Source organism: Polyangium mundeleinium (assembly GCF_028369105.1).
In the GTDB taxonomy this organism is placed as follows: domain Bacteria; phylum Myxococcota_A; class Polyangia; order Polyangiales; family Polyangiaceae; genus Polyangium; species Polyangium mundeleinium.
Genome location: NZ_JAQNDO010000001.1, coordinates 10,842,210 through 10,899,232, shown reverse-complemented (window position 1 = coordinate 10,899,232; position 57,023 = coordinate 10,842,210). Strand labels below are relative to the sequence as shown.

Genomic DNA, 57,023 nt, shown 5'->3' with positions numbered 1-57,023 from the left:
GAGCTTGTTCATCCCGCCGATGAGCGTGCCGATCTTCGCCGAGACGACGGCGAAGTCGGAGCTCGATCCGGGGTCGACGAGCAGATGGAACGGGCCTGCCTGTTCGAAGCCGGGTTGGGGGCGGAAGATGCGCAGGTAGGGGTTCGCGTGGAAGATGCTCTTCGGGTCGCGCTTGCCGACCCAGAACGTGTCCTTCGCGATCTCGATGGGCGAGACCACCTCGGGCCGGTCGTTCGGCTGGGGCGGCGCGGGACGCTGCGCGGCCGGGGGGCGTGCGGCGGGCGAGAGGGGGCCGCTCGTGCCGCGCGAGGGCGTGAGCTGGCCGAGGGAGGCCTCCGGAGCGAGCGCGGCGCGAGGCGCGAGGGCCGGCGCCGAGTCCGGCGGCGTGGGCAACGTGGGCGGCAGCGGGCGCTTCGTGCCGGCGATGGCGAGGGTGGCTGGCTCGGAGCTCGTGCCGACCCTCGGCTCCATCAACGCTTTGCCATACAGGCGATGGGCTTCGGGCGTGTTCCCCGGCGAGACACGCGTCGTGGGCTGCATCGCGTCGGTGACGGCGACGCGCATCGAGGCGGCGTCCTGAAAGCGGTTCGCCTTGTCGAACTGGAGGGCCCGATCGACGAGCTCGATCACGGCGCGGGGGAGGGACGGCGCGACGAGCGCGAGCGAGCCGACGGGCTTCGTGGCGGCCAGGATCAGGCTGCCGGTGAGGTTGCCGGCGTCGTGCACGAGGCTGCCGGAGAGGAGCGTGTACAGGGTCGCGCCGACGGCCCACAGGTCGCTCGTGGCGTCGACCTCGTTCCAGTCGCCGCGCGCCTGCTCGGGGGGCATGAAGCCCGGCGTGCCCATGGTCATGCCGAAGCTCGTCACGATGCGGCCTTGCTCGACCGCGGCTTCGAGCACGCGCGCGAGGCCGAAATCGAGGACCTTGATGGTGCCGGTCTGCGTGAGGAAGATGTTCTCGGGCTTGAGATCGCGGTGCAGGATGCGCTTTTCGTGGGCGGCGACGAGCACGTCGAGCACGGCGAGCCCGAGCGCGAGCACCTCAGGCGTGGGGAGCCTGCCGCCGCAGCGCTGGGCGATGCGGTCGTAGGTCTCGCCTTCGAGCAGCTCCATCACGAGGAAGGCGAGGCCGTCGTCGGTCTCGTCGTCGTCGAGGATCCGGACGACGCCGGGGTGGCCGACGGCGTTCGCGGCATACCCCTCGTGGTGGAAACGGGCGCGGATCGCGGGCTCGGCGGCGAGGTCCGTGTGGAGGACTTTGACGGCCGCGCGGTTCTTGTTGCGGTGCGTGGCCGCGTAGACGGCCGCCATGCCGCCCACGCCGAGCAGCATATCGAGCCGCCACTTTCCCTTCAAAAGCGTGCCGATGCGCGCCTCTGCGCGCTCTCGATTCGCCCGTTCCACGGCGATCATGCGCTCGTTTCCACCAAGGGACCCTCCGCGACCGGCATTGCGGAAAGCACCGGAGTCCAGTGAAAGCTAGGGTAGCACGGGCATACGCACCGGGCGAAACGATAGCGTTCGCAATGGCGCGTCACACCATTGACGTTTTCACGTCAAAAGGAGCGCACATCTTGCGTCGATAGGAGGACGACCCGGGGGCGCGTGTCGTCGGACCATGGATGGCAAACGCGCCCACCCCGTGACCGGAGATGGGCGCGTGGGAGGTCCGATCAGGCCTGGGCCACCGTCTCGTCTTCGTCGCTCTCGTCGGCGGCGTCATCCGCGCTCGGCACGACGCCCGTCCCGAGCTGCGACATGATCTGCGTGCGCCACGAGATCAACGTCTGCGCGCGGCGACCCGCGGTCGAATCCGAGAGCCCGCTGAGCTTCACGATCTGCTTCGTGATCGCGTCCTGCGTGGGCGGCTTGTCGGAGAGGATCCCGGGGGCGATCGCGCCGATGATTTCGCTGTCTTGGATCGACTTGCGGAACGCCTCGCGCTCCTCGGCGCTCCCGGCCGCGGCATTGCCGAGCGCCTTGCCGAGCTCGGTGGTCCCGAACCCGCTGCCCTCTTCCTCCGCGAGGAACCCGAGCACCCGAGCGGTGTGGAGTCCGTAGAGCACGTGGCGGGGGTTGATCCCGGTGCGGTCGGAGACGTCAGCCTTCGTTTTCGAGCCATCGGCGACCGCATCGATGATGCGGCGGACGTTTTCGAGGCTGTCTGCTTGCGGAATGTCTTTGCTTTCGAGGCGACGACGAGCGGTCGGCATGTTGAGGGGACGGAGTCTACATGCAGACCGGCGACCTTTCCGCCAAAAATTTGCCCGAACGTGTCGAGCGCGCGCGAAAGGGCCCCCGAGCCCTTGGAACCTCGTGACGAGCCTGCCTCCACGGGGGCATGATCGAAGTTTTTTGACGTAGTTGGCGTGGTTTGGATTACGCCTGTCGCGGGGAAGCGAGGTCAGCGGAGGGCCGTGCGCGCCCGCGCACCCACGAGCGCATGAGGAGGGGCGAGACGCGCTGCGCTCACCGTACGGGCGAGCCCATCAAGGCCTCGTCGTGGGGTCGGGGTTGTCCTGCTGGAACCGCCAGCCCCACGAACCCGAGCGCATGTCGATGCGTTTGCTTGGAGGACGAAGGTTTTCGCGTCCGCGGGCGTGACGACGTCTTCCGCGTGCTGCTGCTCGCTGGATCGATCGCGCGTGGAAGCGCTTCACAACACGAGCGCAGGCCCGTTCGTCCGCGTGATCGACTCGCCGCTGGAGAGGCGCAGGTCCCGCACGAACACCGTGTCCGTGTCCGCCGCGTCCTGCCCGAGCACCACCGTGGTGCCCGTCTCCGTTCGCACGACGACCTGATCGAGCGGCGCGAGGAAGCTCCGCGCCTCGCTCGCCGAGACCACGCGCAGCCAGGGTGCCGTATCCGCCCCGCGCTTCGCGATCCACGCAGCGATCGGCGTCGCGGGAAGATCCGCCGGCAGGGCCGTGTAGACCCACGGCGCGTCCGCCGGCACGCGGAAGCTCGTCTCGGTGGAGCCCGAAACGATCCGCACGAGTCCCTCCGAAGGCGCGAGCCGCAGCCGCACCGGCGGCTCGTTTGGCGTGCTGCTCGTCGCCGTGATCTCCGCGGCCACGATGCGGCCACGCGCGTCGAGCGTCACGTCCTCGATCACCTGCCGTTCGGCCCCGCTCGCCAGCATGAGGCGCGTCTCGCCGTGCAGCTTCTCGCTGCCGTCCGGCCCGACTGAACGCCACGCTTGGCCCGTCGAACCGCGCTTGCCCGCGAAGACGAACGTCGCCTCCGAGGCTTCTCGGGAGGGTCCCTTCGTGTCCCCCGCGCCCGCGGGTGCGTCGCATGCGGTCGTGAGGAGCGAAGCCGAGACGACGATCGATACGGCGGCAAACAACGTCTGCGAAATGCGCATCAGGAAGGCCCTCCGTCGGTCCGTTCATGGGGATCGACGTAGAGCCTCGGCGCGCGTGACGAAAAAAGTTCAGCGTGTACAGCCGAGCCGTGTCGACCGCTCGCGCGCCTCGTCCGCCGTGACGCTCCGCGGTCGCGCGCGCCCCCATCGATCGAGCACCGTCCGGTACGACGCACACGCGCTGCGTGTGTCCCCCGACGTTTCGAGCGCTTGCCCCAGCCACAGATGCGCCCGCGTGTGCGCCATCGGAAAACTCAGCGCGGCGCAGCTCCCGGCCGCCTGCATGAGCCAGCGCTTCGCTTCGTCGAGCCGACCGCCGAGCAGAAACGTGACGCCCGCCGACGCGCCCACCAACGTGCCCGGTACATACGGCGGCAGCGGCCCGTGCTCCGCGAGCGCCGCGAGTGCGTCGCGCGCGTCCTCTGCCAGGATCGTCGTCGCCGCCCAGCCGTGCAGCCACAGATAGCTGCGCGCCGCCGGCGTCACGCGGGACGACCACTCCGCGAGCCACGCGCGCCGGCGCGACGCGAGGCCCTCGCGCGTGATCGCCCCGGCGCGCCGCGCCGTCACGAGCAATGCGGGCGTCGCGTCGTTCGAAAGGGCCGAGTCCTCCGCGTTCGGATCGGGCTCCCACGCGCCTTGCCGATCGAGATACCCGAGTGCGACCGCCCCGGCCTCCGCGTGTTGCCCCGACTCGAGCAAGAGCTCCGCGACCGCGCGCGCCGCGATCCCGTGATCGTTGCGCCGCGCGCTTGCTTCCGCCTTCTGCCCGAGGGCCCGCGCATGTTCGAGCGCCTCCTCGAAGTCGCCGTAGAGTGCGGCCTTGCGCATCGCGCCCACGATGAGCACGCGACTCCGCACGAGCTCCGCCGTGCCCTTCGGCAGCTCGTCCACTTGCTTGCCCGCGTGCCGCAGCGCTTCCTCCACCGTCGCGCTCGGCTCGCCCCGCGACGCGAGTGCGTCGGCGAGCAGCGGGTACGAGAGGTGCGCCTGTGCGCCGCGGGCGATCATCTGCCGCGCTGTCGACTCCATCGCGGCGCATCGGCCCGCGTACCCTTCGAGCCGCGCGCGGTACGACAGGCACGCCATCGCGTCCGGCGCGACCTGCAGGCATCGATCGATGGCCTTCTGCGCCTCGTCGAACCGGCCGCGGTACGCCTCGAAGACGGCCAGCGAGCTGAGCGCTCGGGCGAACTGCGGATCGAGCTCGATCGCGCGCTGGAGGTGCTGGATGGCGGCCTGGAAGTCGTCGAAGTTGCCGCGGCCGAGCGCGAGGAAGTACCAGAGCTGCGCGTCGCCCGGGTGGTCCTTGATCATTGCCCCGAGCCTGCGGCTCGCCTCGGCCCAGTCGGCGGGCTCGCGCTGCACGACCGGCTCGATCGCGTCGAGCAGCGCGCGGTCCCGCGGCGAGAGCGCGTCGCTCTTCGCCCGCGCTTGCCGGAAGCTCTCGCGTACGCCGTCGAGGTGCTGCGCCATCCCGATCGCCGCGTACTGCACGTGCGCTGAGGCGAGCCCCGGATCGAGCGTGATCGCACGCTGAAATTCGGGACCCCACGAGCCGCCGGCCCGGAACGCTTCGAGCCCCGCGCGGTATGCCGCGCGCGCCTCCTCGCTCCGTGACGACGAGCTCGGCAGATCCGTCGCGACCACGGGCGTACGCGCGTTCGTCGCGGCGAGAGACGTGTTCGCCGGGGCCTGCGCTGAAGGCTCCGCGGCTCGCTCGGCGCCGCGGAGCCTCGACGCCCCGATCGCGGCCACGAGCATCAAGAGCAGCACCCCGAGCGCCGCCGGGGCCAGAAAGCGCTTCCTTCCCGGCTTCCCTTGCGCCTCGTGATCGAGCTCCCGCGCGATCGCCCCGGCGTTCTCGTACCGCGCGTGCGGCTCCTTTTGCAGGCACCGCAGCGCCACGCGCTCGAGATCGGGATCGACGCCTGCGCGGATCGTCGACGGCGGCGTCGGCACCGACCCCTCGATCGACGCGAGCACGGCGGCCGCGTTTTTTCCGACGAAGGGCCGCTTCCCCGTCAGCATCTCGTAGACCATCACGCCGAACGAGAAGACGTCGCTCCGCGCGTCGACCGGCTTTCCCTGCGCTTGCTCGGGCGACATGTAGCTCGGCGTGCCGATGATCGCGCCGTCGGCGGTGGCCACCGAGACCGGATCGATCTCGACGTGTGTCGCCTTCGCCAGCCCGAAATCGAGCAGGATCAACCGCCCGTCGCCCTCGATCATCACGTTCTCGGGCTTGAGGTCGCGGTGTACGAGGCCGCGGCCGTGCGCCTTCGCGAGCGCGCGGGCGAGGTCTTTCGCGACGCGACGCGCCTCGTCGGGCGGCAGCGCTGGCGTGTCCTTCGGCCTCGCGTCGAGCCGCTCGCGCAGCGTCGATCCGCGCAGCCGCTCCATCGCGATGAACGCGCGGCCGCAATCCTCGCCGACGTCGTAGATCGCCACGACCCCCGCGTGCCCCAGCGCCGCGGCCGCTCGCGCCTCTCGCAAGAGCCGCCGCTTGCGCTCCTCGTCCTCCGACAAGAGCACCTTCAGCGCGACCTCGCGGCCGAGCGTGGGATCCGTCGCCGCGAACACCACGCCCATCCCGCCGCGACCGATCTCTTCGCGCACCACGAAGCGCCCCACGCGCTCGCCGGGGCGCGGCAACGTCGCCGGCGTGCGGGGGGCTTCGCGTGAGGGGATTCGCGCGATCTTCGCCAGGAAGGGATCGGGCGTGATCGGCCCTTCGCTGTCCTCGGACGAGGACGACAGGGACGCGTCGTCGTCGTCGTCGACGTCCCGTCGCACTTCGTCCGTGCGTCCGGACAAGGGCTCGCCTGGCATGGACCCTGCGAGCATACCATCCGGCAGCGCCGTTTCGCGCGGGAGAGCACTTCCCAAGCGACGGCCCGACGGGCAAGATGGATCGCCCGCGCAGAGCCCTCGGGCTCGCGCCTCCTCTCGCATGGACGCGGAAAAAAGGCGCACGATCGACGCAGACATCCGCCGCCTCGCCGAGGGCGGGGACATCGGCGCGGCCACGTCCGTCGCCCTGCGCGCCTACGGCCCCGAGATCTTCGAGTTCGTCGCGGCGCTCCACCGCAACGAGACCGATGCCTCCGAGGTATTCTCCCTTTTCGCCGAGAAGCTCTGGAAGAGCCTGCCGAGCTTTCGCTGGGACGCCTCCTTCCGCACCTGGGCGTATGCCGTGGCGCGCACGTCCTCCCTCGATTTTCGGCGCGCGGAGAAGCGCCGCGCCGCGCGGGTCGTGCCCTTGCCGGAGGGCTCCGCGCTCTCTGCGATCGAGGCCGAGGTCCGCACCGTCACGCGCTCCTACCTCCGCACCGAACGCCGCGATCGTTTCGCCGAGCTCCGGGCGCGCTTGCCGCCCGAGGAGCAAGAGCTCCTCATGCTTCGCGTCGATCGGCAGCTCTCATGGGATGACCTCGCGGTCGTGCTCCACGGCGAGGACGCGCCGCCGCTCGGGGCGGACGAGCGGAAACGAGCGGCCGCGCGCCTGCGCAAGCGCTTCCAGCACCTCAAGGAAAAGCTCTACGAGATGGGGCGGCGCGAGGGGCTCGTCGGGGACGAGTCCTAGCAAGAAACATCTTTCGCGGCGCGTCGTGGCCTGCTATCGCACGCGGCGAGATGAGCCGCATCTACCGCACCCTTCCTCCGCCGGGCACCGCGCTCGGCATTGCATTCTCCGGGGGCCTCGACACGCGCACGGCCGTGGCCTGGCTCTCGCGCCAGGGCCTCCGCGTACATTGTTATACCGCCGATCTCGGCCAACCGGACGAGAAGACCCCGGCGGACATCCCGCCCGTCGCGCTCACGCACGGCGCCGTCCAGGCTCGGCTCGTCGATTGCCGCGAGGCCATGGCGCGCGAGGGCATCATCGCCATCCAGTGCGGCGCGTTCCACCTCTCGACCGCCGGCCGCAAATACTACAATACGACGCCCCTCGGCCGTGCCGTCACCTCGACGGCCATCGTCCGGGCCATGCGCGAGGAGGGCGTGCACGTCTTCGGCGATGGCAGCACGCACAAGGGCAACGACATCCAGCGGTTTTACCGTTATGGTGTGCTCGTCGATCCCGAGCTCAAAATCTACAAGCCCTGGCTCGACCAGAAGTTCGTCGACGCCTTCGGCGGACGCACCGAGATGGCGCAGTACCTCGATTCGATCGGCATGCCGTACCCCATGGGCACCGAGAAGGCGTACAGCACCGACGCGAACGTCCTCGGCGCGACGCACGAGGCAAAGGATCTCGAATTCCTCGACAAGGGCATGACGATCGTGAACCCGATCATGGGCGTGCCTTTCTGGCGCTCGGACGTGGCCATCGCCGAGGAAGAGCTCACGATCGAATACGCCGAGGGCGTGCCCGTCGCGCTGAACGGCGCTCGATTCTCGTCGTTGTTCGCGCTCATCGTCGCGGCGAACGAGATCGGCGGCCGGCACGGGCTCGGGATGAGTGATCAGATCGAGAATCGCGTCATCGGCGCGAAGAGCCGCGGCATTTACGAGGCGCCCGGCATGGCGCTGCTCCACATCGCCTACGAGCGCCTGCTCTCGGCCACGCACAACGAGGACACGACCGACCTCTACTGCACGCTCGGCCGCCGCCTTGGCCGTCTCCTTTACGAGGGCAAGTGGTACGACCCCGAGGCGATGATGCTGAAGGAGTCGCTCGCCCGCTGGGTCGCGACGCCGATCAGCGGCATCGTGCGCCTCTCGCTCCGCCGCGGCGACGATTACACGATCCTCGAGACCCGCGCCGAGAAGAGCGCGTATGCGCCCGAAAAACTCTCCATGGAGAAGACCGAGGCCGCGTTCTCCCCCGAGGATCGCATCGGCGCCCTGGAGATCCAGAACCTCGCCGTGTCGGACAACCGCACGCTGCTGCTCCATTATGCCGAGCGCCTCGGCCGCCTCACGGGCCCGTCGGCGTCGTCCTTCGGCGACGTCCTCGGCGAGGGCGAGGGCGAGGGCGGGCCGAAGCGCCTCTCCTGAGAGGCCACGGCGAGCGCTTGTCGCCGCGCGGGGGCGTTGGTAGCTTCACCTTTCCGCCATGCTGCTGCCCCGCCCCGCGCTCCTCCCCCCGGATACGCTTTTCCACGGCCGTTATCGGGTGATCCGGGCGATCAAGTCCGGCGGCATGGGCACGGTCTACGAGGTCGCCGACGAGAGGACCTCGAGCCGGCGCGCCCTCAAAGTCATGCTCCCGAATCTCGTGACGAGCGAGCAGGGCCGCAAGCGCTTCGAGCTCGAAGCACGGGCGACGGGTGCGATCGAGAGTGATCACATCGTCCGGATCCTCGACGTCGGCATCGATCCCGGCTCCGAGCTGCCTTTCCTCGTGATGGAGCTGCTCCGCGGCCGCGACCTCGGTGCGGTCCTCGATCAGGGCATTCGAATCGCCATCGAGGACGTCCTCCGTTATCTCGCCCAGACCGCGATCGCCCTCGACAGGCTCCACGCCGCGGGCGTCGTCCACCGTGATCTCAAGCCCGAGAACATTTTCCTCTCGTGGCGCGACGACGGTACGCCTTGCATCAAGGTCCTCGATTTCGGCGTCGTGAAGACGGTCGAGCCGGTCGTCACCGGCATCACGACCCGCGGCATCCTCGGCACGCCGCTCTACATGGCGCCCGAGCAGGTCGAGGCCTCGCAGGACGTCGGCCCGGCCGCCGACATTTATGCGCTCGGCCAGCTCGCCTATGAATTGCTCGTCGGCGAGCCTTACTGGGCCGTGGAGCTCGAGCGCGACGGCTCGCCGATCCTGCTCGCGGCTGACATCTCCGACGGCCCGCGCGAGTCGCCGGAGACGCGGGCCAAGCGCCGCAAGGGCGTGGATCTCCCTGCCGGATTCGATGTCTGGTTCGCCGGCGTGACCGCGAAATCGGTGGCGGCTCGTTTTCCGCGGGCGACCGTGGCCATCGCGGCCCTCACGGACCTCGTGCGCGAGAGCGTGCGTTCGTCGCAGGAGCAGGTTCCATCCGCCAAACCCAAGGCGCCGGCTTCCGTTCCGCAGCCGGCTTCGCGCCCGCAGCCGGCTTCGCGCCCGCAGCCGACTCCGCCCCCGGCACGGGAAGTCGCGAAAAAAGGGTTTTTGGTCACGGTCGATGGCGCGACGAACGTGGTCCGGGTCGACGTGTGGGGGTTTTGGGACGTCGGGGATGGCAAGGCCTACTGGGAAGAGTTCGAGCGCAAGACGAAGCCGCTCCGCGGCAACCCCTGGTACGTCCTGGCGAACATCTCGAATTTCCCGCCGCAGAAGCCCGACGTGAGCGCGTTCGTCGAGAAGACGATGACCTACGCGCGGGAGAATGGCCTCGTGCGCGCGGCGAACCTCGTCAGCAGCGCGCTCGGGCGTATGCAGATTCAGAGGCTCTCGGTCGAGACGGGGTTGCCGCTGTATTCGTTTTTCACGACGGAGGACGACGCGTTGCGGTGGCTGCGCACGGGGAAATGAGCGCCAGGCCCTGACCATCCCGTGTAGGCCTCACGCGGCCTTCGTGTGCATCTCTTCGAGCCAAGCGCGTGCCTTGGCCTGCGTCTCGAAGAAGCGGTGGGCGATTTTCGCGCCCGTGAGGGAGCTCGTGGCGCGAATGACGAGATCGAGCACCACACGAACGGGGGCAGGCGCGCCCACGTACGCGACGAAATGCGGAGGGAGCTTCCGGGGCCGATCCCGCAGCTCGTGCCGTGATCCGTGGCTGAACCCGCCCGCGTCGGAGATGTCGCACAGGACGAAGAGCCGACCCCGCGCGAGCAATCGTTCGTCCGTCAAACGTGCGAGCGCCGCCATCTCGCCGGGTAGGATGGGCCCGTGGAACTCCATCAGGAGGAGATCGTCAGGCTCGAATCGAATGTAGTGTAGGCCCACCCACGTCTCCTCGACGCTCATGGGGCGAGCGTGCACGAACGCGGGTGTGGCGTCCAGTTTGGCTCACGTTCTACGCGAACGGAACGGGTTGGGAGCGCTGGTCGCTGTGTTGCTTCTCCAGGCGTACGTAAGACTGGACAGTCTTACGAGGCACGCGGTAGCATCCGCGTTTGCCATGAAGAACCAGAATTCCTTCGTTGGCAGCAGGCTCGGGGGCACGCGGCGGCGCTGGAGCCGGGCATCCCGCGGCGTGACGCTGGTCGAGGTGCTCCTCGTCATCGCGATCATGGCGATCATCTCGTCGGGCGCGACGTACCTCGTGTTTCCCGAGTACAAGAAGGCGCGCATCCGGAGCGCGCTCATCGGCGCGTCCGTGATCAAGACGGCGGCTCAGACGTACGTCGAGCTCGATTTGCAAGGCGCCACCGAAGATTGCCCGACCATCGAGGAGCTCGTGGTCGCCGGGAAGATCGACGGAAAAAAAACGGACGATCCCTGGGGCATCCCGTACAGAATTCTGTGCGCAGGGAAAGAGCTCAACGTCATCTCCTGCGGCAACGATCGAAAGCCGGACACGGAGGACGACGTATGGGACGATTTCAAGCCGGCCGATCTGGATCGATTGAGCGCCCTTTGATGCGCTCGCCGGTGGAGCGCGCCGCGCTGGCTCAGGAACGGCCCTGGGCCCCGCCCTCGAACCGCGCTCCCACCTCACCAGCCGCCCGCTCGCCCGATTCGAGCGCCCCCTCCATGTAGCCCGTCCATTCCGTCGCCGTCTCGGTGCCCGCCCAGTGGATTCGTCCCACCGGCTCGCGCAGCGCGCGCCCCACGCCGGTCATCGCCCCGGGCCCCAGGACGCCGACGGGACAGCCGCGCGTCCATTCTTCCGTCGACCAGTCGAACTCGACGTATTCGCTCGGCCGGAGCGCCCGCTCGCCGAACATGCGGCCGAGGCTCCCGAGCACCACCGCGCGCCGCTCGTCCAAGGGCCTCTCCGAGAAGACGCGCGCCTTTTGCCCCACGACGAACCCGAGGAGCGAATGCACCGCGCCGTCGTGCGAACCATTGTCGAACACGACCGACATCGGCCCCGTGCTCGTCACGGCCTCCCCCGAGAGCCCCGCCTCGCGCCAGAAAGGCCGATCGTAGACCGCAATGCATTTCACCGTGGAGCCCATCGGCATCCGTTGCGTGAGCTGGTCCCGCACGACGGGCAGGAGCGGGCGATAGTCGATGCGGCCCGCGAGCGCTGGAGGGACGGCGACAATCACATACTGCGCCCGCACCACGATCTCGTCCGAGGTCACGACCACGCCGCGCCCGTCCTGCTCGATGCGCCGTGCCGGTGCGGAGAGCACGACGGCGTCCCCGAGCCGCGCGGCGAGGCGGATCGAGAGCTCCTGCGCGCTGCCCACGAAGCGCCGCTCCTGCGCCCCGCCCTCGATTTCGACGAGCCGCATGAGGCCACCGCCCGCGCGCAGGTACGCGAGGAAATACAGCATCGATATCTCGCGCGGCTCGGCGCCGAAGACCACCCGCACCGCCGCGTCGAAGAGCTCGCGCACGTCGGTACGCAGGAGGAGCTCGCGGGCGGCGGTTTCGAGCGTTTCTTCGTCCCACGACGAAGCCTCGGCCGCGGCGAGCGACCTTCCTTCGGGCAGCCGCGCCGCGAGCGCGTCGAGCTTGCGCAGCGCGAGGTGCAGCGCGACGAGCCCCGGGACGGGGAGCGAGGGAATGGTCCCCGCATACGTCGAGACACGCCCGTCCCGCACCAGGACTTTTTGTCCAGAATGGTACGTGGGAAACGTCGCGACGCCGAGCTCGGCGGCGAGGCGCCCGAGGCGACGTTGCCCCGCGCCGAGCCATTGCCCCCCGAGGTCGAGGACACGGCCCCCGATCTCCCGGCCCAGCGTGCGCCCGCCAACGCGATCCCGCGCTTCGAGCACCACGACGCGTTTTCCCATGCGGGTCAGCGCGTCCGCCGCCGAGAGGCCCGCGAGGCCGGCGCCGACGATGACGACGTCGGCCTCGCGTTCTTGGTGGAAAGGGGCCATGGCCTCGCAGCTCCTTTCGATCAGATTCGTTCGAGGACGACCGCGATTCCCTGCCCGCCGCCGATGCAGGCGCTGCCCACGGCGATCTGCTTGCCCGTGCGGCGCAGCGTGTGGACGAGGTGCGCCGTGATGCGCGCGCCCGAGGCGCCGAGCGGGTGACCGAGTGCGATGGCCCCGCCATTGAGGTTCGCCTTGTCGAGCGGGATCTTGAGCTCCTTCTGCACGGCGAGCCATTGCGGCGCGAACGCCTCGTTCACGTCGAAGAGGTCGACCGCGTCGAACGAGACGCCCGCGCGCTCGAGGGCCTTGGGAATGGCGGCGGCCGGGCCGATGCCCATGATCGAGGGGTCGACGCCCGCCGACGCCCATTGCAGGAGCCGCGCGAGCGGCGTCCAGCCCTTTTCGCGCGCCTTCTCGGCCGTGGTCACGACGAGCATGGCCGCGCCGTCGCAGATGCCGCTCGCGTTGCCGGCCGTGACCGTGCCGTCCTTCTTGAACACCGGCGAAAGCTTGGCGAGCGCCTCGGGCGTCGATTGCGGCCTCGCGTGCTCGTCCACCGCGAACGAGACCGGCGGCGCTCCGCGCTTGCCCGGGAGCTCGATGGGCGCAATCTCGTCCTTGAACGCGCCCGCCTCATTCGCCGCAGCCCAAAGCTTCTGGCTGCGCAGCGCGTATTCGTCGCATTCGGCGCGCGAGATACCGTACTTCGTGGCCAGGTTCTCGGCCGTGATGGCCATCGGCGAATTCACGTAGCTATCGGTAAGCGCGCTCCAGAGCGAATCTTCGAGCGCCGGGGCCTTGCCGAACGCGAAGCCCTCACGCCCGCCGCGCAGGACGTGCGGCGCTTGCGACATGTTCTCGGTCCCGCCCGCGAGCACCACGTCGGCCTCGTCGAGCAGGAGGAGCTGGGCCGCCTGCACGACCGCCTCGAAGCCCGAGCCGCAAAGCCGGTTCACCGTGAGCGCCGGGACCTCGATGGGCACGCCCGCCTTGAGGCCGACGTGCCGCGCGCAGTAGATCGCGTCGGCGCTCGTCTGCATGACGTTGCCGACGACGACGTGCCCGACGTCGCCCGGCGCCGCGCCGGCCTGCGCGAGGGCTGCCTTCGCGGCGTGGGCCGCGAGATCGTTCGCCGAGACACCCTTGAGCGCGCCATTCATCGTCCCGAACGCGGTGCGCTTCGCGCCCACGATGACGATGTCCTTGCTGAGCTTGGCCATGTTTTCTCCGTGCATGTCCTGTTGAGGGCGGGGAGCATGCGACGGACCGTCGTGCCAAGCAAGCCCCCAGGCCCGACAACCGCCCCGTTCGAACGCGAGCCATCTCTCCCTCCGGACCCGCGCCGTGACGGAGCGCAGCGAACGAGAGGCGAACGGTGGGGGGTCAAAGGAATCGGTCCTCTCGATTGAGAGAAAGGCGCATTTCGATGTGGATCGTCGTACGGGGCGCGAGCCCGGCGCGCTCCCAAAGCGCGTGGGTACGTCCTCCATGGATCGGGGAACGGCTGATTCTCGCCGTCCATGCGCAGGTTTTCTACGCATGGCCCGATGGACGCGGGCGGATTTCCGTGAGACGTTGTGTCCAGGGGGCAAGCATGGACGCGATGCTCACGAACAATCGCCGCATCCTCGTTGTGGATGACAGCGACGCCATTCACCGCGACTTCCTGGAAATTTTGAAGCCTCGTAGGAGCTCATTTGATCTCGATGCCATGGAGGCATCGATCTTCGGCGTGCGCGCCGCCGCGCCGCCCGTGCTGGACTTCGAGCTCGCCTTTGCTTCGCAGGGCGCCGAGGCGCTGGAGAAGGTGCGACAAGCGCGCGGCGTCGCGGCCCCCTATGCGCTCGCCTTCGTCGATATGCGTATGCCCCCGGGGTGGGACGGGCTGGAGACGCTGACGCACCTATGGGCCGCGGATCCGACCTTGCAGGCCGTCATTTGCTCGGCGTATTCGGACCATTCCTGGGCCGAGATCACGGAAAAGCTCGGCGTGACCGATCGCTTCTTGATCTTGAAAAAGCCCTTCGATCCAGTGGAGGTTCGTCAGATCGCCTGCGCGCTCACCGAGAAATGGAACCAGGCCGAGCGTTCTTCTCGCGCCGAAGCCGATCTCCGGCGGAGCGAGGCGAAGAACCGCGGAATCCTCACGGCCCTGCCCGACGCGCTGCTCGTCGTGGCGCGGGACGGCGTGTGCCGCGATTTCAACCCGGCCCGCGGCGCCGACGCGCTCACCCTCGTGTTCCGGCCGGGCGAGCCGATCTCCGCCGCGCTCGGGGACGCGCTCGGCGCGCAGATGGGAACGTATGTGGAACTCGCCATCGACACCGGGAACGCGCAGAGCTTCGAACTTCGGCTAGAGGAAAAGGGCGGGGCACGCCATTTCGAGGCGCGCGTCGCGGGCATCGACGCCGACGAGGCGCTCGTGCTCCTGCGCGACGTCACGGAGGAGCGGCAGCGCGACGAGGCCATCGAGCAGCAGCGCGCGCGGGAGGACGCCATGCGCGCGCAGAACGAGACGCTGCTCTCGATCTCCACGCCGCTCATCCCCATCACCGACGATATCGTGGTCATGCCCCTCGTCGGCGAGCTCGAGGCTTTGCGGTTGCAACACGCGCAGGAGACGCTCCTTCAGGGGATCGTGGCGCGCGGGGCGCGTGTGGCCATCCTCGACATGACCGGCGTGCCGCGCGTCACGCCGGTGGTCGCCGATGAGATCGTGCGTATGGCGCAGGGCGTGCGCCTGCTCGGCGCGGAGGTCATGCTCACGGGAATCCGGCCCGAGGTGGCGCAGACGCTGGTGGCCTTGGGGGAGGGTTTTTCCGGGTTATCGACGCAACGGACGCTGCAGAGCGGCATTGCATTCGCCATGGGGCGCCGCCCGGGCGGGAGGGGCGCGTCATGCAAGCGTACCTGAAATCGCTCGGCGTATGGGGCTTTCTGGGGGCGCTCGTCGGGGCCACGGCCATCGGCGTCTTTTTGATCGGGCCCACGGACGCGCGTACACCCGAGCGCTCGGGCCTCGTGACGGGAGAGGCGCCCGCGAAGGACGCGCGCCCGATGCGCATGGTGATGAGCGGGGCGTTCGTGTCGGAGTCCGGCGTGAACCTCTACGAGGAGATCGCGCATTATCTGGCACGGAAAAATGGAATCACGATCGAGGTCACGACGGGCCTCGCCTACAGCACCATCAACAGCATGCTGCAGACGGGCGCCGTGGAGCTCGGCTTCATCTGCGGATTGCCCTATACCGTGCTGCGCGACGAGCCCACCCCGCGCGCCGAGCTCCTCGGCGCGCCCATCATGACGTACCCTCGTTATGGGGGGCGGGCCGTGTACTTCGCGGATCTCGTGGTCCGGAACGGGAGCCCTTACCATTCGCTGGACGATCTCCGGGGACGCACCTTGGTGTACAATGACGAGCGATCGCACACCGGGTACAACGCGCCCCGCCACCGCTTGATGGAGCGCGGCTTCGCGAGCGGCTTTTTCGGCAAGATTGTGCGCTCCGGCTCGCATGAGGAGTCGATCCGCATGGTGGCCGCGGGCGAGGCGGACGCGAGCTGGGTGGATAGCCTGGTGCTCGATTACGATCGCGAAAGGCGTATCGGCCGCGCGGGCGAGGTGCGGGTCCTCGAAAGCCTTGGTCCCATGACCGTGAGCCCGGTCGTGGTTTCGCCGGATCTACCGGCGGAACTCCGCGCCGCGCTCCGGCGGACGCTCCTCGGCATGCACCAGGAGCCGGAGGGGAAGCGGCTGCTCGACGCGGCGTTCATTGCGCGGTTCGTGAAGGTCGAGGACGCCGATTACGATGACCACCGCTCCATGAAGACCGCCGCCGAGAAGGCGGGGATCGTGGCGATCCGATGAGCACGCCGCCGCGCGCGAGCATGCGCAGCCTCGTCCGGTCCTTCGTGGTGCTCGTCGCCGTGAGCGTGGCCTTGCAGCTCGCCTCGCTGATGGCGGTGCGCGAGATCGGCCGCCGCACCGAGCAAAGCCGCCTCTTGCTTTCGGCCTCCGACGCCACGCGGGATCTCCTGGATCGTTATGCGAGCACGACGTACCTCGCGGTCGTGGGGCTGTCCACGTCCGACTGGGAACTTTTGCTCCGGCAGCGAAAGCTGGCGAAGGAATTTGAGGAGCAACTCTCGAAGAATTTCGCCGCGTTGCGGCAGGGGGGAAAGGCGCATATCGGCGGCGCGGAGGTCTCGCTCGTCTCCGAGGACGATCCTGCGACGAAGGAGCGGCTCGCCGCGACGGATTCTTTATGGGCCGAGGTGCGGACGAGCGCCGTGCGTGTGCTTCGCTCGGACAACCAATCGCTCCGGAACAACCCCGATATCGAGCGATTCCAGACGGCGTCGCAGCGACTCACGGAGGCGCTCGTCACGCTCGATGCGGACATCCGCCAGCGCGCCGAGCCCGATCTGCGCTGGCTCGGGCAGGCGCAACGGGCGCTACCGGTGGGGACCGTGGCGCTGATGCTCTTGCTCGGCGCGTTCGTCTACCGGCGCATTCTCCTGCCCTTCGACGCATCCATGAAGGACCTCGCGCGGAGCGAGGGCGCATTACGCGTGGCGCGCGACGAGCTCGAATGTCGGGTGGAGGAGCGCACGGCGGAGCTCTCGGCGGCAAACGCCGCGCTCGTGGCGGAGCGCGAGAGGCTCGCACATGCAAATCAGGCGCTCGAGGCGCAACGCGAGGAGCTTCACCGGGCCAATGCCGAGCTCGAACGACAGGAGCAGGCGCTCCGGCGGTCCAACGAGGAGCTCGAACGGCGGGTGGAGGAGCGCACGGCGGAGCTCCGCGAGGCGCAGCAGCGCTCGCTCGAGCTCGCGCGGCAGGCGGGCATGACGGAGATCGCCTCCAACGTGCTGCACAACGTGGGCAATGTGCTGAACAACCTGAACACCGCGAGCGCGATGCTCGCGGAGCGGCTGCGGGCGCTGCGGGTCGATCCCATTCTCAAGGCCGCCGAGATGCTGGAGGCGCAGAAGCCAGACCTGGCCGGGTTTTTCTCGAAAGACGAGCGCGGGCGCAGGCTGCCGGAGTATTTTGGAAAGCTCGGCCAGAACCTCACCGCCGAGCGGGGCGAGCTGCTCTCCTTGGTGGGCGCGCTCGAGGGGCACGTGGCGCATATCCGCGCGGTCGTCGATTTCCAGCAGAGTTATGCCACGGTGACGAACCTGGACGAGCCCGTGGATCTCGCGGTGGTCCTGGAGGACGCGCTGCGCATGGCCGTGCCGAGCGGCGGTCGGGGCGGTGTGGTCATCGATCGGGCGCTTTCGTCTTTGCCGCGGGCGCTCTGCGACAAACACAAGGTGCTGCAGATCGTCCTGAATCTCCTCGGCAATGCAAAATGGGCGCTCGGCGAGCGCGAGGGTGAGAACAAGCGCCTCGCGGTGCGGCTCGCGCGGCCGGCGGAGGACCGGGTGCGCATTCAGATCATCGACAATGGCGTGGGGATCGACTCCGCCTTGCTCACGAAGATCTTCCAGCACGGGTTCACGACGCGGAAAGGCGGCCACGGCTTCGGGCTGCACGCCTCGGCGCTCGTGGCCCGCGCCATGGGCGGGACCCTCGTCGCGGAGAGCGAGGGTCCGGGCCTCGGGGCGACGTTCACGCTGGAGTTTCCGTTTCGATCTGCGGAGGCGTGACGACGCGTTCGACGAGGTGGGGGGCGGGAGCCCCCCACGGGCCGAGATTCAGGGCCGCTCGACCTTGAACGACGGCGACGTCCAGGTTTCCCAGTGCGCCGGGTTGTTCGCGTCGCCGAGCGCCTTCAGCACGCTCATCTTCATCACGTAATTGCCATTCGGCACGGTGACCACGTTCTTGCCGACCGTCGTGGTCCCATTCCAGGCAAACGAGTACGTGCCCGTCGGATCCGCGTTTCGCCCGACGTACGTATACGTGTAGGCGGTGCCCCAGGGCTTCTGGAGGCCCGCGGCCTCGACGATATCGACCTTCACCGTCGTCACCTGGTGCTCCATGTGCACCGTGACGTTCGGCACGTTGGTCGTGCCCGACATCGAGAACACCGCGCCCGCGTTTTCCTTGGTGTACGTCGTCGCGTCCTTTTGACGCGACAGCCACGGGAAGCCTTGCGCCGTCGGGACGAGCGCGACGATCGATTGGTAATCACCCTTGAGGCCGATGTACGGCACGCGGAGCGTCTTGGTGCCGCCCGTCTGCGCGAACTGGATGAAGCCGCCGAACACGCCCCGATCGGCGAGGTTCGGGTTCGGCGTGACCGTCACGTCCACCGTCGCCGTGCCGTTCGCCGGGACGGTCACGATTTGCGCGCTGAACGTCGCGTTCGGTGGTACGGTCGGCTGCGAGAGCGCCTGCGGCGTGCCGTACGTGCCCACCGTGGAGACGCCCGGCTGGTGCGTGACGTCGTACGTGATAGACTCGTTGGTGTCGTTCTTCAGCGTGATCGTGTGCGTCGTGGGGCCCGTCGTCTCGCCGATCGCAATGCGGCTCGGCCACACGCTGGCCTTCGTGAGCGCGGCCTGGTCGACGCGGATGAGGCCCGCGCCCTGACGGTGCGCGCTGTCGAGGATGCCCTGCGACGGATCGATGCCCCAGAGGACCGGCTGCGCCGTGTTCTGGAGCCGCGTGCGAATCGCGTCGAAGTTCGTCTCGCCCGTCGCCTCGATGAGCAGCGCAATCGCGCCCGCCGTGTGCGGCGAGGCCATCGACGTGCCGCTCTGCGAGGTGAACCCGCCGAGCTCCAGCGGATACGTCGAATAAATCGACCCGCCCGGCGACGTGAGGTCGGGCTTGAACGAGAGGTCCGGCCCCGCACCCCACGAGCTGAACGACGAAATGCGCCCGCCGAGGCTGTTCGGTGAGGTGACCGTGTCGTCCGTCCACGTCAAGGACACAGCTCCCGAGGCCATGCGCTGGACGATGAGGTCGCCGTCCGCCATCGTGATTCCGACGACCGGGACCCCCACGGGCGTCGTCCCTGCGGGCGAGCCCGCGGGAATCGTGACGCCGGGGACGAGCGCGCCGGCCGCGTTGTTGTACACGACGATGGCCGCGGCGCCTGCGGCCTCCGCATTCTTCGATTTCTCGAAGAACGTGCAGCCACCGCGCTTGATGAGCACCACCTTGCCCTGGAGGCTCCCCGCTGCCGGCGGATTCACGGTGCACGCGTCCGTGGCGATCGTGTTCGGCGTCGCCGTGGCCACCAGGGGCAGCGTGCCCGTGAACGGCGCGAAAGGCACGCCCGAGCCCGCGTTGTACCCGATGGACTTGCCATCCGGCGTGATGGCAAACGAGGGCTGCGCGATGTGCGTGTTTTCGGCGGAGGCCGAGGCAATGACGTTCGTCCCGACGCCAGGCGCGCCCGTGGCCCAGACGCCGCGGTCGCCGTTGTTGCCGCCCGAGCAGGAGACGATCGTGCCGCTCTTCGAGAGGTTCGACGCCGCGACGGCCGTCGGATACTGCGGCCATTGATAGCCGGAGCCGATGCTCATGTTGACGACACGCATGCCGTCCTGCTGCGCCCGCTCCATCGCCTGGATCATGATGTCCGGGTTCGTCGACCCCGCGCAGCCGAACACGCGATACGCGCCGAGCGTGACGTTGGGCGCGACGCCGACGACCGAGCCATTCGCGCCGACGATGCCGGCGACGTGTGTCCCATGCCCGCCGCAATCGTCCGGATCCGCATCGGGAAGGGCATACGCCCCCGCGACACCCGCCTGGAACCCGTCGCCGACGAAATCGTAGCCGTACTGGACCCGGCACCCCGGACCGAAGCACCCGCCGCCGAGATCGGGGTGATCGTAATCGACGCCGCTGTCGATGATGCCGACGCGGATCTTCTCGCCCGTGAGCCCGAGCTGGCTCCGCGCGATGTCGACGCCCGTCATCGCGATCGCCGTCGCCATGTCCATCTGCGCGCCGCCGCTGTCGTCCGGCGTGTCCTCCTGCTGGATCGGGATCACCGGCCACACCGACTTGACGCCGGGGATTCGCGCGAGATCCGCGACGTGCTCGGGCGCGACCCGGATCGAAAGCCCGTTCCACAGCCGGTGGAACGAGAGCCGCTCGGTGAACGGGATGCCCCGTTTCTCGGCCTCGGCCTTGAACACGACCTTTTGCTGGAGGAGCAACGACTCCGACCCGCCGCGCAGGAGCGGCGCCTCTTCGAGCTCCACGAACCAGAACTCGGGGGTCTCGTTCTGCTCACGCGTCACGACCGACGAGGGATCGTACGCATCCCCGTTCTCGTACGCCTGCTCGCCGTCGGGCTCTCCGCCGCAAGCCGCGAGCAAGGAGGGCAATGCAAGTAGGTGAATCCAGCGAAAGCGCCTCATGTGTTACCTCTTCGGCCGCCGCGTTTGGGGCCCTTTCCAGACCAGTGCCCCCGCCGCAACCGGGCGTCAAGAGGGTGGAGGGCTTGCCGTCCGCCACGTCCGCCCCATTGCCTTCGAACCTGCCCCCGACAGGGGCCGGCCGGGGAGGGTGAAAATGCGAATCTCATCGCGGAAGGCGCTCTTCGTTCTTTTCGGTTTGCTCGGCGCTTCGTCCTCCCTCGCCCCGCACGCCGCGTGGAGCGACGAGGCCGGCGCGATCACGAGCCCGCCCGCGCCCGCGCGGGCGCCGCTGCTCGAAGGGATGGGATCCCTGCATCGCCCCATCACCACCGGCGTTCCCGCCGCGCAGCGTTATTTCAACCAGGGCCTCACGCTGGCTTATGCTTTCAACCACGCCGAGGCGGAGCGATCATTCCTGGAAGCCGCGCGCCTCGATCCCCGTTGCGCGATGTGTTTCTGGGGCGCCGCGCTCGTGCTCGGCCCGAACATCAACGCCCCGATGAGCAACGACGCCGTCCCGCGCGCGTATGTGCACATCCAGCGCGCACGCGCGCTCGCGAGCGCGACCCACGTCACGGGGCCCGAGCGCGAGCTCATCGAGGCCCTCGCGCTCCGATACGCGCCTGCCCCCGTGGCTGATCGCAGCGCGCTCGATATCGCCTATGCCGAGGCCATGAAGAAGGTCGCCGGGCGCTTCCCGGACGATGTGGACATTCTTTCGCTCTATGCAGAGGCGCTCATGGACCTGAGCCCCTGGTATTATTGGGAGCGCGGGTTGCCGCGGGCGAATACCGAGGAGGTCATGTCCGCGCTGGAGCGCGCGATGAAACTCGCTCCGAACCACCCCGGGGCAAACCATTTCTATATTCACGTGATCGAGTCATCGCCGAACCCCGCGCGCGCGCTCGATGCGGCCGTCCGGCTCGCGGACCTCGTGCCCGGCGCCGGGCACCTCGTGCACATGCCGTCGCACATCTACGTTCGCCTCGGCCGTTATCACGACGCCGCCGTCGTGAACGAGCGCGCCGTCGCCGCCGACGACAAATACGCGCCCCTCGCCGATCCCTCGAACATGTACCTGATCATGTACCGGATGCACAACGTGCATTTCCTGTGGGCCGCGGCCACGCTCGAAGGCAGGTCCGCTGAGGCGCTGCGCGTGGCGCGCTCGATCCCGAGGCTCCTCGGCCACGCCGCGCACGGCCACGGCGGCACCATGACCACGATGATCGAGCATTTCCAGATCACACCTCTTTATGCCCTGGTTCGTTTCGGTCGGTGGCAAGAGATCCTGCACGAGGAGGCGCCACCCGAGGATCGCGCTTACTCCCGCGGCGTGTACCATTACGCTCGATCCATTGCATACTCCCGGCGCGGCGACGCGGCGGCCGCGGATCGTGAGCTCGCCGCGCTCGAAAAAATTGCGGCGGAGCCCGCGCTCACCCGCACGACCGTGTCGGTCGTGAACACGCCGAGCTCCGTGCTCGGTGTGGCCCTCGCGGTTGCGCGCGGTGAGCTCGCGGCGGATCGAGGGGATCTCGACACGGCCATCCGTGAGCTCCAATTCGCGGTGGTGCTCGAAGACCTGCTCCGTTACATGGATCCGTCGGACTGGCACCACCCGACGCGGCAGATCCTCGGCGCCGTCCTGCTTCGCGCGCGCAGGGCCGCGGACGCCGAGCGTGTCTATCGCGAGGACCTCGCGACCCTGCCGGAGAACGGGTTTTCGCTCTTCGGCCTCGCCCAGGCGCTCGAACGCCAGGGCAAGGCGTCCGAGGCCGCGGAGGTCCGGCGCCGATTCGCGATCGCCTTCGCCCGCGCGGACATCCGGCTCGAAGCTTCTCGGTTCTGAAACGTCTCTCCCGCCTCGTCCGCCGCTTCGGCTATCCTCGCCCGCGAGGAGGCCTTCGGTGACGAAAATACGTAAGAAGACGCTCGTTGGATCGCCCTCGGGTTGCTCGGGGCGACCTTTGTTGCCTGCGGGGACGAGGACAAGAAGATTCCGGAACCCCCCCCGACCGTGGTCGACCCGCTGGCCCATTGCCAGTTCGAAACCCCGCCGGAGCGCCCGTCCAAACCGGCGAATGCCCCAACGGACGTCAAGGCCGGCTACGGCGCCGCCGTCCTGCCCATGCCCATCGGCACGCCCGTGGGCGGCTACGCGTCCCGCGCCATCGGCCTCGGCGGCGCCAAGCCCGTCGACGACCGGCCTCGGCGCTTCGGCAAGAGCCTCGTGCCCACCGTGGGCATCCACGACGCGCCGCGTGCCGAGGCCCTCGCCCTCGAAGCCGGCGGCGAGCGCGTGGTCGTCGTGCGCGTCGACGCGCCGCTCCTCAACGAGAACACGCTCTTCGAGCTCGAATCGAAGGTCGCCTCCGACGGCTCCATGCGCGGCCGCATCATCATGACCGCCTCGCACAGCCACGCCGCCTGGGCCGGCTACCAGCCGAGCTTCATCCTCATGCCCGGCGTCGATCGCCCCAAATCCGCGCTCGCCGAGCGCGCCATCGCCGCCATGGCCGACGCCGTGAAGCAGGCGCTCGACGGCCTCGCCCCCGCGAAGATCGGCGTCACGGTCGAGAAGGACTTTGACCCGAACGACGAGGTCAACCGCGACCGGCGCGGCGAAAACAACATGATCCCCGGGCCCGACGGCAACGACGCGGGCAAGGGGAAGGACCCGACGCTCTGGGTCCTGCGTGTCGACAAGGCCGACGGCGCGCCCCTCGCGGCCCTCGTCGATTTCCCCATCCACGGCACGATCGGCGGCGGCGACAATCCGCTCGTCTCGACCGACGCCCCCGGCGCCATCGCGCGCGCGCTGAGCGCCGAGCTCGGCTATCCCGTCATGCACGTGCAGGGCGCGGCCGGCGACGTCTCGCCCGCGGGCCACGAGGGCCGCAACGCCTGCCCCGACTCGCTCCGTTGCCTCGACATTCCGCGCCTGGAGACGCTCGGCGCACGCGCGACCGAGCTCATCGCACCCATCATCGGCGGCGTCCAGACCGGCGACAAGGCCGCGCTCGAGATCGTCACGCGGAGCTATTACATCGGCCGCGAGGGCGTGGTGAAGCGCCCCGACGGCACCGAGCTCCGCTACGCGCCGTACGATCCGAACGTGGAGGAGTACGTGCCCGACGGCGTCCTCCTCGACGAGAATGGCAAGGTCAAGAGCCCCATCGACGAGTTCAACACCTACGCCGGCGCGGGCCTCTGCGGCGAGCAGACCGGCTTGGGCGCGATCGCCGGGCTCCCGGGCGCGATCAGCATGCCGGTCTATGGCTCATGCCTCGAAATCGCCAAGGGCGGCAGCATCATCTTCGGCATCTTCGACGTGGACACCGAGATGCCCTTGCCGCTCTGCGACTCCGTCCGCACGACGGCCGCGGCCCTTCGTATCTCCGGCACGCCGACCGGCGATTACCTCGTGGTCACCGCGCCTGGCGAGCCCGTCGCGCCCTGGGCGGCATACCTACGGAGCCTCTCGCCCGCGGGGCCGGATCGGACGTTGCTCATCGGGTATGCCGACGATCACGTCGGATACATCCTCACGGGCGAGGATTGGCTCGCCGGCGGCTACGAGCCCAGCATCAACGTATGGGGCCCGCTCGAAGGCGAGCAGATCCTCGCCGGCGTGCTCGAAGCGGCGAAGCTCGCCTGGACGCCCGAAATCGAGGATCCCGAGGTGGGCAGCTCGCGCTTTGCCGCCTGGAAATACCCCGACGAGGCGCCGTTCACGAGGCTCGAGACCACCGATCACGGCACCTCCGCGTCTGCGTCGCCTGCGCTTTTCTGGCCCGACACGGTCACGGCGGAGGTCTCGGCCGCGGAGGTGCCGCGTGCCGTCGGCGCCGCGCGCTTTGCCTGGTACGGCGGCGATCCGGCCGTCGACATGCCCGTGGTGTTCATCGAGCGCGAGGCCGCGCTCGGCATGTACCAGCCGCTCGCGGACGTGAAGGGCCGACCGGCCACGTCGTACGAGGGCGCGATTGTCACGACGTACTCACCCGACCCGGTGAACGCCGAGGCGCCGGAGCACCACGTCTACACGGCGACGTGGCAGCCCGTCCCGCCGGACCTCTACTCCGCGCAGAAGCCCATGCTGCCGTTCTCGCTCCCGCTCGGGAAATACCGCTTCCGCGTGAAGGGCAAGGCGCTCGCGGCGTCCGGGGAGACGACCTACGAGATCACGAGCCCGCCGTTCGAAGTCGTCGCCGCGCCGCTCTCGCCTGCGTCGACCGCGACGCGGGGCGCCTCGTCGATCGACCTCGTGGCGAACCTCGGAACGGCGCCGGGGCTTCGTGCTTTGCGTGTGGGGCCGAGCGATACGGGCGTGCCGCTGCTCGGCCCCTGGACGGTGACGGTGACGTTCGCGAACAACCAGACGAAGGTGATCGAGGTCGACCCCGACGCCGAGGGCAAGGCCAGCGTGCCGCTCACGATGCAGGAGGCGCAGGACGCGAAGTCGGTCGAGATTCGCGACGTGGCGGGCAATGGCGGCACGCTGAGCGTTCCTTGACCTAGCTCGCGCGCTTCTCGCGCCTCTCGCGCTTCTTCCCGTCGCGCCGCGCCTCCTTGCCGTACTTCTCGTGCGCGGTCTTCTTCAGGTCCCTCGCGAGCTTCTTCACGTCCTTCGCCTCGTCGCGCGTCACCTTGCCGTCCTTGCCGGCCTCTTTTGCGGCGGCGCGGATTGCGGCGGCGCCGGCCTCGAAGTCCTTGCGAATCTGCGCCTTCATCGGCTCCGGCAGCGGATGCGCGGCGAGGAGCGACTCCATTTGCTCACGCGCGTGCTTGATCTTCGCCTCGACCTTCTCGTCGAAGCGGGTCGAATCCATGGGGAACTCGCCCTTGCCGTGCTTCTTCTTGTCGACCTTCTCGACCTTCGGCGCCTTGCCCTTCTCCTCGGCGGAGGCGGCGAGCGGGGCAGCGGCGAAGGCGAAAGCGAGGGCGAGCGCGAGGGGGCGGACGAAGGTACGAAGGGTCGACATGGCGGGGCTCCTTTACGGGCGATTGCCGTGGTTCGAGCGGAGGAAAAGCACGCGGCGTGCCAGGCGCGCGGGCCTTTGATTTCGCTGCTTTTACGGGATCTAGGCCTGCGGAGCGGACGCCGCACCTGCGGAATCGCGCGCCCGCTGCGGCGCATCGCGCGCACCGGGGCGGATCGGGTACGCTGGCGGAGAAAGGACGGATCCCCATGCAACGATGCTTCAGGCTCGAACGAACGGTGCTCGTTGGCCTCCTCGCGTTTGGCGTCGGCGGCTGCGGCATCTTCGGCGGCGGCGAGGAGGAGCTCACGGGCGACGCGCTCGTCCAGCACAACATCGAGGAATACGAGTCCCTGCAAGCGGAGCTCGAAAAGAACCGCACGGAGGCCATGGGCAAGAGCGCCACCGAGGCGGCCGCCGTGGGCAATCGCCTCTTCTGGCTCACGTTTCCCACCTTCGACGCTTCGCTGCACAGCCTGGATACGGTCTCCGGCGCGCGCGTCGATTACATGTTCGGGGTCGGCAACTCGAACACCTGGAACTGGCGCGCCAGCGATTCGATCGTCGTCACGGCCAGCCTGGGCGGCGGGGGCATCGAGTACAACGCGTATGACATCAATCAGCCTGAAAAGGTCCTCGGCACGCTCGGCTTGCCCTCGCCGGGCGGAGGTATCCGCTGGTATGCTTATGCGCCGGACGGCAATCAGGTGTACATCGTGGAGAGCGGCGCGACGAACATGCTTCTGCGCTGGACCGTGGGCGCGGCGCAGCCCGAAACGCTCTTCAGCCTGGAAGAGGCGGGCATGAGCGTCGGCGAATTCTGGGATTTCGGCGTCGAGGGCAATACCGCGATCCTCATCGAGAGCGGCCGCGTCTGGAGCCTCGACATCGCCGCGAAGAAGGCCACCTGGCTCGAGAACGAGACCGAGGCCACGGCCGCGCAATGGGACCAAAAAGGCGTGTTTTACCTCTCGGCCACGGATCCGTTTTTCTACGCGAACGATACCCGGAAAAACCGGGGCATCGAGGCGGAGATCGCTGCCTCGGGGTACGAGCTCAACAGCACGTACAACGCGATCCACGAATACTCCCAGGGCGGCGCCCGGAACGGCGACGACGTCGCGTACATCGGGCGGGATGGGCTCTTCCTGTTCGACCTCGCGACCCGCAAGACTCGCCCGGTGCTCCTGAATGCGCGCGACAACAGCATCGTGTATCGGAACCCCGTCCTTCTGGAGAATGGCAAACTCTTCGTGCAGGGGCTCGAATCGAAGAGCGGCGCGACGGGTGCCCAGGGAGGCTGGTACGAGGTCGATTACTGATCGAGTTGCTCGTAAGGCCATCCGGATGGCGGCGGGTCCGTCTTCCAGCGAAAGTTTTCGGGCTCGAGGAGCGATTCGAGGTTCTCTCGCCAGAGCTCGAGCATCAACCGATACGTCGACGCCGTCACGAGGACCTGCATCGCCGAGCGACCCGCCAGCGTGGCTTGGTTCGGCCATTTCTCCGAGATGTGCGTGACCACCGTGTATTCGAGCTCGATGATACGGTCGACCAAATCCAGGCGCCGCTGGATCCACTCGCATCGGCTGGCGATGATCTCCTTGAACCAGTCGTGTTCCTCCCCGGTCATCGCGCCCTCCCTTCCCGAGGTGATGGCGCGCGCCGCGGCCCCCCGCCTGGGTTGCCGCGGCGCGCGCCTTCGGCTCGTTCACGGCTGCGCAGGCGCCGGAGCAGGCTTCGCAGGCGCGACGCCGGCCGCTTCCGTGGCGGCCTCGAAGAAGCGGACCACCCTCCCGGCCTTCATGTGGAGGAGGAGGTTCTTGGCGACGACCGCCTCGAGCGTGTCCCGAACCGACTGGTTGATATCGAGGACGTCCTCCACCGTGACCTCAGCCGGCGCCGGGGTGCTGCCCTCGCCGAGCGTGCCGAGGATCCACTGGATCTTCTCACCCTCGGCGTTGAGGATGTGCGAGAGACCCATTTCCTCCATCGCGATCGAGATGAGGACGAGGGACGCGACGTCTTCCGGATTGAAGTCGGGGAGGTTGGGGAACTCGGGGATGGTGACCTGGCTCATGGTAGTTCTCCTGTTCGTATATGCAATGACCCGCGGTGTCCGGCTCCCTATGAACCGTTTCGTTTATCGCCGCGGTCACTAGCAATGACGAACGAGGTGTCGTTTTCGTGAGCAGAGAATCGACGCCAGCGCGTTGTTTTTCCTCGGCCGCTATCGGTGTCCGACGCGGACGGACGCGATCGCGCGGCCTTGACGATTCCCGTGTCGATTGGCGAATCGATATTGACGGGGCCACGCCTCCGTCGAATCATCGGGCAATATTCACTTACCTGCACGCGCTCGACTGGCGCGTCGCGTCGAATGGAGGATGCTCATGGAGGGGGAGAACCAGAGCTTCACGCGTGCCTCTTTTCAAGAGGCTTGGTCGCAATCCGAGCCGCAGCTCCGGAAGCTCTGCTTTCGCTGGACAGGGAGGGATCCCGAGGCCGCGCGCGACGCGCTCGGCACGGTCGCCGTGCTCGCCATGGAGGAGCTCACGCGCAGCAGCGGCGAGATATCGAATGTACGCGCCTGGCTCACCCGGCTCGCGCGGAACGCTTGTGTCGACATCCACCGGGAGCGCGCGATCAAAAGGAGGGCGATCGAGCGGATGACCGTGGAAGGCGGGCTCGAATCGGCGCACGTGGAGTCCCCGGAGGCCGAGCAGATGCGGCGCGAGCTCGACGTGCTCGTAAGGAGGGCCATCGACGGCCTGCCGCCTGGGCTCGCCGAGACCGCGAAGCTCCGTCTCGTCGAGGAAGAACCTTACGAGGACATCGCCGGCGAGCTCTCGCTCTCGCCCGAGACCGTACGAAAACGTATCCAGGACGCGCGAACCCGTTTACGCCACGAGCTCTCGACGCACGTCGACGAGGCGAGGACCCGCGGAATCACGCGCAGGGTGGAGAGCCGTCTCTCCACCCGTTGATGCATACGGCCCGGGCCGGATATACTTTATACGGCCCGGGCCTGATATGCTTTATACAGCCCGGGCCGGATATGACATTATCCGACCTATTTTACCTCGATTCCCGCGAACAACGGGCCTCGGCTTGGTGATACCTTGGTCGGCACTTCTATACACTTGTACAGTCGGGGGGCGTAATGACGACGACCACGCCGGGTCCTGGATACCTCACGGCGAACGAGGCCGTGACGTTTCTTTCCGTCAAGCGATCGACACTCTACACGTACGTGAGCCGAGGCCTTTTGCGCAGCGTCCCGTGCCCCGGAGGGCGCGGCAGGTATTACCTGCGCGAGGACGTCGAGCGATTGAAAGCGCGGAGCGAGGCGCACGCCGGCCGGTCCGGGCCCGATTCCGATGTGGAGCGGAGCTCGTCCCGGACGTTCATCACGCAGATGTCCCCCGAGGGACCACGGTATCGAGGGTACGCCGTCGGCGCGCTCGTGCGCGAGGGCATTTCGTTCGAGGCCGTGGCCGAGCTCCTCTGGACCGGGAGGCTCCCCTCGAGCGAGGTGCGCGGCTCGTCGTGGACCTCGTCCGACGAGGATTGGCGCGACGTCCTTTCCATCCTGCGCCGGACATGCGACGCGCTCGCGCTTCTCTCCTTGCCTTCGGCGCCCCTCGATGTGGTGCGCCTCGGCCTCCTCTTCTGGTCGCTGCACCGGCACGGCAAAGCCACCACGTACCCGCAAGCGAACCTCGTCGAGGCGCGCGCGCTGCTCCGGCTGGTCGCCGCATTGCCCGCCACCTGCCGCGGGGCCACGCGCGCCCTCGCGGCCGCACGCGCGCCGTCCCTCGCCGAGAGCCTCGCCATTGCGTGGCTTCCATCCGAAGTGGATTCCAGCGCTTCGAGGCGCGTGGCGCTGCTCGATCGAGCGCTCTCGCTCGCCGCCGATCATGCCGTCGAGCCGCCCGCGCTCGCCGCGCGCGCCACCGCGCATGCGGGCGGCAGCCTCGCGGCCTGCGTGCTCGCGGGCGTGGAGGCGCTTTCGGGGGGCGAGCACGCCGGGGTATGCGCAGAACTCGCGGATTGGATCGAGTCCCTCGAGACGACCGCGAAGGTCAGGGAATTCGTGGCCGATCGCCTCGACCACGGGAAGCCCATTCCCGGCTTCGGCCGTCTTGCCGGGGCGGATCCTCGCGCGGCGATTCTGCTCGACGCCGCGTCCTCGTTTGCGCCCGCGGATCGACGGGTCCAGCGCGCCATCGCCCTCGTCGAGTCCGCCCGCATGTTCGGGGAGCCCGGCCTCGAAGTGGGGCTCGTCGCCCTCGCCGCGGCGCTCGGATTGCCCTCGGGCGCGCCGGCTGCGATCCTCACCGTCGGCCGCGTGGCCGGGCTCGTCGCACACGTCCTCGAAGCCGAAAATCGTTACTGACGCGCGAGCGCCTCGAACCACGGCCGGAGCGGGCGCGTCCCTCGCGCTTCGGCCACCGAATCCGAGGTCGTGACGGCCGCGACGAATTCGAGCATATCGGAGAGGCGCGGGTGCAGCAGCCGCAGCATGGCGCTCCCAAACCGGAACACGCCCGGCGGCACGTGCATGATTCGTGGCTCTTTTCCCACGACCTCGAACGCGAGCCGCATGATCTCCTCGCGGGTCATGATCTCCGGGCCCCCCACGGTGACGATTTCGGGCCCGTCCTCGGTCACGGACGCCATCACCTCAGCGACGCAGACCGGATGCACCGGGTTTGCTTTTGCCGTTCCGTCTCCCGCGACGGACCCCACCCCCCACCGGGCCATGTCGATCAGATCGCCGAGCGCCGAATAAATGCCGGTTGGCCGGACGAACGTGCACGAGAGGCCCGACGCGCGGAGCATGTCCTCCGTGTCGAGGTGCGCGCGCATGTACCGCGTGTGATCGTAGCCAGGGCCAGGGTGGGCCGAGAGGTACACGAAACGCGTAGCCGAGGCGCGCCGCGCCGCTGCGAGGAGGTTTTCGTGGGCGACGAGATCCACGTCGCGAAAGGAGCGCCGCTCGGCCGTCCCCAGCGCGACGTTCGCGCCGAGGCACGACACGACGACGTTGATCCCCGCGAGGGCCTCGTTGAGCGAATCCGCGCGCGTCGCATCCCCGAGGACGACCTCGCTCGCGAGCGGGCGGATTTTTTCGGCGTTTTTTGCGTTCCGGGAGAACGTGCGCACGAAATGGCCACGCTCGCGGAGCAATCGCAGGACCTCGGAGCCGACGGCGCCGGTCGCGCCGGCGAGGAGAACACGCGGTGGACTCATGGGAAACCCCCTCGATCCGGAGGATACCGCGCGTCTCACTCGCTCGTCGCGCGGATCCCGAACCTCGCCATCAATCGCTGCAGATGCCGCCGATCCACGCCCGCCTCGCGCGCCGCCCGCGACACGTTGCCGCCGGACTGCGCGAGGATCGCCTCCACGTAGGCCCGCTCGAAGCGCTCGACCCAGGCGTCCTTCGCCTCGTGGTAGGGCAACTTCAGGAGATTCGCCTCGACCCCGCTCGCGTGCGCCGTCTCCTTGGGCGCCTCGGGGTTCGGCGGGACCTCGGCCTTTCGCTCCTCGGCCCGCGGGCTCACGGCGGGCTCGCCCGGCGCGGCGAAGGCGCCGAGCACGGCCCAGCGCTCCACGATGTTGCGCAGCTCCCGCACGTTGCCCGGGAAATCGTAGCGGTAAAGCATCGCGATCGCCGTCTCGTCGAGCCGCGCGCACGGCGGCAGCCCTGACGCCGCGCGTCGCCGCGCGAGCTCGTCCTGGATGTGATCCACGAGCAGCCGGAGGTCCTCGATCCGCGTCCGCAGCGGCGGCACCCGCACGATCACCACCGCGAGGCGATAGTACAGATCCTGCCGGAACCGCCCCGCTTGCACCTCGCGCGCGAGCGACCGGTTCGTCGCCGCCACGATGCGCACGTCGACCGAGCGTGATCGATCCGAGCCCACGGCCTTGACCTCGCGCCGCTCGAGCGCGCGGAGCAGCTTCGCCTGCATGTCGAGCGGCAGCTCGCCGACCTCGTCGAGGAAAATCGTCCCTCGGTCCGCCGCCACGAACGCGCCTGGCCGCTCGCGCACCGCGCCCGTGAACGCGCCCTTCTCGTGCCCGAAGAGCTCGCTCTCCAGGAGCTCCCGCGGGATCGCCCCGCAGTTCACCGCGACGAACGCGCCCGCGCGCCCGCTCGCCTCGTGCAGCCCCTCGGCGGCGAGCTCCTTGCCCGTGCCGGTCTCGCCTTCGAGCAGCACCGTGAGATCACTCGCGGCGACACGCTCGAGGAGCGCGAACATCTCGCGCATCGCGGGGCTCGCGCCGAGCATGCGGCCGAACCGCGCGCGCGGGCTAATCTCCTGCTCGACGGTCTCGGCGAGCGGTTCGAGGCGCAGCACGCTGTTGCCGAGGCGCACGAGCGTGTCGTCCGTGATGGCCACGCGCTCGATGCGCAGGTCGCCCACGAACGTGCCGTTCGTCGAGCCGAAATCCGTGAGCGAGAAGCCGTGGGGCCCGAGGCGCACGGCGAGGTGCTCGCGTGAGACGGCCGGGTCGCGCAAGGTCACGTCGACGTCGGGGCTACTTCCCACGCGCACCTCGTCCTGCGCGAAGACGTGCGCGGCGCCCTGGTCACGCCCGTCGGGCGCGTCGACCACGACCACGCGCAGCTTGCGGATCCGGCGCACCGAGGGGCCGCTCGTCGCGTCGATGACCTCGGTCACGGGCCGCCGCCCTCCCGAACCGCTCGGGGCGCTGCCGAGCAACCTCGTCCTGCTCTCGCCGTCGCTCATGGCTCGCGCACCTCCGCTTCCTCGTCGTCCTTGGTCGCGCCCTTCTTCGGGGCTACGAGCACCACGTGTTCGTTCGGGCGCACGCGGAACGTGTACTCGCGCCGCGTGCCCTTCGGTAGCACGACGGCGACCGTGTGCTCACCGCTCCTGAGCTCCAGCCTTCCGTCTGCGGGCAAAGCCACCTTCTCGCCGTCGACCTCGACGTGCGCGCGCGGCGGCACGACCCCGGCGACCGAGATGGAGCCGCGCGGGTTGCGCGGTGGCAGACGCGCCGAGAATTGCCCCATCGCGAAGAGCAGCACCGCGCCGAGCGCCACGGCCAGATACACGCTGGTGGAGCGTCGCGGCGGCGGCGCAGGGCGGGGCGTAGGTTCGGCCGCAGGTTCGGCCGCAGGCACGGGCAGCGCGGGCGGAGGGAGCTTTTCGGACGAACCTCGCGCCTCGGCCGCCGGCAGCCGGACGAGCGACGTCCGTTCCTCGGGGGGGCACGCGCGGTGCGCCGCCACGCGCGCGGCGAGCGCTTCCCGATCGAGCGCGAGCGCCTCGAGGCCCTCCACAATCGACGCGCTTGTGGGCCTGCGCGAGGCGTCCCGCGCGAGCGCCGCCGAAAGCCCCGGCACGCGCGCCTCCCACGCGGCGAGCGCCCGCGGTGGCTCCCCGCGCGCTCCGGCCGACGCGAGGTCGTCCTCGGGGAAGATGCGCCTCCCGAGGGCGCACTCGGCCACCACCACGGCCCATCCGTAAACGTCGCTCGTGGCGCTCGCCTCGCCGGGCAGCGCCGCCTCCGGGGCCAGATACCCCGGCGTCCCCGCGACTTCGGGGCGCGCCTCGCCCGCGCGCCTCGCGAGGCCGAGGTCGACGAGCTTCGCCTCGCCGGTCTCGTCGATCATCACGTTCGAGGCGGCGAGGTCGCCGTGCACCCAGCCCTTCGCGTGCAGGGCCGCGAGCGCCCGCGCCACGTCGAGCGCCACGGCGCGCACCGCGCCTTCCGGCATCGGCTCCGCGCCCGCGACGAGCTCGTCGAGCGGCGCGCCGCGCACGTGCTCGATGGCCACGTACGGCAGCCCCGCGAGCTCGCCGTGCGCCGCGAGCGCGGGCAGCGCCGAGGCGCGCACCTCCGCGAGCACCTCGCCCTCGCGCTGAATGGCCTGCGCGGCGCGGCCCGAGGCGCGTTCGCCCAGCACGGGCCGTTTCAGCACGAACGTCTGGCCGCTCCGGTCGCCGAGCCGGACGGCGACGAGCACGTCCGACATCGCCCGCCGCGCGAGGAGCTGCACGAGGAGGAAGTCGCCGAAGAGCTCGGGCACGAACGGCGCGGGCACGGGCGGAGGGTAGCCGAGAACGGCCCCCGGCGGACACCTTCGCGCGGGATCCGGGAACCTTCCGCCTTCCGCGGCGTCCACATCCGGCACACAGGGCCGCTCCGCTGGCGCGATTCGGCCCGAGGAAGGTCCTCATGCGTCGTCTTCGTCCTCTCGTCGCGGCCCACACCCTCGTGCTCTTCGCGGGCCTCTCCGGATGCCTCGCGGCGCCCGACGAGGTCGACGGCGAAAAGACGCCTCCTGCCGCCACCCGCGGCGCCCCCGCCATTCTCGAAACAGCCTCCGGCATCCGCGAGGAGGAATTCATCGAGGACGAGACGACGCCCACGGACCTCGCCTCCCCGCGCGGCTTTGGCACGATCACGGGACGCCTCCCGGGCACGAATATTGTCGTCCCCGGCGTCCGTTTGCGGGCGCATTCCGTGCGCGTGACCATTCGTGATGGATTCGCCCGCACCGAGATCGAGGAAGAGCTCGCGAACGACACGCCGACGGTTCTCGAAGGCCGGTACGTCTTCCCGCTGCCGCCTGACGCGAGCCTGTCGCGACTCGCGTTATGGGTGGGCGACGAGCTCGTCGAGGGCGAGATGGTCGAGCGGCAGCGCGCGGCCCGCATTTTCCAGGGCATCGTCGACGATACGGTGCGCCCGCGCGACCCGGCGCTGCTCGAATGGACGCAGAACAGCTCCTTCTCCTTGAAGATCTTTCCGATGCCGGCGCGCGGCAGCCGCAAGGTGATCCTCGCGTATGACGAGGTCCTGCCCGTGACGAAGGGCGTGGCGCGGTACACGTATCCGCTTTCGCTCGGAGAGGATCGTGCGGTGCGGATGGATTCGTTCCGCGTGCACGTCACGGTCGAGGACGCGGGCGGCGGGGCGGCCGAGGCGAAGGTCCTCGGGCACGCGGCGTCGCTCCGCACCGAGGCGGGCCACCTCGAAGCCGATTTTCAAGCTGAATCGTTCGTCCCCAATGCGGATTTCATCCTCGAATTCCCTCGCCCGCAAGCGGAGATCCTGCCCGTCGCGGTTGAGGGCAGCGGCGACGATCGTGGGTTTTTCGCGGTACGCGTCCCGATCCCGACGGCGCCCGAGGCCAGCGCCGCCCCGCCGCGTAGCGAAAAGGTGTTCGTCCTCGACGCGAGCCACGGCATCACGCGGGAGGGCCTCGCCGCTGAGGTCACGGTCGCCGAGACCATGCTCCGCCGATTGCGTGAAGGCGAGCGGTTCGCCGTCCTTCTTTGCGACAGCGCTTGTGTCTCCTACCCCGAGCGTGGCCTCTCTGCGAAGAGCGACGCGTCTCTCGCCGAGGCCGGACGATTCTTGCACGAGCGCGCGCCGCAGGGCGCCTCGGATCTCGCCGAGGCCCTCGTCGCCGCGATTTCGCGGATCGAGACGCAGGGCCGCGGGCAGGTCGTGTATCTCGGCGACGGCGCGCCTTCCGCGGGCGAACTCAAGGTCGATTCGATGGCCGCGCGGGTTCGCCCGGTCCTCTCGGACAAACAGGCCGAGCTGCGCTTCATGGGCGCGGGTCCCTCCATTGACGAGCTGGTCCTCGGCGGCCTCGCCGAGGAGCTCTCCGCCTCCTACGAGCGGCTCGCGGCGGGCAGCGGCTCCCTCGCACAGCGCGCGCTCGTGCTCGCGAAGGGACTCGATGCCCCGCTCCTCACGAATGCGCGCATCACGTTGCCTGCGGGCTTCGTCGATGTCTTCCCGCGCAAGCTCCCGGCGTTGCGCGCCGGGGAGGAAATCGTCCTCGTGGGCCGTCTGGCCGGGGCACCCTCGGCGGAGAGCGCCACCGTGGAGCTTTCGGGCGAATTCGATGGCATGCACAACCTGGAGGCTCGAGCGCTGTCGTTCACCGCGGCGCCGGGCGCCGATCGCAAGGTCGTCGCGCGGCGCTGGGCCACGGAGCGCATCAGCGAGCTCGGCCGGCGGGCGGACGACGACGCGGCCAAGGAGACCCTTGCGCTCTCCCAGCAATACCACGTGCAGAGCCGCCTGACGTCGCTGCTCGTCCTGGAGAACGACCGCATGTTCGCCGCATTCGGCATTCCCCGCACGCAGGGCAAATCCGGCCTCACGTCCGAGGTCGAGACGGGCCACGGGCACCTCGGCAGGCCACTGAGCGATCCGATCGGCGATTCGTTCGGCGCCGGTGGCCTTGGTTTGTCCGGGGTCGGCGAGGGCGGAGGCGGGACGGGGCAAGGGTTTGGCACGGGCCATGGGAGGCTCGGAACCCTCCGCGACGGCATTGGCATGGGGAGCGGCGCGGGCCGACCACGCGCAGCGCCGACCCTCCGCATGGGCGCGACGACCGTGAGCGGCCGCTTGCCGCCCGCGGTCATCCAGCGCATCGTGCGGCAGAACTTCGGGCGATTCCGCTTCTGCTACGAGCAGGGCCTCAAGTCGAACCCGAACCTGACGGGGCGCGTCGTCGCCCGCTTCGTCATCGGTCGCAACGGCTCGGTCGTGAGCGTGGGCAATGGCGGCAGTGATCTCCCGAATGCGGAGGTCGTGAGCTGCGTGCTCAGCGGCTTCCGGGGTCTCTCGTTCCCCGAGCCGGAGGGCGGCGTCGTGACCGTGACCTATCCGATCATGTTTTCGCCCGCCGACGGCAACACGACCTCGAGGCCCTTCTTTTCCCGCTCGCAAGATTGGGGCGTCGCGTCCTGGATCGGCAAAGGGGACGAGGCCTGGCGCAGCGCCGGGAAGGACACGCTCGAAAAACTCGCAAAGGTTTCCCTGGAGGCGCCGGAGAGCCGTCGGGCGCGGGAGGCGTGGGTCACGGGCCTGCTCGTGCGGGGTCGATTCGAGGAGGCGCTCCGCGAGGCCTCGAAATACGTCGAGCTCGATCCCGACCGCGCTCGCGCGCACGAGCTCTACGCCGAGGCCGCGGCGGCGCTCGCCGAGGACGACACCGCGCTCGTCGCGCTCGATACCCAGGTCGAGCTCGACCCGTCGAATGCGACGGCCCACAGGCGCGCGGCTCGGGCCTTTGAAGCGTCCGGCGACGAGCGCCGTGCCTGCGCGCATTTCCGCTCGTACGCCGAGCTGCTCCCGCGCGACCTGGATGCCACGTACGAGGCGCTCCGCTGCCGCGCCCGCGTGCTCGGCGAGCGAGAGGCCGTGCTCGCGACCCTCGCGGCCCAGAAAAAACCGAGCGAGCGCCTCCTATCCTTGCGGGAAGCCCTCGAAAAGGGCGAGACGCTGGGCTACGAGGCAGCGGCGACCTGGGGCGAACGAATCTCGGCGAAGCTCACGTGCGCCGCGGGCGTGGAGGGTTGTCCTCGGGTCGTCTTGATCGACCCCGCGGGCCGCATCACCACGCCGATCGTGCCGGGGACGGGCGGCTCAGGCGCGTCGTGGATTGCGGCGTCCGCGTCGAGCGGCACGTATCGCGTCCTCGTGACCGGGGGCCTGCCCGCCGCGAAGGGAGAGCTCGTGGTTCGTCTGGACAGCACGACCAGGACGTTCGAGGTGCGAGGCGGGAAGGGCGCGCGGACGGCGGCGGTGATTTCGATCGACGAGTGAAGGATCGCTGAAAAGGAAAAAGGTCGCGTCTCCCGAGGGAGCGCGGCCTTTTTCGTCAGGAAGGGAATCGAATCAGATGACTTCGGCGCTCCGGTACGGATGCGAATCGTCTGTCATCGGCTTGGCGCCCTTCTTCATGGGGATCAGGCCCGCGGCCCGCGTCGCCACGAGGCTGCCAATCGCCACGAGCACCACGACCACCCGCACGATCTCGCCGATCACCGGCAGCGGGCCGGTCAGCACGAAGAGCGCGCAACCCAAAGCAAGATGCGCATATTCGCTTTTCGTCTTGTGTCCGATGAGCGCGCGGCCCACGACCTCCAGCACCGAGCACATCGCCGCGAAGAGCCCGAAGACCCCCGCAAGAAGCCCCACCACCGCGACCGGAATGCCCACCAGCGTGATGCAGAGCGCCACGAGCAGCGCGATTGCGCCGAGTGAACCTACGATACCGAGCGCGAACGAACGCATCGGCCGGGCCGCGATCTCCACCTTGAGCGACTCCGCGCGCTTCGTGAAGAGCGCAAGCAAGACCGCGCCGAGCGCGAAGAGCAGCGCCCCGCCCGTCATCGATTCGCTGAAATTACGCATGAAGCGCTGCGCGTTCGTCGGCTCCTCGTCGTGATCGTCCTCGATACGCGTCGAGATGTCGCCTCCGATGATCGCACCCTCCTCGCGATGGAGCTTCCCGCCCACGATTTGCGCGTCGCCGTCGAGGCGCGCGCCCTTCTTCACGTGAATCGAGCCGCCCATCACCTGCGCGTCGCCCATCACGTGCGCGCTCGGCTCGATCGTCACCGTCCCGCCGGCGACCTCCACGCTGCCCGTGACGACCCCGCGAATCGTGAGGCTTCCGCCGACCAAATGGACGTCCTTGACAACCTCGTCCTTCTCGATGACGAGGTTCTGCCCCACCACCTCGCGATCCTTGCCCTCGCCCCTCCGATGTTGTGCCGCGCCGGCCCGAGGCTCGGCGGCGGGGGCGGCCGCCTGTACGTCCGCCGAATCGTTTGGCGGGACAGGCGGCACGGGCGGCACCGGGGGCACCGCAGGAACGGGCGGCACCGGGGGCACCAAGACGGGCGGCGTCGCGGGGAGCGCTTCGACGCTCGGCGCCGCGGAGGCGCGCGAAATCGAAATCAATGTGCCGTCGCGGCGGGCGACGTATTGGCCACCTTCCAGCAAGAGCGCGAGGACCTTGTCGGCGGGCTGGTCTTTGACGTGCAGGGAGGCGGGCTCCGCCGAGGGGGCGTGGATCACGACGCTCCAGCCCGCGGCCTCGGCGAGGCGCTTGATCGCGTCTTCCTGGGGAACGCGCTCGACGTCGAGGCTGATTTTCTTCTCGTCTGCCGGCCATTCACCTTGCTTTTCGACCGCCGCGAGCGAGGGCGCCGCGGTCGTCAATGCAGAAAGCACGAACGCGAGCCCAGAAAGCCTTCGACCAGCCATGTCACACGCCTCCTTCTTGCGCCAAATCGTTCGAGGACCCCGGACGCGAGATTCGCGATACCACGAGGCCCGAAATCATGAGCACCGCCGACGCCGCGAAAGCGAGCGTCGGGAACACGTCACTCTTCGAGACGACCTCCGCGCTCCGCGCGAGCATGAGCACGGTCCGCCCGATCGTCCCGACCAAGCTCGGGACACGGGCGATTTGATCCAGAATTGCCGGCAGCGCGCCGAGCGCCGCCAGGAGGAGCGCGCCGAACACCGCGCGCTTCGGCAGCGTCGCGAGGCCCCGCACGGACGCAGGCGCCTTCGCCACCGCGGCCGAGGGCACCTTCACGGGCACCTTCACCGGCGCGAACGAGGGCTCCGCGAGCTCCGCGAGCAATTCGCCCGCGTGCGCCGAGAGCAGCGCCTCCGCGCCGAGGCGTTGCGCGCAATGGTCACAACCGTCGAGATGAGAAAGGGCATCCGCTGGGACGATCCCCGCTTCTCCGTCGGCGACACTCGAGAGCACGAGTTCCGTCACGTGTCCGTCGTGTTGCCAGGCCAGATTCGGCGGGAGTTTGTCGAGATCGTCCATCGTCGCCACCGTCGCTCCTCTCACTCACGGAATCATTCGCCGACCGTCTCCGCGAGCAGCCGCCGGCCGCGCGCGAGCCACGTCGCCACGGTCCCGAGCGGGACCCCGAGGCGCTTGCAAATATCCTGGTATCCAAGCCCCTCGACGTGGAACATCACGAGCGCGCGCCGTTGCTCCTCGGGGAGCGAGCCGAGCGCCCGCTCCAGGCGGGTCGCCCGCTCGGCGCTCGCCGTGCGCTCCTCCGGACCCGGGGAGGGGTCCGGCACCCAGTCGAGCCACGCCGTCGTGGTGTCCTCGGACGCGGATGCTGTTTCCATCCGCGCCTCCACGCGCCGCGTGCGCTTGCGGCTCCGCAGCGCGTCGAGCGCCACGTGCCGCGCGATACCGATCACCCACGGACGGAGTGGCTCTCCGTCACGCAAGCGGCTCCGGCCCTCGATGGCGCGGGAGAGCGCCTCGTGCGTACAATCCTCGACGTCCGGGTGGTCCCGGCGCTCGCCGAGGACACACGCCACCACCGCGACGACGATCTGTCGTAGCGAAGCAGTTTCCTCCGGTGAGACGGTCGCCGTTTGGGGCGGCGCCTTCGGGCCGGGGACGTTGGGCGTCATGGGTGCGGGCTGCATCCTCGCCGCCTTGTTCGGCGGAGCGGGGGGAGAAATTTCGAGGCCCCGAACTTTTTCTGGCTGGCGCCCGAATCTCGCCCACCTCTTGCGCTCCGCGGGAGGTCGTAGGAGCCTCGTGCCGGATGCTTGGGAGGCGGGCACGTCGGTGAACGAGGTGACGGCGTCCGCGACAGACCCGCTGAGCATGGAGCCGGCGCTCGAGGAGCGGTGCGCGGTGGCCGTCGAGCCGCTCGGCTGAATCCATCCCGGACTTGCGTCGCGGGGAAAACAGATGCGGAATACGCCGCATGTGGTTCCGCACGACCCCTTCGGATCTTTTGTACGTCGACAGCGCCCCGCAACGCATCGCGAACGTCGTGACGATCGACGCCAAGCCCGAGCGTGTCTTCGATCTGTTCGCCACCGGCGAGCGGCAAGAGGCGTGGTTTCAGGACTTCGTCGCCTGCCGGTGGACGAGCCCGGAGCCGCACGCGGTGGGCACGACGCGCGAGATCGAGCTGAAGACGCTGACCGTGAAGGAGCGTTTCCTCGCCTGGGATCGCGGGCAGCGGCTCGCGTTCTCGATCGACGGGATCACGCTGCCCATCGTGAAGCAAATGCTGGAGGACCTGCGCTTCGAGCCGCTCGACGGGGGCCGGCGGACGCGGCTCGTCTGGCACGTGTTCTACACGCCGGCGCTCGTCATGGTGCCCGTGCACGGGGCGGCGCGGGCGGTGTTTTCGCAGATGTTCCGGCGCTCCGCGGAGAAACTCCAGCGGTTCGCCGAGCACCATCCGTAGGCGTGGGCTACAGGGCGGTGATCACGACCGGCGTGGCCTTGCCATTGCCGTCGCCGGGCCGGACGCCGCCCCAGCCCTCGGGCAGGGCGGGCTCGGTCCATTGAAAAAGGAAATGGCCGTCCTCGGGGGAGACGTTCACGCACTCGGCGCTCTTCGGGTTGCCGAAATCCTCGTGCCAGTAGGCGACGTGCATCGCGAGCGGGGCGCGGAGGTACTGGATGTTCGGGACCTCCGAGATCCAGAGCATCTTCGGCGGCCATTCCTTGTCCGGTGACATGACGGCGACGCGGTCCTTCCACTCGATCGGGAAGACGCCGGTCTTCGTCATCGAATGGACGTACGGGTCGTACCCAGGGATGGGGGCGCCGCCCTTGCCCGGGGAGAACATCGTCGCGTAGACGGGTTTGTCGCCCTCGTAGGCCGTGAGCGTGCCGGGGTTGATCTTGACCTCGATCCACTTTTCGCCGGGTTTGACCGAGCGCGGGATTTTTTTCGCGGTCCGCGTGACCGTGACGTGATCCGCGAGGACGAAGGTGCCGGGTTCGTTCCGGAGCGCGAGATACGCCTTCTTGCCGACGACGACGCGCTCGCTGACCTGGACGTACCCCTTCGGCGGAAGGGTTTGTCCGGACGCGACCATTTTCCCGTCTTCGCCGCGGGTATACCGCGGGATGGGCTCCTGCTTGCGGTTCCACGCGAGCGGGAGGCGGACGTCGCTGCCGAGGCGCACGCCGTGGAAGGCGGTGCGGCGGAAGGGGCGCATGCGGTCGGCGGGGACGAGCATGAGGTCGGGCGTGACGAGCCAGGTGCGGCCTTCGGCCTCGAAGGCGCGCGCGTACGCGAGCATCGAGCCGTTCGGGATGACGCGCCAGACGAGCTTCGCGGGGTCGTAGGCGCCATTGCCAGAGACGGAGCGCTGGCCGTTCGCGAAGATGGAGAAGACCGGGTCGGTGGCGCGGATGCGGTCGCGCTCGTCGGCGCTGATGAGCTCCTCGTGGCCGCGTGACCACTCGGCGAGCTGCACGAACGTGCCCGGCGCGCCGAAGCTCCGTTCGGCTTTCTCCTGCTCGGCCTTCGTCGGGACGCGGCTGTACATGGGCGCACCGTTCGAGAAGGCATAACGATACGGCATGACAGCGTCCTCGCGCGGCGCGAGTTCGGCGAGGGCGCGGTAATACGGGTCGTTCAAATCGAGCGTGGTCTTGCGAGGATCGAGGCAGATGTAGCCGCGGGGGGCGACTTTGTAATAACCGCGGGGGCAGTTTTTCCCCTCGACGGGCTCGTTCGAAAGGAGCGCGACGCTCGTGCCCATGCGCACGTACCCGAGCGGCAGGCCCTCGGGCACGGGGCGTTTGTAAATGTACGCCTGATCGGCGAGGGCCGCGATACGCGGCCGCTCCGTTTGCGCGGGTCTGGGCGCGGGAGGGGGCTCGGTCTTGGTGGAGGCGAACAGGAAACCGGGGTCGTCCGCGTCCTCGGCTTCATCCGCGGCGATCCAGGGGTTTTTGGCTTCGTCCTCGCGCGGGTTGCGCTGCGCGGGCGCCTCGGAATCGAGGGCCTGTCTCCACGGCGTTTGCGCGTCGAGCGTCGGGCGGCGGATTCGCTGGAGCTCCGGGACGAGGCGATCGGTATGCGAGGTGGGCTCCGGCGGAGGGGCGCACGAGGAGATCAGGAGGAGGACGAGCGGAAGGGCATGGCCTTCGAGCTTCATGGTTCGAAGGGTACCGTGCGTGTTTCAAGGGAGGCAAAGATCGATCGATCCTGCCTGGATCCGGGCCGGAAAGTACGGCTCCTTCCCTTGCCGGCCCGGGCGGGGTAGCCTGGACGTTGGTCGGGCGACGAGGGTCCTGCTCGGCGCTCTCGGTCGCGAGCGGAGAATCAATGTTCAGGAAGTCGACGGGGTTCGCGTTTTTCACGGCCATCTTTCTCGGGGCCGTGCATGTGTCCGGACAACCCTCCGCCGCGGACAAAGCCGTCGCGGACAAGCTCTTCGACGAGGGAAGGGCGCTGCTCGACCAGAACCGGCTGCCGGAGGCGTGCCTGAAGTTCGCGGAGAGCGATCGATACGATCCCTCGGTCGGGACGCGGCTCAACCTGGGCGATTGTCACGAGCGGCAAGGAAAGACGGCGAGCGCGTATGGCCACTTCGGGGACGCGGCGCGGCTCGCGCGGGAGCGCGGGGACAGGTCGAGGGAGGGGGTGGCGGAGGAGCGGCGGCGGGCGCTGGAGAAGCGGCTGTCGCGGATTCAGATCACGGCGCCGTCGAGCGTCCCGGGGCTCGAGGTGCTGCTGGACGGCAAGGTGCTCGGGCCGGCGGTGTTCGGAACGGCGCTGCCGGTGGATCCGGGGAGCCACGTGGTGGAGGCGCGGGCGCCGGGGAGGGCGGGGTTTCACGCGGAGAAGGGGGTGCTGGAAGGTCCGGCGACAGTGGAGGTGGTGATCCCGGAGCTCGCGGCGGTCGCGCCGGCGGCGGGGAAGGACGTGGTGGTGGCGCCGAAGTCGCGGTGGTCGGTGCTGCGAAAGGCGGGGCTTGCGACGGGGATCGCGGGGGTCGTGGGGATCGGGGTGGGCGCGGGGTTCGGGGCGGCCGCGTTGCAGAAGAACGCGGCGTCAAAGGAGAAGTGCGACGCGGGGGATCCGACGCGGTGCACGCAGGAGGGGTACACGCTGCGGAATGAGGCGGGCGTCCGCGCGGATGTATCGACGGTGCTGCTGGGGATTGGCGGGGGGCTGCTCGCGACGGGGATCGTACTGTTCGTGGTGGGCGGGAACGAGCCCGAGGCGCCGGCTCCGCGCGCGTGGGTTTCGCCGATCGTGGGTCGAGGGAGCCTGGGCGTGAGCGCCGGGATGGAGTTCTGAGATGCAAACGCGAGTGACGACGTGGATGCCGGGCGTGGTGGCCCTGGTGGTGGTGAGCGGGTACGGCTGCAAGCAGGTCATCGGCTGGGAGGAGGCGACGATCTGGGAGCCGGATGCGGGAGGAGGCGGCGGCGGAGCTGGAGGGATCGGCGGAGACGGAGGCGGGGGCGCTGGCGGGAGTGGCGGGGTCGGCGGGAGCGGGGGCGTCGGTGGGAGTGGAGGGGTCGGCGGGGCGCCGCCTGAATGCATGGGTGCGGGGGACTGTCAAGCGGAAATGAACCAGGTGGCGGCCTGCGAGATGGGGACGTGCGTGTATACGTGCGCCGCGGGGTGGGGGGATTGCACGGCGGCGCCAGGGTGCGAGACGGATTTGGGGACGACGAAGGCGCATTGTGGCGCGTGTGGGAATACGTGTGCGGCGTTTTGCAAGGTGGGGAGTTGTAATGATCCGGTCAGTGTGGTGGGGGGGTACTACCATCACTGCGCGGTGTTGAAGGAAGGGGAGGTCTATTGCTGGGGGAGAAATGAAAAGGGCGAGGTAGGGTCGGATGCGCCTATCCTGACCAAAACGCCGGTCAAAGTGTCGTTGCCTTCGCCGGGGACGGCGACGCAGGTGGATGGTGGAGGAAACTCCGGCGGCACGTACAACGCACGAAGTTGCGCCATTCTTACTGGTGGCAGCGTCGCATGCTGGGGTGACGGTAATGGCGTACCAGTGAAGGTCTCGAGCCTGACGAACATCAAGCAGATCTCCGTCGGCAACTCCCACACGTGCGCAGTAGACACTGGCGGGAAACTGTATTGCTGGGGTGGAAATTCCGACGGCCAAGTTGGAGCGGGAGACACGGGGTACAAGTCTCTGCCCGTGCAGATCTCCACCAATGTCGCTTATGTTAATGCCGGGGGCTCACACACATGCGCGATTAAGAATGGGGGGACGCTCCAGTGCTGGGGGGACAACGCGCGAGGTCAGTTGGGTATCAATTCGACAGTGGATCAGTCTGTGCCCACTGCGGTGTCCAACATCGTATCCGTGGGACAAGTTCAGTGCGGTCAGGACCACACCTGTGCACGTGATGCCTCAGATGTTTATTGCTGGGGCGCCAATGCGTTTGGTTCCCTTGGTATCAATTCTTTTGAACAAAAGCTGTCGCCGCAATTGGTCGACCTTGCCGGGGTACAGACTATCGCGCTTGGGTTCGGCAACACTGGAACCCTCGTCGCCTCCTCCGTTTGGATGTGGGGCAACAACAGTGCAGGCAAGCTGGGTAATGGTAATCAAACTAGCCAGCCGAAGCCGGTACAGATTGGGCTATCGGGAGTGACGGCATTGACGCTTGCCAGCGCGTCTTCTTGTGCACTGTTGACGGATGGGTCAATCAGATGCTGGGGTGACAACACCTACGGTCAATTGGGGAATGGAACGACCGTAAGTAGTTTTACGCCGACTGCGGTCGTTTGGCCCTAGGGGCTCGGTGCCGAGCCGCTGCCGCCGCCGATTTCGTACTTGAGCTCCACGTCTTCGACGTAGGTGCCGACGAAGGCGCTCGTCTCCGTGCAGCTCGGGACCTTGTCGCCGCAGGTAGAACCCGAACAGGCGTACGACGTCTTCTTGACCGCCTCACCCGAGATCGCATTCCCGTCGGTGATGACGTTGACCGTCGACGTGATGGTGGTCGTGCGCTTGGAGCCGGTCCCATCCGGGACGTCGAACTGCACGTCGGTCACCTTGCCCGAGAACGTGAACCCTTCGTCCGTCGCCGCACCTTCGAGCGTGACGGCGCCCGTGTCGAGGTAGATCTTGTCCTCGATGCTGGCATAAATGATCCACGTACCCGTACCGCGCAGGGTCGAGCTGTCGTTCTCCTGGTTCGGCGGCGGTTCCGTGTCCGGATACCAGCACCCGCTATTCGAATCCGTCTCCCCGAACGAAACTCGATAGATCCACGTATCCCCCGGGGACACCCCGCACCCCGTCAGCCCAGCCAGCGCCGCAACGCAAGGGAGCGCCCGGAGCAAGCTCTTTCCGAAATCCATGGCTCTTTCTCCTCAGTTCAAAGCTGCCCCGACGTCAGCCCCCGTCCCCCCCGTTCATCACACGCGTGGTCAACCCAACACCCTCCAGTAGTGTGAGGATGCTTGGTGACTAGAACCTGCGTGTGTTGAGAGGGCCGATCGTCCACAACTTTTTTCAGGCGAACGATACATCGCCCACGCGGACAAACGGAATCTTTTCTGAGGTGAGGCGTCTCGCAGAAAGATCTACCGCCAGGTGACTTACGTCACCCCCCACGAACCGACGACCCAGCTTCGCCGCCGCCACGAGTGTGGTCCCGCTTCCACACATGAGGTCCGCCACCGTCGCGTCCTCCCGGCTCGACGCCCGGATGATGCGCTCCAGCAGCCGCTCCGGCTTCTGCGTCGGGTACCCCGTGCCTTCGACGCGTAGCGGCGTATTCGCCACCATCGCCGGCACATCGGTCCAAACACTGCCGAGCCGCCGACCCTCGTCCGCGTAGTACCGGTACGTCCGGCCATTCACCACTCGCTCGCGGTACAGGCGGCCCGCCTCGTCCCGATGCCGGAAGTGCATCGTCAGGCTCGTCGCCGCGTACGGCTCGCGCAGGATCGGGTCGCTCGCATTGTAGACGACCTCCCGGCGCTCCCGTGGATCCCGGACGTACAGCAAAAGCGTCTGGTGCGTGACCGTGAACCCACGCGCGCCGCGGCTGCCGTTGCCAGGCGTCCAGATGACCTCGCCGAGGAACGCGCCCCGGCCGAAGAGGCGATCACACGCGACCTTCACCTCGTGCACGGTGCGATGATCGAGGTGCACGTAGATCGTGGCGCCCCGGCTCATCCTGCCGCGGATCACCTCGAGCCGCGGCAGGAGCATCGTCACGAGGCTCTCCGGATCGTAGCGATCCTCGTACGCCACCGGGCCCCCCGACGCTTGTTTCTTGCCCCGGGTTTGTCCGAGCGCCGTGCGCGCCGTCATCGACGTGCCCACGCCGTACGGAGGATCGAGGTAGACGAGGTCGAAGGAGACATCCGGCGGGAGCGCGCCGCAGACGTCGGCCGCGTCGCCGTGCGCGAGGAGGTTCATCGCGTCCCGGTCGCCGCCTCGGGCTTGCCCGGGAGGAGATCGTCGAGGAGCGCCGCGAGCGCCTCCGTGTCGCTCCACGGTTCGAGCGCGAGGGGCGCCGGCAGCCACGGCCACGCAGGTCCGCGGCCCTCGCAGCCCGCAACGGCCTCGGCCGGCGTGCACGCCACGCGCAGGTGGATGTGATCGTCGTGCGGCGCGCTGTCCTTCGGCTGGAGCAAGACGTTCTCCGCGCGCCAGACGAGCTCCGGATCCTCGCCCCGCGCCCGCGCATGCTCGATGAGGAGCGCTTCGAGCCAGCGCGCGAGGAAGAGCCACTCGACGTCGGCCTCGGGCGAGCTGACGAGCGCCTTCACGAGCTGCCAGTTGCGCTCGGTGTCGAAGCGGACGAAGGGCAGGCGCTTGTCCTCGGTCTCCGCGAGGCCGTCCGCCCCGAACCGGACGAACCCAGGGCTCGGGATGGAGCGGCCGTCGGGCGTCGTGCAGTAGAGCAGCAAGTCCACGTCGCGGCCCGTGCGATGCGAGCGATGACCGTTGCGGAAGCCGCCCTGGCGGTTCGAGAGATCCCCGACGAGCAGCGGCGCGCCGGGGCGGAAGCCTGCGACCTCGCGGGCGGCGCGCTTGACCGTCTCGACGAGGCGCGGCGTGCCGTACCGAGCGCTCGTGTTGCGCAGCAGCCGATACCCGGTGCCACGCTCGGGCAGCGCTGTCGCGCCCGTGAGCACGCCCGCGTGGGGCAAACCCACGGACCCGGACAAACCCGGCGCGAGGGGTGTCGGCGTGCCCATGCACCCGACGAGCAGGAGCACGAGCGCGGCACAAAGGACGAGGATCGAAGCGCGAGGACGCATGACGATGAGGACGACGAGAGGCCACGCCGAGGCGCAGCGCGCATGGAAGCATCGGACGCCCGTCGCGGGAAGAGGCCAAGCGGCCTTGCGGCGCCTCACGCAGGAGGCCACCATCGAACCGGCATGGAAGAGGTGTTCGTCAGTGAGTTCGCGATCGTCACGCGGGAGCCGGGGTTCATCCGCGTGCGACGGACCACGACGCCGATGGCCGTGGCCGGCGCGAGCGTGATCCTCGACCGGCTCGCGAGCGAATTTCGCCTCCGCGTCCCGCTGCGCGAGCGCAAGGGCCTCGGCGTGATGCTCGACACGCGGGAGGCCCCGATGATGAACGACGACACGGCGATGGACATCATCCGCCCGCTGATGCTGGAAGTCCTCATGGGCTTCCCCCGAAACGCGATCCTCGTGAAGACCGCGGTCGGGAAGCTCCAGGCCACGCGCAGATCGCGTGAGGAGGCGAGCGCCGGCAGGGTCCAGATCCCCGTGTTCGACGACGAGGCGCAGGCGATCGCGCACCTGCGCGGCGAGGAGCCCCCCGCGCCGCCGCCGCGCTCCTCGTCGTCGAAGGCTAGCGGCGGCGCGCGGGACGCGTGATCAGAAGCAGGGGCCGGCGCAGCTCTGCGCGACGCAGTTCGACCACTGGGTGCAGAGGTTGCCGGTGCAGCACTGCTGCTGGCAGCTCGCGGGCGTGCCGCCGGTGACGGTGCAGCGCTGGTAGCAGCTCATGCTCGACGCGCATTGCGGGTTCCCGAGGCAGTTCTCGGTCTGCGCGCAGCAGCTCCCCACGATGCACTGCGAGCACGGCGTGCCGCCCGGATCGAGGCTGCACGTGCCCGCGTCGACGGGCGGCACGCCGCAGTGGCCGCCGTTGCACGCGAGGCCGACGCAGCACTGCGGATTGCTCACGCAGTTCGATCCCGTGGGCAAACACGAGCCCGCGCCGCAGATGCCGTTCTGGCAGACGTTCGTGCAGCACTCGCTGTTCCCGTTGCAGGGGAAGCCGTCGAGCTTGCACTGCGCCGCGCCGCAGACGCCGTTCGTGCAGTTGCCGGTGCAGCACTGGGACGGGATGTCGCAGCCGAAGCCGTCGGGCTGGCACTGGCCGAAGCCGCAGGTGAAGAAGTTCGGATCGCAGAAGGCCGAGCAGCAGTCGAAGCCGTTGTCGCAGAAGAAACCGTCGGGCTGGCACTCGCCGGTCGTGCAGACCTTGTCCGGACCGCAGAGGCCGGAGCAGCACTCATTTCCGAAGTTGCAGTTGAAGCCGTTGGGGGAGCACGCGCCGAGGCCGCAGGTGCTCGTCAGCGGGTCGCAGATGCTCGTGCAGCACTCGAAGTCGTTGACGCAGAAGAGGCCGTCGGGCGTGCAGCCGCCGAAGTCGCACGAGAAGGTCGAGAGGTTGCAGTTGTTCGAGCAGCACTCGAAGTCGTTCTGGCAGAAGAAGCCCTCGGGCTGGCACTGGCCGAAGCCGCAGATGTGGGTCTCCGGGTTGCAGAAGCCCGCGCAGCATTCGAAGTCGTTCTGGCAAAAGTTGCCGTCGGGCTGGCACTGGCCGAGGCCGCAGCGCTCGCTCTGCGGATCGCAGAAGCCCGAGCAGCACTGGGCGTGGAGCTCGCAGAAGGTGTTGTCGGGCTGGCACTGACCGAGGCCGCAGCGGTGCGTCTGCGGGTCGCAGAAGCCCGCGCAGCACTGGCCCGACGCGGTGCACGCGGCGCCGTCGCCCTTGCAGGGGCCGCCGCCGCAGATGCCGCCCTCGCAGATGTTGGAGCAGCAATCAAAGGGGGTGCCGCAAGCCGTGCCGTTGGGGCCGCACTGCTGGAAGCTGCAGACGCCGCCGGGGCAGAAGCCGGCGCAGCACTCGGCGGCGACCTGGCAAGGCGCGCCGTTCGGGTTGCAGGAGCCCGTGCCGCAGACGCCCTCGGTGCAGAGGCCGGAGCAGCACTGGGAGGGGTTCGTACAGACGAACCCGTCCTGCTGGCACGCCGAGCCGCAGACGTTTTGCGTGCAGTCGCCGCCGCAGCAGTCGCCGTCGGCGAAGCAGGTGGCGCCCTGGGGTTTGCAGACGGCAGGGCCGCAGAAGCCGTTGGTACACTGGAAGCCGCAGCAGTCCTGCGGGCCCTTGCACGCGAAGCCGTCGGGCTTGCACTCGATGCCGCCGCAGAAACCCTGCCAGCAGTCGAGGTTGCAACACGCGGCGTTCTCGGTGCAGGCGAGGCCGTCGGGCGTGCACGAAACGCCGCCGCAGAAGCCGTTGATGCAGTCGAGGTTGCAGCAGTCGACGGTGGTCTCGCAGGCGAAGCCGTCGGGCTTGCAGATCTGCTCGGGCTTGCAGACCTCGTCGTTGCAGGAGAAGCCTTTGCAGCAGTCGCCGGGCAGGCCGCAGCTCTCGCCGATCGCGCCGCAGGTCGCGCCGCCGCCCGTGGCGTACAGGTCGAGGTCCCCGGTCCTCGAGCCGCACGATGCGAACGTCAGGAGCGACACGAGGACAAGGGCGAACGCGCAGAAGGCGCGCGCAGCAAGCGAAGGACGCATGCGCGGATTTTAGGGGGCGAGCCGGTTCGGACGCGAGAAATTCGTGGTCTCGTCGGGAGAACTGGGAGCGAACGAGGCGCGTTGCGCAGGTCGGAGGAGGGGCGCAAGATGGCGGGCATGGGGTCTCCTGCGCGGAAGAGCAAGCCGGCGACGATCGAGGACCTGCTTGCGATCCCCGAGGAAGAGCGGCGGCACGAGATCATCGACGGAGAGCTCGTGCAGAAGGCGCAGCCGAGCTTCACGCATGCGGTGTCGCTCGTCGCGCTCGGCGGAGCGATCCGCGAGCAGTACGGTCGACGACGCGGCCCGCAGCGCCCCGGCGGATGGTGGATCGCCACCGACGCGGACATCCAATTCGCGGATGACCAGATTTATCGGCCCGATCTCGTCGGCTGGCGTCGCGACCGTGTCCCCGAGGCGCCCCAAGAATGGCCCGTCCGCGTTCGCCCGGATTGGGTGTGCGAGGTGCTGTCGCCGAGCAATGTCTCGAACGACGTGGTCAAGAAGCTCCGGAACTACCACCGGTACGAGATCCCGCATTACTGGATCCTTGATCCGATGGGGAAGACGCTGCTCGTCTTCCGCTGGGCTGAACCAGCCTTTCTCGCCGTGAGAGCTGCCGAGCGCGGCGAACGCGTCCGCGCCGAACCCTTCGAGGCCGTCGAGCTCGACATCAGCGAGCTCTTCGGCGAGGTCGAGGACGAGCCGACCGATGCCTAGTCGCTCGTCCTGAAAAACGTTTTTCCTCCCGCAACCCCACCCCATGCCCCCGATTTCCCAGAAAATCCCGCCGAAACCCTCCCCCAAAGACCCGACCGATCCCCGCGACAGCGGCAGCGGGCTCGCGGGCGCGGCGCTCGCGGCGTTCGTGATCGCCATCGTCATCGTCGGCGTGCGGTACTGGGGCAGTCGCGGCGAGCCGGGCGCGGCGCGGCCGGGCGTCGACGCCGGGGACGCGGACGCGGCGCTGGTCGAGGACAAACCCCCGCCGCCCCGGTGCGCCGCCATCTCGGCCGAGCCATTCGTCGTCGGGGAGCCGCAGGCGGCGAAGGCGCCCAAGGTGCCGGATGCAGGGCAGGGGCTCGGGACGCAGGACGCCGGAGGCGATCCGAAGCCCCAAACGTCGACCCACGACGAGGAGGAGGAGTTCGACGAGCTCGCCCCGTTCGCCGTGGAGCTCGGGCGCGGCACCTCGTTCGAGGGCGGGTTCGCCGTCGGCGCGTTGCGTGACGGGGAAGGCGGGTCCGTGGCCATGGTCGCGACGCTCGGCTTCGACGGGCGCGGCGGCAAGCTCGTGCGCCTCGGGCGCAGCCGCGGCGACTTCGATGCCCCGACCGTGAGCGGGTACAAAGGCTCGGTGCTCGCGGCGATGCTCGAGCCGAACGCGGGGGGACGCGCGATCCGGCTGGCCCGGGTGAGCGGCGAGCAGGTCACGTGGGGGCCCGAGCTCAGCGAGGGGCGGGACGAGTCGCTCGCGGTGGACCTCGCCGCGTCGGGCGCGGGCGCGGTCGTCGTCTGGGACGACGTGAGCAAGGACGGGAAGCAAACGATGGTGATGCTGGCCCCGTTCGACCCGGAGACGATGAAGGGGAAGGGCGAGCCGCGGCCCGTCTCGCCGCCCAAGCAGGACGCGGAGACGCCGCGGCTCGCGGCCCGGCCGGGCGGCCTCTGGCTCGCGTACGTGGTCGTGGGCACGGCGCGGAAGCCGAAGGACGAGGACACCGGGCTCGTGGGGGAGGCGATCGCGCCGCGGTGGATCGAGGTCGTGCCGCTCGACGAGCACGGCGCGGCGGTGGCCCTGCCGCGCGCGGTGACCCCGAAGGACGGGCACGCGCTCGCCTTCGACGTGGAGCCGAGCGAGGACGGGGGGATGGTCGTGACGTACCGGGACGACGACACGCCGAGCGGGTCGAACGGGGGGCGCGTCATGAGCGTGTGGGTGCGTTTGTCCGGGGTAGGGGAAGCGAAGCTGCTCACCGAAGAGCCGACCACGGCCGGCGTCCCGGACCTCATGCCTGGCTGGCTGGCCGTCTCGTCGCTCTCCGGGGCGACGCGGATCGGGGCGATGACGCCGCGGGGTGAGCTCATGGGGGAGCTCCGGCCGGAGCCGGTGCTCGGGAACGGGGAGGTGCTGGCGGCGACGCGGGCGGCGCTGCTCGTGGCGCGGCCGGCGGGCAAGGCGATGAAGCTCTCCGTGATGCAGTGCGTCCCGGACGACCCGGGGGTGGCGGACGCGGGTTTGGAGGCCGGAACGCCGCCGCCCTGAGGGGTGCCGAAACATTTTTTGGACGATCTGCCTTTTCAACACATTAGGGCGAGCGTGGGAGACTCTATCCAGCGCACGCCATCGCGCCCCAGACACAAGCCCCGCGTCGAGGTCCTTTACGAACTGTTCCTGGCGGAGGTGCGTGATCGCCTCGGAAGCCTGGGACTGCAGGGCGACGACCTCGAAGAGCTCGTTCAGATCGTCTTTACCGTCGCCAACCGACGGACCGCGGTGATCCCGCGGAACGATGAGGCAGCGAGACGCTGGCTCATGGAGGTTTGTCGGAAACAGGTTTCGAATTTCAGGAAGCTCTACCGGCACGCTTACGAGGTGCTCGACCCGGAGGCGGTCGCCGACGCCGTCGCGCAGCCGGAGGACCCGGAGCAGTACCATGCGACGATCGCGCTCGTGCAGGCGGCCGCCCGGCTCATGCCCGAGGACGAGCGGGAAATCCTGCTCCGCCACGACGTGGAGGGCGAGTCCCTGCACGAGATCGCGAAGTGGCTGGGGCTCAAGAAGAGCGGCGCGCACGTGCGGGTGAAGCAGGCCCGGGCGCGCTTCGTGGAGAAGCTCGCCCTGATCGAGGCGCAGCGGAGGGGCCGGCGCCGGAAGCGCGGGTTCGCCCTCGCGTGGTTCATGGGGCTCTTCGTGGAGCTGTGGCGCTGGATCCTGGAGAAGCGCGCGCAGTGGAAGAGGCTCCCCTAGGGCGCCCCGAGAGAAAACGCGGTGCCCTGCAGGCGGGTCGGCAGCTCGTCGCTGAAGGCCTTCCCGTTGAACACGCTCGGACTCGTGAAGAGCGTGTAGGCGCCCTTGCCCGCGGAAGCCCGGGAGAGATCCTCGATCCGAACCTCGAGGGCCTCGACCGGGCTCCGCTGGGAGCCGCGTCGGTGGTGCGGGGGGTCGTCGTACGTCCCGCGCGTCGACGGCCGCCAGGGGACCTCCGGGAAGGTGAAGGGGTACACGGAAAAACCCTCGCCGATGTCCAGGGTGAGCCCTGGGGCGAGGGGATCGCCGTGGTGGTCGAGCAAGGTGACGGTGACCGGGCCGAGCTTGCGGTCGCTCGCGAGCACGAGGCGCTCCTCGAGCTTGCCGTCGCGCGCGCAAGAGACGGTCCTGCCGGAAAGCCCGATCGCGGGGTCGGGGACGGGCGCGGGGGCGAAGCTCTCTCGCCACGGCGCCCGTTTGTCCAGGTGGGTCCGGGCCGCCGTGTCGTCGAGCCGCTTCTCGATCGGCGCGTGGATCTCGTAGCCCCGCGCGACGGGCCCGACCATGGCGCGGGGCTCGCCGCCCGCGTCGACGACGAACACGCCGAGCCGCGGGCCGTCGGCGCCGAGGTAGGCGATCTGCCCGGCGTTCGTCAGCGTGAAGAAGTCGGCGACGAGGTCGGCCGTGCGTGTCGCGCCGATCTCGCGGTCCTCGAACATGTCGAAGTACCAGCCGGTCCACTTGGGCGGCTCGCCGCTGTCGGCGTAGCCGCCCTGGGGGATGTACTCGGCCACCATCGCGAGCCAGGTGGCTTGCTCCTTCGTGGGCGCGCCGCGGGCGAGCTCGGTGCGGGCGATGCCGCGGAGCGTGCCGAGCACACGGACGAGGCCGTCGAAGCCGCCGCCCGTGATCTTGCGCAGGCCCTCCACGTGGGCGAGGAGCGCGTCGTAGAAGGGCACGAGCGGCTCGACGTACGCGTCGGGGATCTCGCAGCCGTACGCGTCGTACCCCTGGCCCGCGAGCAGCACGAACGTGTGCCGGAGCTGGGCGTACCCGACGAGCGCGGAGCCCAGCCGCAGATCGGCATAGGCGTCCTTGCCCATGAACGAGGGGCGCGCGCCCTCGGGATCCTTGCGCAAGGCGAGGATCGCGCGGAGAAAGCTCGCCTGGACGTCGCGGCCCTTCTCGGCGCCCGCGGCGAGCTCCGCGCGGCCCGTGTCGAGCGCGCCGCGCAGCGCGGGGAAGCGGTCGAGGTCGTTCTTCAGGTACGTCGCGGCGCGATCGTGCCCGAGGAGATACGCGACGTCGGCCGCGCCGAGGTTGGAGCGGCCTGGGACGGCGTCGTGGACGAGGCGGCTGAGCGGCGCGATGTCCGGCACGATGCGAGGGCCGAGCAGCGTGCTGATCACGGGCAGGTTCGTCACGCCCTCGGGCATGAAGTGGATCCGCGCGGTCCGGCGGAAGCCGTCGCCGATCGCGAGGCGCAGTTTTTCCGGGGCGGCCGGGTCCTTCGGGGAGAAGCCGCCCTTCTGCATGAGCCGCAGGAGATCCGGCACGCTCACGTCCTCGCGCCGGCCGGCGAACGCGCTGTACACCTCCTCGAAGAGCCCGATCTCGGCGAGCGCGCCGCTCTTCTGCACGAGCTCGGCCAGCGCGAGTGCGGCGCGGGCCTCGCGCGGCGTCTCGCGCGGGTCGGGCGAGGCGTCGGGGTGGGAGCTCCGCGAGCCGCGCGAGACGAGGTTCCACTCGAGGCGCGAGAGCCACATGACCGCGGCGAAGTACGAACGTGGCTCCCACATCATCGCTTTCGTGAGGTCGTAGAACGTTTCGGCGTAGTGGCCGCGCGGCTCGAACTGGGAGAAGTCGATCATGCGCGTGCGGCCGAAGAGCTCGACGGGCGTGCGTTGCCTGTTGTGCTCCGCCGCCAGCAGCGCTTCGACTTGTTCTTCCTGGTCGAACAACGAGACCTGGGTGTTGCCCTCCTGTTCCGGAAGGACGTACGCCGCGGCGACCGCGAGGTAGACGTCGAGGTCCTTCCGCGTGGTCTCGTCGAGCGACGCGCCGCTCGCCGCGAGGGCCTTGCGCAGCTTCTTCAGCATCGACTCGAGCGCGGGCTGCAGCCGCGTGCGTTCGATCCGGCCGAGCGAGGCCTCGGTGGCGCGGAAGACGGCGTGCAGGATCGGATCCGGCCCCACGTAGAGCGGCAGCTCCTCCTGGAAGACGTCGTGGAACGCGTTCGCGTAATCGGCATACGGGAGCCGGTCGAGCACGACGAACCCGTTCTTGCGTAACCGCGCGTGCTCGACGTCCGTGAGGTGGACGTGCGCGTCGATGCGGTCGAGGAAGCGAGGCTTCGTCACGCCGTCCCACGCCGCAGAGGCGGGCTTGCGTTCGAGGCTCCCGGCGCGGGCCTTCGGCTCGACGCGTCGGATCGCCTCGTTCGAGAGGAAGCACGCGTCCGCGCCCTTCGGCGTCTTCTCGACGGCGTCGCAGTCGAGGTTCCCGCAAGACGCTTCGATCGGCTGAAAGGGCTTCGCCCCGGCGAGGGCGGGCGTCGGCGGCGTCCCGACGGGCAGGGCGCAGGCCATGTCGTCGGCGAGGGAGTCGAGCAGGTCGCGCATGGACGGGCGCGGCGCCGGGACGGCCGCGCTCGCCGCGCTCGCGGGGGCGGTCGCGGAGGCAGGGGGTGCAGTGCGTTTGGCGTGTGCGCTGGCTTGATCCGTGGCCGCGGGGCGACAGGCTGCGCCGAGGGGCAGAGCGAGGACGAGGAGCGGGGCGAGCAAGCGACGGCATGACAGCATCATGGAACCCGATCGACGAACACTGCATTGCCGTCGAAGCAGTTCGAGAAGTCGGACCTTTCAATGAACAAGGGCTGGTGCATCGCCGGGAACCAGGGATCGAGGAGCCGATACCCGTCTCCCGACCGCTCCACGAGCACGATGGCGTGTGGATACCCCTTCTGGCTATACGCGCGAGACATCTCGCCATGCCTGGATATCAGTTGCCCGTATACGCGACGCTGCCAGTCCGCGAAGAGGAGTCCGAATACGCCAACGACCACGAGCCCACCATCGACCAGGTGCAGGTCGAGCGTTCGCTCTTCGTCCTGCGCGAGCGCAGCGTAACGCGCGCCTCCCAGCTCCCGGATGCGCCGTCCGAGGATCTGAGGCCCCGTCGAGGCGCTCTCGTGAAACGCGGCTTCCGTGGGCGCTTCCCCACGCCATTTCTGGATGATGCACATGCACGCGGCGACGCACGAGTCCCGGTGCGTCTGTTCGTGGTGCCATTCTTTCATGGCGTGAGCGCTGGCGACACCGCATCCACGATGAGCTTTGCTTGCTCGGAGAACACGAGCTTTCCGCGAGGCGCGCGCTCGATGGCTCCGACCCCGCCATCGAACACCGTCACGATCCATGCGGTGCCGTCCCTCGTGGCTTCTCCAGGAACCAGCCCCGCATCGGGATAGGTCCGGGCCAGATAGACGGACGCGGCGCGGAGCATCTGCTGCTCGGCAGACACCGACGGTGCTGTCATCTCCGCGGGCAAATAGGCGAACGGCAGCGGCTCCGTCTGGGCAATGCCGAGGATGGATCGAGCGCGATACGGCGTTAGTTTTCCGCTCTCCACGCCCGCGGCCACCAGCGAACGGAAGGGCTCGCCGCGCAGACCAAGCTCACCCGGCGCAGCATCCGCATTGAAGTCGGCATTGTAATAACGCGGTTGTCTGCCGTATTCCATCGAGGCGCGCTGGACATCGGTCAAGTTGAATACGACTTGCAATCGGTTGATGGCGACCGTTCGACCCACGCCAAAGTGCTCGCCGACAACGCAAATGGCATCCTCCGAGGTTGGGTCGATACGCCCTACCAGCATTCTTACGCCATCCGTGGGCGCGAGCAGGCATGCCGCGAAGGCATTTGCGTTTCGTTCGATTTCGTCGAGCCACGGTGGTGGAAGAGCATATTTGTGCGGACTGACGAGCACCTGACGCATGGGCTCCGTCAGGTCGAAGAGGACATGACCGAGCTCATGGGCCATGGTGAT

At 68.9% G+C, this 57,023-nt stretch carries 46 protein-coding genes (2 of these 46 cut by a window edge); 21 read left to right on the top strand and 25 right to left on the bottom strand.

What is annotated here, in order from left to right; all coding sequences use genetic code 11:
• The 4 genes from POL67_RS42890 to POL67_RS42875 form a co-directional block, all read right to left on the bottom strand.
• On the bottom strand, window positions 1-1,413 hold the 5' portion of the coding sequence (locus tag POL67_RS42890; RefSeq protein WP_271926962.1) for an oxygen-binding di-iron domain-containing protein. Its footprint begins 876 nt before the window's first position; the window shows 1,413 of its 2,289 coding nt (coding positions 1-1,413); the start codon lies at window positions 1,411-1,413; the stop codon falls past the left edge of the window.
• Between the two features lie 260 nt (window positions 1,414-1,673).
• Entirely contained in the window at window positions 1,674-2,213 is a 540-nt protein-coding gene (locus tag POL67_RS42885) for a hypothetical protein (RefSeq protein WP_271926961.1), read from the bottom strand.
• Between the two features lie 443 nt (window positions 2,214-2,656).
• A complete protein-coding gene (locus tag POL67_RS42880) occupies window positions 2,657-3,367 on the bottom strand; it encodes a hypothetical protein (RefSeq protein WP_271926959.1) in 711 nt (236 codons plus the stop codon).
• 69 nt (window positions 3,368-3,436) lie between these two features.
• A complete protein-coding gene (locus POL67_RS42875) occupies window positions 3,437-6,163 on the bottom strand; it encodes a serine/threonine-protein kinase (RefSeq protein WP_271926958.1) in 2,727 nt (908 codons plus the stop codon).
• Between the two features lie 157 nt (window positions 6,164-6,320).
• On the opposite strand from POL67_RS42875, the gene POL67_RS42870 reads away from it, so the two are divergent.
• Genes POL67_RS42870 through POL67_RS42860 form a run of 3 tightly spaced genes read left to right on the top strand, consistent with a single transcriptional unit; the run spans window position 6,321 to window position 9,833 of the window.
• Window positions 6,321-6,953, top strand: coding sequence for an RNA polymerase sigma factor (locus tag POL67_RS42870; protein WP_271926956.1), 633 nt, complete (start codon window positions 6,321-6,323; stop codon window positions 6,951-6,953).
• Window positions 6,954-7,003: 50 nt separating this feature from the next.
• The gene (argG, locus tag POL67_RS42865) at window positions 7,004-8,371 is read left to right on the top strand and encodes an argininosuccinate synthase (protein ID WP_271926954.1); all 1,368 of its coding nucleotides are present in this window, start codon (window positions 7,004-7,006) and stop codon (window positions 8,369-8,371) included.
• 58 nt (window positions 8,372-8,429) lie between these two features.
• Entirely contained in the window at window positions 8,430-9,833 is a 1,404-nt protein-coding gene (locus POL67_RS42860) for a serine/threonine protein kinase (RefSeq protein WP_271926952.1), read from the top strand.
• A 30-nt stretch (window positions 9,834-9,863) separates the two neighbouring features.
• Here POL67_RS42860 and POL67_RS42855 read toward each other — a convergent pair whose 3' ends face one another.
• Window positions 9,864-10,268: a SpoIIAA family protein gene (locus POL67_RS42855; RefSeq protein WP_271926951.1), complete on the bottom strand. Its 405-nt coding sequence runs from the start codon at window positions 10,266-10,268 to the stop codon at window positions 9,864-9,866.
• A 154-nt stretch (window positions 10,269-10,422) separates the two neighbouring features.
• On the opposite strand from POL67_RS42855, the gene POL67_RS42850 reads away from it, so the two are divergent.
• Window positions 10,423-10,884 (top strand): type II secretion system protein, encoded by a 462-nt coding sequence (locus POL67_RS42850; protein WP_271926950.1) that lies wholly within the window; start codon window positions 10,423-10,425, stop codon window positions 10,882-10,884.
• Window positions 10,885-10,915: 31 nt separating this feature from the next.
• Here the strand turns inward: POL67_RS42850 and POL67_RS42845 are convergent, their stop codons facing one another.
• Together POL67_RS42845 and POL67_RS42840 are read right to left on the bottom strand one after the other, a co-directional pair.
• Complete coding sequence (locus POL67_RS42845) at window positions 10,916-12,301, bottom strand: flavin monoamine oxidase family protein (protein WP_271926949.1); 1,386 nt, start codon at window positions 12,299-12,301, stop codon at window positions 10,916-10,918.
• A gap of 20 nt (window positions 12,302-12,321) precedes the next feature.
• Entirely contained in the window at window positions 12,322-13,521 is a 1,200-nt protein-coding gene (locus tag POL67_RS42840; protein ID WP_271926948.1) for an acetyl-CoA C-acetyltransferase, read from the bottom strand.
• A 383-nt stretch (window positions 13,522-13,904) separates the two neighbouring features.
• On the opposite strand from POL67_RS42840, the gene POL67_RS42835 reads away from it, so the two are divergent.
• The 3 genes from POL67_RS42835 to POL67_RS42825 are packed head-to-tail and all read left to right on the top strand — an operon-like array spanning window position 13,905 to window position 17,955.
• Entirely contained in the window at window positions 13,905-15,215 is a 1,311-nt protein-coding gene (locus POL67_RS42835; RefSeq protein ID WP_271926946.1) for an STAS domain-containing protein, read from the top strand.
• The gene (locus tag POL67_RS42830; RefSeq protein WP_271926944.1) at window positions 15,200-16,168 is read left to right on the top strand and encodes a phosphate/phosphite/phosphonate ABC transporter substrate-binding protein; all 969 of its coding nucleotides are present in this window, start codon (window positions 15,200-15,202) and stop codon (window positions 16,166-16,168) included. The genes POL67_RS42835 and POL67_RS42830 overlap by 16 nt, the downstream gene beginning before the upstream one ends.
• Complete coding sequence (locus tag POL67_RS42825; protein WP_271926942.1) at window positions 16,165-17,955, top strand: sensor histidine kinase; 1,791 nt, start codon at window positions 16,165-16,167, stop codon at window positions 17,953-17,955. The genes POL67_RS42830 and POL67_RS42825 overlap by 4 nt, the downstream gene beginning before the upstream one ends.
• 48 nt (window positions 17,956-18,003) lie before the next feature.
• Here POL67_RS42825 and POL67_RS42820 read toward each other — a convergent pair whose 3' ends face one another.
• The gene (locus tag POL67_RS42820; RefSeq protein ID WP_271926940.1) at window positions 18,004-20,631 is read right to left on the bottom strand and encodes a S8 family serine peptidase; all 2,628 of its coding nucleotides are present in this window, start codon (window positions 20,629-20,631) and stop codon (window positions 18,004-18,006) included.
• A gap of 154 nt (window positions 20,632-20,785) precedes the next feature.
• Between POL67_RS42820 and POL67_RS42815 the strand changes: the two genes are divergently transcribed.
• Together POL67_RS42815 and POL67_RS42810 are read left to right on the top strand one after the other, a co-directional pair.
• The gene (locus POL67_RS42815; protein WP_271926938.1) at window positions 20,786-22,483 is read left to right on the top strand and encodes a tetratricopeptide repeat protein; all 1,698 of its coding nucleotides are present in this window, start codon (window positions 20,786-20,788) and stop codon (window positions 22,481-22,483) included.
• Between the two features lie 168 nt (window positions 22,484-22,651).
• The gene (locus POL67_RS42810; protein ID WP_271926936.1) at window positions 22,652-25,150 is read left to right on the top strand and encodes a neutral/alkaline non-lysosomal ceramidase N-terminal domain-containing protein; all 2,499 of its coding nucleotides are present in this window, start codon (window positions 22,652-22,654) and stop codon (window positions 25,148-25,150) included.
• 1 nt (window position 25,151) lies between these two features.
• Here the strand turns inward: POL67_RS42810 and POL67_RS42805 are convergent, their stop codons facing one another.
• Window positions 25,152-25,619 (bottom strand): hypothetical protein, encoded by a 468-nt coding sequence (locus POL67_RS42805; protein WP_271926934.1) that lies wholly within the window; start codon window positions 25,617-25,619, stop codon window positions 25,152-25,154.
• 206 nt (window positions 25,620-25,825) lie between these two features.
• Between POL67_RS42805 and POL67_RS42800 the strand changes: the two genes are divergently transcribed.
• Entirely contained in the window at window positions 25,826-26,938 is a 1,113-nt protein-coding gene (locus POL67_RS42800; RefSeq protein WP_271926932.1) for a hypothetical protein, read from the top strand.
• Here POL67_RS42800 and POL67_RS42795 read toward each other — a convergent pair.
• Both POL67_RS42795 and POL67_RS42790 read right to left on the bottom strand, forming a co-directional pair.
• Window positions 26,932-27,246, bottom strand: coding sequence for a hypothetical protein (locus POL67_RS42795; RefSeq protein WP_271926930.1), 315 nt, complete (start codon window positions 27,244-27,246; stop codon window positions 26,932-26,934). The genes POL67_RS42800 and POL67_RS42795 overlap by 7 nt on opposite strands.
• Window positions 27,247-27,324: 78 nt before the next feature.
• Window positions 27,325-27,693, bottom strand: coding sequence for an alpha-helical endospore appendage domain-containing protein (locus POL67_RS42790; protein ID WP_271926928.1), 369 nt, complete (start codon window positions 27,691-27,693; stop codon window positions 27,325-27,327).
• 313 nt (window positions 27,694-28,006) lie between these two features.
• Here POL67_RS42790 and POL67_RS42785 point away from each other — a divergent pair, with 313 nt between their 5' ends.
• Window positions 28,007-28,600 (top strand): RNA polymerase sigma factor, encoded by a 594-nt coding sequence (locus POL67_RS42785; protein ID WP_271926927.1) that lies wholly within the window; start codon window positions 28,007-28,009, stop codon window positions 28,598-28,600.
• 176 nt (window positions 28,601-28,776) lie between these two features.
• Window positions 28,777-30,012 (top strand): citrate synthase, encoded by a 1,236-nt coding sequence (locus POL67_RS42780; protein WP_271926925.1) that lies wholly within the window; start codon window positions 28,777-28,779, stop codon window positions 30,010-30,012.
• On the opposite strand, the gene POL67_RS42775 is transcribed toward POL67_RS42780, so the two are convergent.
• Genes POL67_RS42775 through POL67_RS42765 form a run of 3 tightly spaced genes read right to left on the bottom strand, consistent with a single transcriptional unit; the run spans window position 30,006 to window position 33,699 of the window.
• Window positions 30,006-30,869, bottom strand: coding sequence for an SDR family oxidoreductase (locus POL67_RS42775; protein WP_271926924.1), 864 nt, complete (start codon window positions 30,867-30,869; stop codon window positions 30,006-30,008). The two genes, POL67_RS42780 and POL67_RS42775, sit on opposite strands and share 7 nt — an antisense overlap.
• A 35-nt stretch (window positions 30,870-30,904) precedes the next feature.
• Window positions 30,905-32,377, bottom strand: coding sequence for a sigma 54-interacting transcriptional regulator (locus tag POL67_RS42770; RefSeq protein ID WP_271926923.1), 1,473 nt, complete (start codon window positions 32,375-32,377; stop codon window positions 30,905-30,907).
• Complete coding sequence (locus POL67_RS42765; protein ID WP_271926922.1) at window positions 32,374-33,699, bottom strand: serine/threonine-protein kinase; 1,326 nt, start codon at window positions 33,697-33,699, stop codon at window positions 32,374-32,376. The genes POL67_RS42770 and POL67_RS42765 overlap by 4 nt, the downstream gene beginning before the upstream one ends.
• Window positions 33,700-33,833: 134 nt before the next feature.
• Here POL67_RS42765 and POL67_RS42760 point away from each other — a divergent pair, with 134 nt between their 5' ends.
• The gene (locus tag POL67_RS42760; protein WP_271926921.1) at window positions 33,834-37,229 is read left to right on the top strand and encodes an AgmX/PglI C-terminal domain-containing protein; all 3,396 of its coding nucleotides are present in this window, start codon (window positions 33,834-33,836) and stop codon (window positions 37,227-37,229) included.
• Between the two features lie 72 nt (window positions 37,230-37,301).
• On the opposite strand, the gene POL67_RS42755 is transcribed toward POL67_RS42760, so the two are convergent.
• From POL67_RS42755 to POL67_RS42745, 3 genes are read right to left on the bottom strand one after another with little or no spacing between them, the layout of a single operon-like run.
• Window positions 37,302-38,678, bottom strand: a complete 1,377-nt coding sequence (locus tag POL67_RS42755; protein WP_271926920.1) for a DUF8173 domain-containing protein — start codon at window positions 38,676-38,678, stop codon at window positions 37,302-37,304.
• Window position 38,679: 1 nt separating this feature from the next.
• A complete protein-coding gene (locus tag POL67_RS42750) occupies window positions 38,680-39,267 on the bottom strand; it encodes a hypothetical protein (RefSeq protein ID WP_271926919.1) in 588 nt (195 codons plus the stop codon).
• A gap of 23 nt (window positions 39,268-39,290) precedes the next feature.
• Complete coding sequence (locus POL67_RS42745; RefSeq protein ID WP_271926918.1) at window positions 39,291-39,869, bottom strand: RNA polymerase sigma factor; 579 nt, start codon at window positions 39,867-39,869, stop codon at window positions 39,291-39,293.
• Window positions 39,870-39,999: 130 nt separating this feature from the next.
• On the opposite strand from POL67_RS42745, the gene POL67_RS42740 reads away from it, so the two are divergent.
• Window positions 40,000-40,122, top strand: coding sequence for a hypothetical protein (locus tag POL67_RS42740; RefSeq protein WP_271926917.1), 123 nt, complete (start codon window positions 40,000-40,002; stop codon window positions 40,120-40,122).
• 49 nt (window positions 40,123-40,171) lie between these two features.
• Complete coding sequence (locus tag POL67_RS42735; protein ID WP_271926915.1) at window positions 40,172-40,663, top strand: SRPBCC family protein; 492 nt, start codon at window positions 40,172-40,174, stop codon at window positions 40,661-40,663.
• 7 nt (window positions 40,664-40,670) lie between these two features.
• On the opposite strand, the gene POL67_RS42730 is transcribed toward POL67_RS42735, so the two are convergent.
• On the bottom strand, window positions 40,671-42,374 hold the full coding sequence (locus POL67_RS42730; RefSeq protein WP_271926914.1) for a L,D-transpeptidase: 1,704 nt from the start codon (window positions 42,372-42,374) through the stop codon (window positions 40,671-40,673).
• A gap of 170 nt (window positions 42,375-42,544) precedes the next feature.
• On the opposite strand from POL67_RS42730, the gene POL67_RS42725 reads away from it, so the two are divergent.
• Both POL67_RS42725 and POL67_RS42720 read left to right on the top strand, forming a co-directional pair.
• Entirely contained in the window at window positions 42,545-43,522 is a 978-nt protein-coding gene (locus tag POL67_RS42725; protein ID WP_271926913.1) for a tetratricopeptide repeat protein, read from the top strand.
• Window position 43,523: 1 nt separating this feature from the next.
• Window positions 43,524-44,990, top strand: a complete 1,467-nt coding sequence (locus tag POL67_RS42720) for an RCC1 domain-containing protein (RefSeq protein WP_308789576.1) — start codon at window positions 43,524-43,526, stop codon at window positions 44,988-44,990.
• Here the strand turns inward: POL67_RS42720 and POL67_RS42715 are convergent.
• From POL67_RS42715 to POL67_RS42705, 3 genes are all read right to left on the bottom strand, one after another.
• Complete coding sequence (locus POL67_RS42715) at window positions 44,987-45,559, bottom strand: hypothetical protein (RefSeq protein WP_271926912.1); 573 nt, start codon at window positions 45,557-45,559, stop codon at window positions 44,987-44,989. The genes POL67_RS42720 and POL67_RS42715 overlap by 4 nt on opposite strands.
• 154 nt (window positions 45,560-45,713) lie before the next feature.
• On the bottom strand, window positions 45,714-46,628 hold the full coding sequence (locus POL67_RS42710) for a DNA-methyltransferase (RefSeq protein WP_271926911.1): 915 nt from the start codon (window positions 46,626-46,628) through the stop codon (window positions 45,714-45,716).
• Complete coding sequence (locus POL67_RS42705; RefSeq protein ID WP_271926910.1) at window positions 46,625-47,476, bottom strand: penicillin-insensitive murein endopeptidase; 852 nt, start codon at window positions 47,474-47,476, stop codon at window positions 46,625-46,627. Before POL67_RS42705 ends, POL67_RS42710 begins: the two co-directional genes overlap by 4 nt.
• A gap of 123 nt (window positions 47,477-47,599) precedes the next feature.
• On the opposite strand from POL67_RS42705, the gene POL67_RS42700 reads away from it, so the two are divergent.
• On the top strand, window positions 47,600-48,070 hold the full coding sequence (locus POL67_RS42700; RefSeq protein ID WP_271926909.1) for a hypothetical protein: 471 nt from the start codon (window positions 47,600-47,602) through the stop codon (window positions 48,068-48,070).
• Here the strand turns inward: POL67_RS42700 and POL67_RS42695 are convergent, their stop codons facing one another.
• Window positions 48,071-50,005, bottom strand: coding sequence for a hypothetical protein (locus POL67_RS42695; protein ID WP_271926908.1), 1,935 nt, complete (start codon window positions 50,003-50,005; stop codon window positions 48,071-48,073).
• A gap of 117 nt (window positions 50,006-50,122) precedes the next feature.
• On the opposite strand from POL67_RS42695, the gene POL67_RS42690 reads away from it, so the two are divergent.
• Genes POL67_RS42690 through POL67_RS42680 form a run of 3 tightly spaced genes read left to right on the top strand, consistent with a single transcriptional unit; the run spans window position 50,123 to window position 52,976 of the window.
• On the top strand, window positions 50,123-50,725 hold the full coding sequence (locus POL67_RS42690) for a Uma2 family endonuclease (RefSeq protein ID WP_271926907.1): 603 nt from the start codon (window positions 50,123-50,125) through the stop codon (window positions 50,723-50,725).
• Window positions 50,726-50,768: 43 nt separating this feature from the next.
• Window positions 50,769-52,271 carry a hypothetical protein gene (locus POL67_RS42685; protein WP_271926906.1) on the top strand — a complete coding sequence of 501 codons (1,503 nt, stop codon included), beginning with the start codon at window positions 50,769-50,771 and terminating at the stop codon, window positions 52,269-52,271.
• Between the two features lie 54 nt (window positions 52,272-52,325).
• Window positions 52,326-52,976 carry a sigma-70 family RNA polymerase sigma factor gene (locus POL67_RS42680; RefSeq protein WP_271926905.1) on the top strand — a complete coding sequence of 217 codons (651 nt, stop codon included), beginning with the start codon at window positions 52,326-52,328 and terminating at the stop codon, window positions 52,974-52,976.
• Here the strand turns inward: POL67_RS42680 and POL67_RS42675 are convergent.
• The 3 genes in view from POL67_RS42675 to POL67_RS42665 are tightly spaced (each overlapping or abutting the next) and all read right to left on the bottom strand, a layout consistent with a single transcriptional unit that may run on beyond the window.
• Complete coding sequence (locus tag POL67_RS42675; protein WP_271926904.1) at window positions 52,973-55,780, bottom strand: DUF3160 domain-containing protein; 2,808 nt, start codon at window positions 55,778-55,780, stop codon at window positions 52,973-52,975. The genes POL67_RS42680 and POL67_RS42675 overlap by 4 nt on opposite strands.
• Window positions 55,777-56,274, bottom strand: coding sequence for a hypothetical protein (locus POL67_RS42670; RefSeq protein ID WP_271926902.1), 498 nt, complete (start codon window positions 56,272-56,274; stop codon window positions 55,777-55,779). Before POL67_RS42670 ends, POL67_RS42675 begins: the two co-directional genes overlap by 4 nt.
• Window positions 56,271-57,023 carry the 3' portion of a helix-turn-helix domain-containing protein gene (locus tag POL67_RS42665; RefSeq protein ID WP_271926900.1) on the bottom strand. Its footprint extends 630 nt past the window's final position, so the window shows 753 of its 1,383 coding nt (coding positions 631-1,383); its start codon lies beyond the right edge, outside the window; its stop codon occupies window positions 56,271-56,273. Before POL67_RS42665 ends, POL67_RS42670 begins: the two co-directional genes overlap by 4 nt.

What these genes read in the sequence shown, in the direction of transcription:
- POL67_RS42825 (WP_271926942.1), top strand. Translation starts at nt 16,165, where the DNA reads ATGAGCACGCCGCCGCGCGCGAGCATGCGCAGCCTCGTCCGGTCCTTC.
- POL67_RS42860 (WP_271926952.1), top strand. Translation starts at nt 8,430, where the DNA reads ATGCTGCTGCCCCGCCCCGCGCTCCTCCCCCCGGATACGCTTTTCCAC.
- POL67_RS42835 (WP_271926946.1), top strand. Translation starts at nt 13,905, where the DNA reads ATGCTCACGAACAATCGCCGCATCCTCGTTGTGGATGACAGCGACGCC.
- POL67_RS42785 (WP_271926927.1), top strand. Translation starts at nt 28,007, where the DNA reads ATGGAGGGGGAGAACCAGAGCTTCACGCGTGCCTCTTTTCAAGAGGCT.
- POL67_RS42790 (WP_271926928.1), bottom strand. Translation starts at nt 27,693, where the DNA reads ATGAGCCAGGTCACCATCCCCGAGTTCCCCAACCTCCCCGACTTCAAT.
- POL67_RS42775 (WP_271926924.1), bottom strand. Translation starts at nt 30,869, where the DNA reads ATGAGTCCACCGCGTGTTCTCCTCGCCGGCGCGACCGGCGCCGTCGGC.
- POL67_RS42870 (WP_271926956.1), top strand. Translation starts at nt 6,321, where the DNA reads ATGGACGCGGAAAAAAGGCGCACGATCGACGCAGACATCCGCCGCCTC.
- POL67_RS42760 (WP_271926921.1), top strand. Translation starts at nt 33,834, where the DNA reads ATGCGTCGTCTTCGTCCTCTCGTCGCGGCCCACACCCTCGTGCTCTTC.
- POL67_RS42685 (WP_271926906.1), top strand. Translation starts at nt 50,769, where the DNA reads ATGCCCCCGATTTCCCAGAAAATCCCGCCGAAACCCTCCCCCAAAGAC.
- POL67_RS42845 (WP_271926949.1), bottom strand. Translation starts at nt 12,301, where the DNA reads ATGGCCCCTTTCCACCAAGAACGCGAGGCCGACGTCGTCATCGTCGGC.
- POL67_RS42805 (WP_271926934.1), bottom strand. Translation starts at nt 25,619, where the DNA reads ATGTCGACCCTTCGTACCTTCGTCCGCCCCCTCGCGCTCGCCCTCGCT.
- POL67_RS42730 (WP_271926914.1), bottom strand. Translation starts at nt 42,374, where the DNA reads ATGAAGCTCGAAGGCCATGCCCTTCCGCTCGTCCTCCTCCTGATCTCC.
- POL67_RS42800 (WP_271926932.1), top strand. Translation starts at nt 25,826, where the DNA reads ATGCAACGATGCTTCAGGCTCGAACGAACGGTGCTCGTTGGCCTCCTC.
- POL67_RS42815 (WP_271926938.1), top strand. Translation starts at nt 20,786, where the DNA reads ATGCGAATCTCATCGCGGAAGGCGCTCTTCGTTCTTTTCGGTTTGCTC.
- POL67_RS42700 (WP_271926909.1), top strand. Translation starts at nt 47,600, where the DNA reads ATGGAAGAGGTGTTCGTCAGTGAGTTCGCGATCGTCACGCGGGAGCCG.
- argG (WP_271926954.1), top strand. Translation starts at nt 7,004, where the DNA reads ATGAGCCGCATCTACCGCACCCTTCCTCCGCCGGGCACCGCGCTCGGC.
- POL67_RS42755 (WP_271926920.1), bottom strand. Translation starts at nt 38,678, where the DNA reads ATGGCTGGTCGAAGGCTTTCTGGGCTCGCGTTCGTGCTTTCTGCATTG.
- POL67_RS42735 (WP_271926915.1), top strand. Translation starts at nt 40,172, where the DNA reads ATGTGGTTCCGCACGACCCCTTCGGATCTTTTGTACGTCGACAGCGCC.
- POL67_RS42850 (WP_271926950.1), top strand. Translation starts at nt 10,423, where the DNA reads ATGAAGAACCAGAATTCCTTCGTTGGCAGCAGGCTCGGGGGCACGCGG.
- POL67_RS42830 (WP_271926944.1), top strand. Translation starts at nt 15,200, where the DNA reads ATGCAAGCGTACCTGAAATCGCTCGGCGTATGGGGCTTTCTGGGGGCG.
- POL67_RS42690 (WP_271926907.1), top strand. Translation starts at nt 50,123, where the DNA reads ATGGGGTCTCCTGCGCGGAAGAGCAAGCCGGCGACGATCGAGGACCTG.
- POL67_RS42840 (WP_271926948.1), bottom strand. Translation starts at nt 13,521, where the DNA reads ATGGCCAAGCTCAGCAAGGACATCGTCATCGTGGGCGCGAAGCGCACC.
- POL67_RS42720 (WP_308789576.1), top strand. Translation starts at nt 43,524, where the DNA reads ATGCAAACGCGAGTGACGACGTGGATGCCGGGCGTGGTGGCCCTGGTG.
- POL67_RS42820 (WP_271926940.1), bottom strand. Translation starts at nt 20,631, where the DNA reads ATGAGGCGCTTTCGCTGGATTCACCTACTTGCATTGCCCTCCTTGCTC.
- POL67_RS42745 (WP_271926918.1), bottom strand. Translation starts at nt 39,869, where the DNA reads ATGACGCCCAACGTCCCCGGCCCGAAGGCGCCGCCCCAAACGGCGACC.
- POL67_RS42795 (WP_271926930.1), bottom strand. Translation starts at nt 27,246, where the DNA reads ATGACCGGGGAGGAACACGACTGGTTCAAGGAGATCATCGCCAGCCGA.
- POL67_RS42675 (WP_271926904.1), bottom strand. Translation starts at nt 55,780, where the DNA reads ATGATGCTGTCATGCCGTCGCTTGCTCGCCCCGCTCCTCGTCCTCGCT.
- POL67_RS42670 (WP_271926902.1), bottom strand. Translation starts at nt 56,274, where the DNA reads ATGAAAGAATGGCACCACGAACAGACGCACCGGGACTCGTGCGTCGCC.
- POL67_RS42705 (WP_271926910.1), bottom strand. Translation starts at nt 47,476, where the DNA reads ATGCGTCCTCGCGCTTCGATCCTCGTCCTTTGTGCCGCGCTCGTGCTC.
- POL67_RS42715 (WP_271926912.1), bottom strand. Translation starts at nt 45,559, where the DNA reads ATGGATTTCGGAAAGAGCTTGCTCCGGGCGCTCCCTTGCGTTGCGGCG.
- POL67_RS42710 (WP_271926911.1), bottom strand. Translation starts at nt 46,628, where the DNA reads ATGAACCTCCTCGCGCACGGCGACGCGGCCGACGTCTGCGGCGCGCTC.
- POL67_RS42725 (WP_271926913.1), top strand. Translation starts at nt 42,545, where the DNA reads ATGTTCAGGAAGTCGACGGGGTTCGCGTTTTTCACGGCCATCTTTCTC.
- POL67_RS42780 (WP_271926925.1), top strand. Translation starts at nt 28,777, where the DNA reads ATGACGACGACCACGCCGGGTCCTGGATACCTCACGGCGAACGAGGCC.
- POL67_RS42695 (WP_271926908.1), bottom strand. Translation starts at nt 50,005, where the DNA reads ATGCGTCCTTCGCTTGCTGCGCGCGCCTTCTGCGCGTTCGCCCTTGTC.
- POL67_RS42880 (WP_271926959.1), bottom strand. Translation starts at nt 3,367, where the DNA reads ATGCGCATTTCGCAGACGTTGTTTGCCGCCGTATCGATCGTCGTCTCG.
- POL67_RS42855 (WP_271926951.1), bottom strand. Translation starts at nt 10,268, where the DNA reads ATGAGCGTCGAGGAGACGTGGGTGGGCCTACACTACATTCGATTCGAG.
- POL67_RS42885 (WP_271926961.1), bottom strand. Translation starts at nt 2,213, where the DNA reads ATGCCGACCGCTCGTCGTCGCCTCGAAAGCAAAGACATTCCGCAAGCA.
- POL67_RS42770 (WP_271926923.1), bottom strand. Translation starts at nt 32,377, where the DNA reads ATGAGCGACGGCGAGAGCAGGACGAGGTTGCTCGGCAGCGCCCCGAGC.